Source organism: Streptomyces sp. NPDC006476 (assembly GCF_040612015.1).
Taxonomy (GTDB): Bacteria; Actinomycetota; Actinomycetes; order Streptomycetales; family Streptomycetaceae; genus Streptomyces; species Streptomyces griseorubiginosus_B.
The window spans coordinates 1-42,217 of the sequence record NZ_JBEXPK010000067.1 but is presented as its reverse complement, the minus strand read 5'-3'; the positions used below and the strand labels follow the sequence as shown (position 1 = coordinate 42,217).

Here is a 42,217-nt window from a genome sequence, read left to right as displayed (position 1 = left end):
CGTGCCCACCGGGACCGGCTTCTCGGTGGCCGGCTCGTCGGGCATCGCCCCGGGGAACGGGGTCGTCCGGTGGGCGGGTGTCGAGGCTCGTTCCGGTGTCCTGGCCTCGTCGGGCGCCGACGGGGAGGGGGTTCGTCGATGAGGGTGCGGTCGTGCAGCGTGTTGTTGGCCGGGCTCGTGCCCACCGGGACCGGCTTCTCGGTGGCCGGCTCGTCGGGCATCGCCCCGGGGAACGGGGTCGTCCGGTGGGCGGGTGTCGAGGCTCGTTCCGGGGGCCCGGCTCCACCCTGCACCGACCGGCAGGGGGTGCGTAGATGACCGTACGGTCGCGTCCGTGCCGTCCGTCGCTCACCGCCCTCATTCATGCCGGGGCCGCACTGCTGGCCGGCGGTTCGCTGGCCGTCACCCTCTGGAACGGCATGGAGGAGCGCCCCACGGCCCTCGCCTTCGGCGTGCTCGTCACCGTCGGCGAGCTCCACCGCTGGACCGGCGCCCGGGTCAGGGAGGCCGCGCCGCTCGGAGCCGCCGGCGCGCTGTCGTACGCCCTGCTCGGCGCCAACGCCCAGGAGCCCTCCCGGCACGGGGCCGCACAGGTCGTCGCCGTCGTGCTCGCGGCCGCGCTGCTCGGCTGCGTACCGCACGTGGCGCGCGGTCAGGGACCCGTCCTCGACCATCTCGCCCGGCGTGTGCTGTCCGTCGCCTTCGCCGCCGTCTGCTTCCAACCCCTCTACAACCGCGGGGTGTTCGACCACTGGAAGGGCCCCGCCTACGCCCTGCTGCTGCTCGCGCTGCTCACCCTCACCGTGCTGTGCGACTGCGTGCTCGCCGCCGCCCTCGCCCACTCCCGCACCGGCTGGCCCTTCGGCCCGCTGCTGCGGGACGAGTTGCGGGCCCTGCTCGGCATCGGGTCGGCGGTCTGCGCGACCGGTGCGGTGATGGCGCTCGCGGTCGCGGTCGTCGGCCTCTGGGCGCTCCCGGTCTTCTGCCTGCCCCTGCTGCTCACCCAGCTGTCCTTCAGGCGGTACGCCGCCGTACGGACCACCTACCGGCAGACCATCGCCTCCCTCGCCCGCGCCACCGAGATCGCCGGCTACACCCCGCCCGGGCACGCCCGCCGGGTCGCCGAACTCAGCCGGGCCGTCGGCCGCGACCTCGGGCTCACCCGGCCCGAACTGGCCGTCCTGGAGTCCGCGGCCCTCATGCACGACATCGGTCAGCTCAGCCTCGTCGACCCGGTACCGGCGGGCGCCACCGCCGACCTGCCCGGCCCCGAGCAGCGGCGGATCGCGCTGCTCGGCGGGGCCGTCGTACGTCAGACCGGCGTCGATCCGGCCGTCGCCGTGGTCGTCGAGCGGCAGGCCGACCCCTACCGGGAGCAGCCCGTCGCGGCCCGGATCGTGCGGGCCGTCAACGCGTACGAGGAGAAGGTGCAGGGCGCCGGACCCGGCGGACCCCTGACGGCGCTGGAGGAACTGCGCCTGGCGACCGCCGGGGACTACGCGCCCGACGTGGTGGAATCGCTCGCCCGGGTCCTCGCCAGGGACTGTCTGACCGTCCCCTCGGCTGGGTAACCCATGGGTAATGAGCGCCCTTCCAGCCGCACGTGGTTGGATGCGAATGAGAGGGTGTCCGGGGGCAGCAGGCTCTGGGCCGGCCCACTCCACGGAACTGGCAGGCGGGAATCGTGAGGATCTTCGGCAAGGGACGGCACCGGCCCTCCGCCTCCTGGCGGCAGGCCACCGATCGCGCCTTCACGCTGATCGGCGACGGCCGGTACGAGGACGCGGGCGCGCTGCTGACGCGCGCCGCCGATCTGGAGCCCTGGCTGTCGGAGTCCTGGTTCAACCTCGCCCTGCTGCACAAGTTCCGGCACGACTGGGAACAGGCCCGCGCGGCCGGACTGCGCGCCGTCGCCCTGCTGGACCGGGAGACCGGGGCGCCCGACTGGTGGAACGTCGGCATCGCGGCCACGGCCCTGCAGGACTGGCCGCTGGCCCGACGTGCCTGGCAGGCGTACGGGCTGCGTGTGCCGGGCGTCGCCACCGCGTCCGGCGAACCGCTCGGCATGGACCTGGGCAGCGCCGCCGTACGGCTGTCCCCGGAGGGGGAGGCCGAGGTGGTGTGGGGGCGGCGGCTGGATCCCGCGCGGATCGAGGTGCTGTCGATCCCGCTGCCGTCGTCCGGACGGCGCTGGGGCGAGGTCGTGCTGCACGACGGCGTTCCGCACGGTGAGCGCACCACGGCCGCCGGGCACGCCTACCCCGTCTTCGACGAGATCGAGCTGTGGGCGCCCTCGCCCGTTCCGACCTGGGTGGTGCTGCTGGAGGCGGCGACCGAGGCGGACCGTGACGCGCTGGAGCAACTGGCCGCCGACGCCGGGTTCGCGGCGGAGGACTGGTCGTCGTCGGTCCGGCTGCTGTGCCGGATGTGCAGCGAGTCCCGTATGCCCTCGGACGAGGGCGACGGCGAGCATCTCGACCCCCACGACCACAGCGAGCCGGGCCACCCGGGCCCCCTCGGCCACCGCACCGACGGGCAGATGTGGGTACCGGAGCGGGAGTGCGGGGTGGCGGCGCCGGCCTCGCTGGTACGGGGGTTGCTGGACGGGTGGGTGGCGGACAGCCCGGACTCCAGGGACTGGCGGGACCTCGAAGAAGTCTGCTGACCGGACCTCCCCGCCGAACTGCCTTTAGGCTGTACTCCCGGAATTGGCATGGTTGCAGGAAGGCATACGTCGGTCATGGCGCAGCAGGACACCGATCAGCAGCACGCGGGCGTGCTTCCCGTGGACGACGAGGGCTTCGTCATCGACACCGGGGACGCGGAGGAGCGCGAGGCCGCCTGGCGCGAGCGCGGCACCTCGCGGCCGATCACGGTCGTCGGGAACCCGGTGCTGCACAAGGAGTGCAAGGACGTCACCGAGTTCGGCCCCGAGCTGGAGCAGCTGGTCGCGGACATGTTCGCCAGCCAGCGCACCGCCGAGGGCGTGGGCCTGGCCGCCAACCAGATCGGCGTCGACCTGAAGGTCTTCGTCTACGACTGCGGGGACGACGAGGGCGCCCGGCACGTCGGCGTGGTCTGCAACCCCAAGCTGGTCGACCTGCCCGCCGACCAGCGCCGGCTGGACGACAGCAACGAGGGCTGCCTGTCCGTGCCCACCGCGTACGCGCCGCTCGCCCGCCCCGACTACGCCGAGGTGACCGGCCAGGACGAGAAGGGCAACCCGATCAAGGTCCGCGGCACCGGCTACTTCGCCCGCTGCCTGCAGCACGAGACCGACCACCTGTACGGGTACCTCTACATCGACCGGCTCTCCAAGCGTGAGCGCAAGGAGGCGCTGCGGCAGATGGCCGAGAACGAGCCCCGCTATCCCGTGGTCGCCAACGACTGAGACGCCGGACGACGTTCAGGCGGCCGCCTCGGGCCCCCTGAACGTGCGCCGGTAGGCGTTCGGCGTGGTGCCGACCGCCTGGATGAACTGGTGCCGCAGCGCGGCCGCGTTGCCGAACCCGGCCCGCCCGGCGATCGCGTCCACCGTCTCGTCCGTCGCCTCAAGCAACCGCTGCGCCAGCAGCACCCGCTGGCGCAGGATCCAGCGGTAGGGGGTCGTCCCGGTCTCCTGCTGGAAGCGGCGGGCGAAGGTGCGCGGCGACATGTGCGCGCGCTCGGCCAGCTGCTCGACGGTGACCTCCTCGTCGAGATGCCGCTCCATCCACGCCAGCACCTCGCCGACGGTGTCGCACGAGTTCCTCGGCAGCGGCCGCTCGATGTACTGCGCCTGCCCGCCGTCCCGGTGCGGCGGCACCACCATGCGCCGGGCGATCTTGTTGGCGACCTCCGGGCCCTGCTCCTTGCGCACGATGTGCAGACAGGCGTCGATACCGGCGGCGGTCCCCGCCGAGGTGATCACCGGGTCCTCGTCGACGTACAGGACGTCGGGCTCGACCTTCAGCCGTGGGTAGGCGCGCGCCAGCTGCCCCGCGTCGTGCCAGTGCACGGCGCAGCGCCTGCCGTCCAGCAGCCCGGCGGCGGCGAGCACGAAGACACCGGAACAGACGCTGAGCACCCGCGCGCCCCGGTCGACCCCGCGGCGCAGGGCCTCGAGCATCTCCGGCGGAAAATCCCTGCTCCCGTAGTGGGCGCCGGCCGGCACGGCGATCAGGTCGGCCTCCTCCAGCCGCTCCAGACCGTGCTCGACCTGCATGGAGAAGCCGCCGCGGGTACTCAGCACCGGCCCCTCGGCGGAGGCGACCGCGAAGTCGTACACGGGCAGTCCGTCGTCGCTGCGGTCGATGCCGAACACCTCGCAGACGACGGCGAGTTCGAAGGGGTTCACGCCGTCCAGCACGACGGCGGCCACGTTCTGGAGCATGTCTCCAGTGTGCCTCAGGGTTGGCAGTTTTTCGAGGCTCTACGGCAGTCCTGCCACTGTTTGTAAGGAGTCAACGGCGCGACAGTGGTGTCTATGGATACGGCACACATCGAAGGACTGATCGGAATGCTGTTCGTTCTCGGACTCCTCGCCCTGATCGTGCTCCCGTCCGTGATCGGCATCGCGCACGACCGTCGGGTGGACCGCCAGATCCGCGAGGCCGAACGTGCCCGCCTGGAGGCCGAGGGCCTCGGCGCGCGGGAGCGCCCGGCCCTCGGGCGGCGCTACTTCACCACCACGGTGACCCACCACTCCTGAATCCCCAGGCACGAGACCCGGCCCGTCTGGGCGGCGCACAACGGCCGCGTGGACTCCAGCCGGGTCCTGCCGTCCGCCACGGCCTTGAAGGCGGCGCTCGCGTCGCCGGGCTGCAGCACGATGCCGCTGTTGGTGGCCTGAAGGGCGGAGCCCTTGGCGGTGACCGGTTTCCAGGGCCGCTTGGACGTCCCGTCCAGACTGATCCGGAGCGTGTCGCCGACCGCCAGGCAGACGGTACGGCCGCTGTCGCGGGCGTCGAGCGTGGCTGCGGGCGTACAGCCCGTGGAGCTCGGGGTGGGCGAGGTGGTGGGGGTCGGAGAGGACGGACTCGTGGGGGTTGGTGAGGACGGGGACGTGGGGGCGGGCGAGGTCGTAGGGGTGGGAGAGGACGACACGCTGTTGCTTCCGCCGCCCTTGCCGCTGTCTGCCTGGCCGCCGCAGCCGGCGAGGACGAGGGCGAGCGCGGCGACGGCGAGAGTCGTGTGGGGGATCGATCGACGCATGGGGGCCTCCTCTCCTCTTTGACGTGTCACCCACATGTTCGGATCCACGCCCGCGCATGCCGGAGCCCCGGCCGCGAAGGCGGCGACCGGGGCCCGGATTCAAGCGGTGCTCAGCTCGTGGTGACGGCGGTGTCGTCGACGACGAAGCTGGTCTGGAGCGAGGAGTCCTCGACACCGCTGAACTTCAGGGTGACGGTCGAGCCCGCGAAGGAGCTCAGGTCGAAGGACTTCTGCACGTAGCCCGAGGCGGCGTTGACGTTCGAGTACGTCGCCAGGGTGGTCGAACCCGCGCTGACCGTCAGCTTGTCGTACGCCGTGCTTCCGGTCTCCGCGGTGTCGATGTGCAGGTAGAAGGTGAAGGTGGCCTTGCAGCCGCTCGGGACGGTCACCGACTGGGACAGCGTGTCGGTGTGGCTGGAGCCGTACCCGTCCAGCCAGGCGTAGTACGAGCCGCCGTGGGCGCTCTCGCTGGTGGAGTTGGTGATGACCCCGCTGGACGCGGTCCAGGTGGTGTTGCCCGACTCGAAGCCGGGGTTGCCGAGCAGCTGCGTCGAGGTGCAGGTGCCGCCGCTGGAGCCGACCGTCCAGGAGAAGGAGGCCGAGCCGGAGGCGCCGGTCGAGTCCTTCGCGGTGACGGTGACCTGGTAGGTGCCCGCGGTGGACGCCGTACCGGAGATCAGGCCGGTCGAGCTGCTGATGGACAGCCCGGTCGGCAGGCCGCTCGCGCTGTAGGTCAGCGTGGCCCCGGCGCTGTCGCTCGCCTTGATCTGCAGGCTGACCGAGCTTCCGGTCGTCGTCGACTGGCTGCCCGGGTTGGTGACGGTCACCGTGTTGCCGGAGGTGGTGCCGGCGGTGAAGGCCGTGGTGCCGTTGGGGGTGCCCCAGCCGGTCGGGCCGTCGTAGCCGGTCTCGGCGGTGCAGAAGTACGCCGTGGAGCAGGAGCCGTTGTTGCCGCTGGTCACGTCGTACAGGTTGCTGGTGTGGCTGTAGGGGTACTTCGCCGGGTAGTCGCTCGAGCCCGGGGTGCCGGCCAGGGCGTAGACGCCGGCGATGATCGGGGACGAGGCGCTGGTGCCGCCGTAGACGGCCCAGCCGGAACCGCCGTAGGTGTCGTACACGGCCACACCGGTGGCCGGGTCGGCGACCGCGGAGACGTCGGCCTCCATGCGCTTGGAGCAGCCGGTGTCGGTCTGCCAGCTCGGCTTGGGGTCGTACGCCGAGCAGCCGGAGCCGGTGCCCTCGGTGGAGCTGGTCTTCCACACGGACTCGGTCCAGCCGCGGGAGTTGGACGAGGTGGACAGGGCGGTGCCGCCGACTGCCGTCACGTACTGGGAGGTCGCGGGGTACTCGGCGCCGTAGGCGGAGTCGCCGGCGGAGACGGTGATGGCGACACCCGGGTGCTTGAAGTACGAGGTGTCCTCGCTGGTCTGCGACGAGGCCTCGGAGCCGCCCCAGCTGTTGGAGACGAACTTGGCGCCGAGCGACACGGCCTCGTTCTCGGCGATGCCGAGGTCGGTGTCGTTCGCGGAGTTGGCCTCGACGAGGATGATGTTGCAGTTCGGGCAGACGGCGCTGACCATGTCGATGTCGAGGGCCTCTTCACCGGCCCAGCCGCTGTCGTTGGTCGGCAGCGAGGTCGTCGAACCGGTCTGGCTGACCTGCTTGAAGCAGCCGTTGGCCACCGTGCAGGCCGACAGGCCGTAGGTCGAGCGGTAAGTGGCCAGGTCCGAGGCCGCGTTGGGGTCGTTGTAGGCGTCCACCACGGCGACCGTCAGGCCCGAGCCGCCCGTCGAGGGCAGGTTGTAGGCGCTGTGCAGGTTGGCCGGGCTGAGACCGGAGGGCGCGGCGGCGGCCACCGCGGAGGCCAGCCGCTGCTTGATGTCGGTCCGGCGCTGGGCGAAACAGGCCGCGTGACCGGGGGTCGCCGTGCCGCACAGGTGCTGTGTCGGTACCTTCTGGCCCGCCTTGCCGGTGGAGTGGAAGGTCTGCCGGGCGGGGGAGGTGAGGGCCTGGGCGTTCTGGGTGACGCGGGAGTGGGACGAGGTCGCCGTGGCCTGGGTCTGGACCTGGGCCTGGGTCGCCGGAGCGGCGACGAGTCCGGCGACGCCGAGGGCGAGGGCGGGGAGGGCTGCGGTCAGGAGTCTTCGCAGACTCCGTCGGGACTTCTCACGCATGGGGGTACTGCCTCCGTCGTGGGAGTGGGGTTCTCGACGCTGGTGGCAGGCCTGTGACGCGCGTAGCGGCGGCAGTGCGCGATTCCGTCATGGGCATGACACATTGGGTTTACATGCGGCGTCCTGTGACGTCGCTGTGGTGCGCTTGTGCTGCTGTTGTGGGTGACATGACAGGACGGCAGGAAGGTAGCCGGGGCGCGGGGCGGCGGAACAGATGCGCCGGAAGAACTTTGCCGCTCCATAGGAACTCCATGGACGACGGATGGATCCTTTATGGCCAGTCCAACACGGTCAACTCCGGCCACTGCGTGCGCCATCGGGCTGCCTTGGCCTCGTAGACGGCTCGCGGGGCGAGCACCGGATTCGGCCGTACGACGAGATGGAACACGTCACTCAGCCCGTGCGGCGCATACACCCGCCACCGCCCATCCCCCTCCAGCCGCACCCCCAGACAGCACGTCGTAGCCGCGAAGCAGTCGATCGCCGCCTCACTGGACTCGTGTGGCGGACACGGCACCCCGAACTTCTCCTCGTACCAGAGGTGCACCCGCGCCTCGTTGCGGATCTCGACCTCGGCCGGAAGGCCGGCGAAGACCTCCCGGCCGGCCTTGATCACGGCGTCCTCGGCCTCCCAGGACAGATCACGGTCGTCGAAGTAGAAGACGTCGTAGTCCTTGATGCCATGGGCCGGCGGCCGGTCCGTGACGACGTTCCACACCGTCTGGAACAGACACCCGGCCGTCAGATACCACCCGGGCAGGCCGAGCGTCGCGGTCCGCGCCAGCACCTCCGTCAGCACGTCGTTGCGGGACAACACCGCGCGCAGGGCGTCGAGTTGCTCATCGAGAGGGAGGCGGCCGATCATCCCCCTGGCTTACCACAGCCGGGTCCGTCAGAAGTCCTCGTCCAGATCGACCGTGCCCTCCACCGCCACCTGGTAGGCCGAGGGGCGGCGTTCGAAGAAGTTGGTCAGTTCCTGGACACCCTGCAACTCCATGAAGGAGAACGGGTTCTCGGAGCCGTACACGGGAGCGAAGCCGAGGCGGGTGAGGCGCTGGTCGGCGACGCACTCCAGGTACTGCCGCATCGACTCGGTGTTCATCCCCGGCAGCCCCTCGCCGCACAGATCGTGGGCGAACTGCAGCTCCGCCTCCACCGCTTCCTTCAGCATGTCCGTCACCTGCTGCCGGAGCCGGTCGTCGAAGAGGTCCGGCTCCTCCTTGCGCACGGTGTCGACCACGTCGAAGGCGAAGGACATGTGCATCGTCTCGTCGCGGAACACCCAGTTGGTGCCGGTGGCGAGACCGTGCAGCAGACCCCGGCTGCGGAACCAGTACACATACGCGAAGGCGCCGTAGAAGAACAGGCCCTCGATGCACGCTGCGAAGCAGATCAGGTTGAGCAGGAAGCGGCGCCGGTCGGCCTGGGACTCCAGCCGGTCCAGGTTCTCCACCGAGTCCATCCACCGGAAGCAGAACTCCGCCTTCTCACGGATGGAGGGGATGTTCTCGACGGCGTCGAAGGCAGCCGCCCGGTCCTCCGGATCGGGGAGACAGGTGTCCAGCAGCGTCAGGTAGAACTGGACGTGGACGGCCTCCTCGAAGAGCTGTCGCGACAAATACAGCCGCGCTTCCGGGGAGTTGATGTGCTTGTAGAGCGTGAGCACCAGGTTGTTCGCCACGATCGAGTCGCCCGTGGCGAAGAAGGCGACCAGCCGGCCGATCAGGTGCTGCTCCATCGGGGACAGCTTCGCCAGGTCGGCCACGTCCGAGTGGAGGTCGACCTCCTCCACGGTCCAGGTGTTCTTGATGGCGTCCCGGTAGCGCTCGTAGAAGTCCGGGTAGCGCATGGGACGCAGAGTCAGCTCGAAGCCGGGGTCGAGCAGGTTCTGGTTGCTGGGCATTACTGGCAGGCCTCGCAGGACTCGGGGTTTTCCAGGGAGCAGGCGACGGCGTCCGCCGACGGTACGGGCACGGTCGCCCGTGCGGCGCGGGCGATGCGGGTCGCCGGGCGGGAACGGAGGTAGTACGTCGTCTTCAGGCCCTGCTTCCAGGCGTACGCGTACATCGAGGAGAGCTTGCCGATGGTCGGCGTCTCCAGGAAGAGGTTCAGGGACTGGGACTGGTCCAGGTACGGCGTACGGGCCGCCGCCATGTCGATCAGGCCGCGCTGCGGGATCTCCCACGCCGTGCGGTACAGGCGCCGTACGTCCTCGGGGATCCACGCGAAGTCCTGCACCGAGCCGCCCGCCTCGCGCAGGGCCTCCCGGGTGCGGGCGTCCCAGACGCCGAGGTCCTTCAGCTCCCGTACCAGGTACGAGTTGACCTGGAGGAACTCGCCGGACAGCGTCTCGCGCTTGAACAGGTTGGACACCTGCGGCTCGACGCACTCGTACACACCCGCGATGGAGGCGATGGTCGCGGTCGGCGCGATGGCGAGGAGGAGGCTGTTGCGCAGGCCGGTCGCCGCGATCCGCGCGCGCAGCGCGGCCCAGCGCTCCGGCCAGGCGAGGTCGACGTCGTAGTGGTCGGGGTGCAGCACACCCCGGGCGGTCCGGGTCTTCTCCCAGGCGGGCAGCGGGCCGCTCCGCTCGGCGAGGTCCGCGGAGGCCTCGTACGCGGCGAGCATGACGCGCTCGGCGATACGCGTGGACAGGGCCTTGGCCTCGGGCGAGTCGAAGGGCAGTCGCAGCTTGAAGAAGACGTCCTGCAGGCCCATCGCACCCAGACCCACCGGGCGCCACTTGGCGTTGGAGCGGCCCGCCTGCTCGGTCGGGTAGAAGTTGATGTCGACGACACGGTCGAGGAAGGTGACGGCCGTGCGGACGGTCTCGTCCAGCCGCTCCCAGTCGATGCCGCGGCCGGCCACGAAGGCGCCCAGGTTGACCGAGCCGAGGTTGCACACCGCCGTCTCACCGTCGTCGGTGACCTCCAGGATCTCCGTGCAGAGATTGGAGGAGTGGACGACATGACCGGGGGTCGCCGTCTGGTTCGCGGTGCGGTTGGCGGCGTCCTTGAAGGTCATCCAGCCGTTGCCGGTCTGCGCGAGGGTGCGCATCATCCGGCCGTACAGTTCCCGGGCCGGGAGCGTCTTGCGGGCGAGCCCCGCCGCCTCCGCCTGCCGGTACGCCGCGTCGAACTCCTCGCCCCACAGGTCCACGAGTTCGGGCACGTCCGCCGGGGAGAACAGCGACCACCGCTCGTCGGCGTCGACCCGGCGCATGAACTCGTCCGGGATCCAGTGCGCGAGGTTCAGGTTGTGCGTACGGCGGGCGTCCTCACCGGTGTTGTCGCGCAGCTCCAGGAACTCCTCGATGTCGGAGTGCCAGGTCTCCAGGTAGACGGCCGCGGCGCCCTTGCGCCGGCCGCCCTGGTTCACGGCGGCGACGCTCGCGTCCAGCGTCTTCAGGAACGGGACGATGCCGTTGGAGTGGCCGTTGGTGCCGCGGATCAGCGAACCACGGGCGCGGACGCGGGAGTAGGCGATGCCGATGCCGCCGGCGTGCTTGGAGAGACGGGCGACCTGGTGGTAGCGGTCGTAGATGGAGTCCAGTTCGTCCTTCGGGGAGTCGAGGAGGTAGCAGGACGACATCTGGGGGTGCCGCGTGCCGGAGTTGAAGAGGGTGGGGGAGGAGGGCAGGTAGTCGAGGCGGCTCATCAGGCCGTAGAGGGAGGCCACTTCGTCCACGGCACGGGCGCCTGTCTCCGAACCGAGCGCGGTGTCGTCCGCGAGACCGCTCGCCACGCGGAGCATGAAGTGCTGCGGCGTCTCGATGACCTTGCGGGTGATCGGGTGGTGCAGGAGGTAACGGCTGTAGAGGGTGCGCAGGCCGAAGTAGCCGAAGCGGTCGTCGGCCGCGGGGTCGATCAGCGCGTCGAGGCGGTCGGCGTGCAGCCGTACGAACTCCGCGGTGCGGTCGGCGATGAGCCCTTCGCGATGGCCGACGGCGACGGACTCGGTGAAGGACGTGACGCCCTGCGAGGCGGCCTCGGCGGCGACGCTCAGGGTGAGGAGCCGGGCGGCCAGCCTGCTGTACGCCGGGTCCTCGGAGATGAGGCCGGCCGCCGCCTCCGTCGCCAGCTCGCGCAGTTCCGCCCCGTCCGCCCGCGCGGACCGGCCGCGCAGTGCGGCGGCGGCGACCCGGCCGGGGTCGGCGTCGGGCAGGTCAGCGGTCAGCTCGGTCAGGGTGCGCAGCAGTGCGGCACCGTGTCCGTCGGCTTCCGGCTCGGTCGCTGAAGCCGGGTCGGTCGCTGAGGCCGGATCGGCCGGCGGCGCGATGGTCACGTGGGGCTCTCCCTCGCTCGGCACGGGGCCTTGCGGGCAGGGGGCAGCACACGAGCGCGGCGCGCTTCGCATCCACCGGCCCATTCCGCGAGGCCCGGACGTCAGGGCACCCGGGCCGGTGTGGCCGGGTGCGCTGTCGGCAGGTCCTCGGACTGACTCCGCGCACGGGTGTGCGCGGGTTCACCGTTGCGGGACAGTTCCGGATTCGCACCGGATTCCCCTGCGGCGACAGCGAGATGAGCATACATCTAGTGCCGGGTTTGGGTAGCACCCCCATATGTTGTGTCGGGGTTGCTTCGGGGAACGGAAGAGCGGGCCGCCGAGGGGGGTTCCTTCGGTGGCCCGCTGCGAGTGTCCGTGGTTGATCGCGCTCACGCGGCGGAGCCGCATATCGATACAGCCCCGCGCCCCTATAGGGGCGCTTCAGTGGGCGCTTCCTGCAGTCGCAGGCGGGAGTTCCACCTCCACCCCGGGGTCGCCCGCGTCCGCCGTGTAGTCCTCCGGGCTGGTCTGATCGATGCCCTCGGGGGCCTTCAGGGCCTTTAGGACGAAGGTGAGGACCACCGTCACCGCCACGTTCAGGACGAAGGCGGTGAGGCCGATGTAGCCGATCTCCCCGATGCCCGGGATCTCCTTCGACGAGCCGCCGAAGTGCTTCTGGGTGGGGGAGGCCACGCCGTACGCCGCGACCGTTCCGTAGATCATGCCGACCGCCCAGCCGGCGAGCAGGGCCCAGCGGTGGAACCAGCGGGTGAAGAGGCCGCCGACCAGGGACGGGAAGGTCTGCAGGATCCAGATGCCGCCCAGCAGCTGGAAGTTGATGGCGACCGTCTTGTCCATGGTGAGGACGAAGACCAGTGCGCCGACCTTCACCACCAGCGACACGATCTTGGAGACCTGGGCCTCCTGCTTCGGCGTGGCGTCCGGCTTGATGAAGTCCTTGTAGATGTTGCGGGTGAAGAGGTTCGCGGCCGCGATGGACATGATGGCCGCCGGGACCAGCGCGCCTATGCCGATCGCCGCGAAGGCCACCCCGGCGAACCAGCTCGGGAACATGTTCTCGAAGAGCTGCGGGATCGCCAGCTGGCCGTTGGTGACCTTGACCCCGGCCGCGATGGCCATGAAGCCCAGCAGCGCGAGCAGGCCGAGCATCAGCGAGTACAGCGGCAGGATCGTGGTGTTGCGGCGGATCACCTCGCGGCTCTTGGAGGAGAGCGTCGCGGTGATCGAGTGCGGGTACATGAACAGTGCGAGCGCCGAGCCCAACGCCAGGGTGGCGTACGTCCATTGGGCGGGCTCGGCCGGTGCCAGGGCGCCGCGCGGCTTGCCCGTCGCCGGGTTGGTCTGCGCGAACGCGTGGCCCGCCTTGGCGAAGATGTCGTCGAAGCCGCCCAGCTTGATCGGGATGTAGATGATCGCCACCGCGATGACGATGTAGATCAGCGTGTCCTTCACGAACGCGATCAGGGCGGGGGCCCGAAGGCCGGAGGAGTAGGTGTAGGCCGCGAGCACACCGAAGGCGATCAGGAGCGGGAGGTCCTTCACGAACCAGTTGGTGTTCTCACCGCCGCCCACGCCCATGACGTCCAGCACGGCCTGGATGCCGACGAGTTGGAGCGCGATGTACGGCATCGTCGCGAGGATGCCGGTCAGCGCCACCGCCAGCGACAGGCCCTTGGAGCCGAAGCGTCCGCGCACGAAGTCGGAGGTCGTCACGTACCCGTGCTTGTGCGAGACCGACCACAGGCGCGGCAGGAACGTGAAGATCAGCGGGTAGACCAGGATCGTGTACGGCACGGCGAAGAAGCCGGCCGCGCCCGCCGCGTAGATCGCCGCCGGTACGGCGACGAAGGTGTACGCCGTGTACAGGTCGCCGCCGAGCAGGAACCAGGTGACCCAGGTGCCGAACGACCGTCCGCCCAGGCCCCATTCGTCGAGGCTGTGCTCGTTCTCGGCCTTGCGCCAGCGAGCGGCGAGGAAGCCCATGGCCGTGACGGCCAGGAAGAAGAAGATGAAGACGCCGAGCGCGACGCCGTTCACACCGTCCTTCACTTGCCCGCACCCCCCTTGCGGGCGCGCTGGTCACGCTGCCACAGCTTGTACGCGGTCATGGTCAGCGCCGTGGAGACCAGCACCCACAGCATCTGGTACCAGTAGAAGAACGGGATGCCGATGAACTCCGGGTCGGTCTTGGCGTAGGACCCGACCCACAGCATCGCCACGAAGGGTGCGAGCAGGCAGATGGCGATGATCACGCGGACCGGGGTCACCACCGGTGGTCTCACTTCGGGTACTTCGGACATACGGCGGCTCCGTCCCCTCACGATCGCCTGTGATCACATGTGTAACGCGCAGGCAATGTAGGTCACGGCGTCACGGCAGTGGAAGACCGCGTCGGGATATCGGTATGTCGATTCCGTGAAGACCCGTGGCGGGGGTGGAACCCCCGCCCCCTTCCCCTCAGTCGACGGGCCTCTTCAGCCGCGCCACGAACTTGTACCGGTCCCCCCGGTACACCGACCGCACCCACTCCACCGGCTGTCCGTCCCGGTCCAGGGAGTGGCGGGAGAGCATCAGCATCGGCAGGCCCACGTCGGTGCCGAGCAGGCCGGCCTCGCGCGGGGTGGCCAGCGAGGTCTCGATGGTCTCCTCGGCCTCGGCGAGATGGACGTCGTACACCTCGGCCAACGCCGTGTACAGAGACGTGTACTTGACCAGGGACCGGCGCAGGGCCGGGAAGCGCTTGGCGCTGAGGTGGGTGGTCTCGATGGCCATCGGCTCGCCGTTGGCCATGCGCAGCCGCTCGATGCGCAGCACCCGCCCGCCGGCCGTGATGTCCAGGAGCCCGGCGAGCCGGTCGTCGGCGGTGATGTAGCCGATGTCCAGCAGCTGCGAGGTCGGCTCCAGGCCCTGGGCGCGCATGTCCTCGGTGTAGGAGGTCAGTTGCAGCGCCTGGGAGACCTTCGGCTTCGCGACGAAGGTGCCCTTGCCCTGGATGCGTTCCAGGCGCCCCTCCACGACCAGTTCCTGCAGCGCCTGCCGCACGGTGGTGCGGGAGGTGTCGAACTCGGCGGCGAGGGTGCGCTCGGGCGGTACCGGTGTGCCGGGCGACTGTGTCTCCGTCATGTCCAGCAGGTGCTTCTTCAGGCGGTAGTACTTGGGCACGCGCGCGATACGGACGCCTGCCCCGCCGTCGTTCTCCGCACTGCTGACGTCGGTACTCATGGTCTGCCTTCCCGGCTCCGGACGCGGGTCACGTCGTGATCCCCTCTGTATACCGTCGCCACCTGTTTTGGTCTAGTCCACAGAGCCAAGTGGTCTAGCGGACGAGACTACTCCGCCGCCGCTGTTTTCGCTGGCTTCTTACTTAAAGGTTCCTGCATATGTAGGTCGCATAACGGCTGGTCAGAGCCTTTTCGAGCACTCTTGACAGGCTTCGTGGTCTGGTCCAAGCTCCCGGTACTGGTCTACACCATTGGTTCAGGTCCCGGCGTATGGGCGGGGAGGTGTGGGCATCCCTGAGGAGGGTGGCGTGAAGCGCAAGCTGGCAGCCGCGATCGGTATCGCGGGCATGATGGTCTCGGTCGCTGCGTGTGGGGGAAGCGACAACAAGAGCTCGACGTCCGGCTCCGACGCCAAGGAGCTGACGGTCTGGCTCACGGTCGACGCCCAGAACAACTGGCCGAACCTCGTGAAGGCCGCCGACGCGGCCGTCGAGAAGGCCCACCCCGGCATCAAGATCAACCACGAGTACTACGGCTGGCCGGACAAGAACACCAAGCTCGACGCGGTCCTGGCCACCGACAAGGTGCCGGACGTGGTCGAGATGGGCAACACCGAGATGCTGAGCTACATGGTCAAGGGCGCCTTCGCCCCCGTCGACCCCGCGAAGTTCACCAACTCCTCCGCCTGGCTGGACGGCCTGAAGGCCTCGGTGACGTACGACGGCAAGACCTACGGCGTTCCCTACTACGCGGGCGGCCGGGTCGGCAACTGGCGCAAGGACCTCTTCGCCTCGGTGGGCGTGAAGTCCACGCCGAAGACGTACGCCGAACTCACCGCCGCCCTCGACAAGGTGCAGGCCAAGGAGGGCAACAAGTTCTCCGCCTGGTACCAGCCCACCCGTGACTGGTACGCGGCCATGTCCTTCGTCTACGACGCCGGCGGCTCCATAGCCAAGCAGGACGGCGGCCAGTGGAAGGGCAACCTCTCCTCGCCGGAGTCCATCAAGGGCCTCACCGAGTTCAAGAACGTCATCGACAAGTACATGCACGGTGACAAGACCAAGGACGAGTCCGACCGTTACATCGTCTACGGCCAGGGCAAGTCCGGCATGATCTTCGGTGCCGCCTGGGAGGGCGCGACCTCCGCCGACCCGAAGAACGACAAGACCGGCAAGCTCAAGAACAACCTCGAGAACTTCGTGATGCCGGGTCCGTCCGGCAAGAACTTGCCCGTCTTCCTGGGCGGTTCTGACCTCGCCATCCCGGTCAAGTCCAAGGCGCAGGGTGTCGCCGCCGAGTGGATCAACGCCTTCACCGGCCCCTCCGGTCAGAAGGGCCTGATGGCCAAGGGCAACCTGCCCAACAACAAGACCGACCTCCAGACCCTGAAGAACGACCCCGCGACGGCGGTCCCGGCCACCGCGGCCGAGTCCAACTGGTTCGTCCCGATGGCGCCCGGCTGGGGCCAGGTCGAGAAGGCCCAGGTGCTGCAGACCATGCTGCAGAGCATCGGCACCGGCAAGCAGTCGGTCGAGGCCGCCGCGAAGGCCGCGGACGCCGCGATCGACAAGGTCATCAACACCAAGTGACCTGAGGGCAGGGCCCTTTCGACCCCGGGTCAACGTCCGGGGCGGGGGCCCTGCTTCTCGTACGACCGTAGGACCTGAGGGACCGCTGAGGAGCGCGCGATGAGTGCCGCAGACACAACCACCCCTGCCAAGGTGCCGCCGCCGCGGCAGGCGCCGCCGTCACCACCGTCCGCCCCGAACGCGCCACGCAGAGGCCGCATCTCGGGCGGCGCGGCCACACCGTGGCTGCTGCTCGCCCCCTGTCTGCTGATCCTGGCCCTGGTCATGGGCTATCCCATGGTCCGCCTGGTCACCCTGTCCTTCCAGAAGTTCGGGCAGTCCCAGCTGTGGGGCTTCCAGCCGGCCGAGTGGGTCGGGTTCGCCAACTTCACCGGGGTGCTGGGCGACACCCAGTTCTGGCAGGTCGTGCTGCGCACGATCATCTTCGCCGCCGGGTCGGTCATCTTCACGATGGTCCTCGGCATGCTGATCGCGCTGCTGCTGCAACGCGTCTCCGGCTGGGTGAAGACACTGGTCAACATCGTGCTGGTGGCCAGCTGGGGCATGCCGATCATCGTCGCCACGACGGTCTTCAAGTGGCTGTTCGACAGCGACTACGGCATCCTCAACGCGCTGCTCAGCAAGCTGCCCGGGGTGCAGCTGATCGGCCACAACTGGTTCGCGAGCGGCCCGCAGGGCCTGGCCGTCATCATGCTGCTCGTGGTCTGGGGCGCCGTACCCTTCGTCGTCATCACCCTCAGCGCCGGACTCACCCAGGTCCCGGCGGAGTTGGAGGAGGCGGCCCGGCTGGACGGCGCGGGCCCCTGGGGCGTCTTCCGGTACGTCACCCTGCCCATCCTCAAGCCGATCATCGTGATGCTCACGACCCTGTCGGTCATCTGGGACATGGGCGTCTTCCCGCAGGTCTTCGTGATGCGCGACGGCCATCCCGAGGACGAGTTCCAGCTCCTGACCACCTACTCCTACGACCGCGCCTTCCAGGTCAACGACTACGCGCAGGGCTCCGCGATCGCCCTGATCACCGTGCTGTTGCTGCTGGGCGTGGTCGCCGTGTACATGCGCCAGATGCTGAAGATCGGAGAGGTGGAATGAGCGCGATCACCACGGGGCGGCGGCCCCGCAAGTCCAAGCTCGGCTGGAACCTCCTCGGTCTCCTCGTCTTCCTGACCGCCGGCTTCCCCGTCTACTGGATGCTCAACACGGCCATCAAGCCGGCCAAGGACACCATCGACCCCGACCCGAGCCTCTTCCCGACCGGCTTCACCCTGGCCAACTTCCGCCGGGCGCTGGACATCGCGGACTTCTGGGGCCCGGTCGGCCGCAGCCTGATCGTCTCCCTGTCCGTCGTGGTGATCGGCATGGTCGTCGGCCTGCTGGCGGCGCTCGCCATCTCCCGGTTCGCCTTCCGCGGCCGCAAGGTCGTCATCATCGGCATCCTCGCCGTCCAGATGGTCCCGCTGGTGGCCATGATCATCCCGGTCTTCCTGCTCCTCAACGACCTGGAGCAGTACGACAAGCTCTCGGGCCTGATCATCACGTACCTGACCTTCATCCTCCCCTTCACGGTGTGGACGCTGCGCGGCTTCATCGTCAACATCCCCCGGGAACTGGAGGAGGCGGCGATGGTCGACGGCTGCTCCCGCACCGGCGCCTTCATCCGCGTGGTCTTCCCGCTGCTGGCCCCCGGCATGGTCGCCACCTCGGTCTACGCCTTCATCCAGGCCTGGAACGAGTACATCTACGCCCTCATGCTGCTCAGCCAGCAGCACCAGACCGCGACCGTCTGGCTCGGCAACTTCACCACCAAACACGGCACCGAGTACGCCCCGATGATGGCCGGCGCCACCATGATGGCCGTGCCGATCGTCGCCCTCTTCCTCCTCGTCCAGCGCAAGATGGCCGCGGGCCTGACCGCGGGCGCCGTGAAGGGATAACGCCCCCGATGACGACAATCGCCAGCGGCTCCGACACCCTGACCCGCGACGCCCTCACGGTCCTGCAACCGGGCTTCACCGGCACGACCGCCCCCGACTGGCTGCTGCGCCGCATCGGGGAGGGCCTCGCCTCCGTCGGCCTCTTCGGCCGCAACATCGCCTCCACCGAACAACTGGCGGCCCTGACCGCGCAGTTGCGCGCCGAACGGGACGACGTGCTCGTCGCCGTCGACGAGGAGGGCGGTGACGTCACCCGCCTGGAGGTGCGCACCGGCTCCTCCTTCCCCGGCAACAACGCCCTGGGCGCGGTCGACGACGTGGAACTGACCCGGCAGGTCGCCGCCGAACTGGGCCGCCGCCTCGCCGCCTGCGGGGTGAACCTCAACTGGGCCCCCTCCGCCGACGTCAACTCCAACCCCGCGAACCCGGTCATCGGCGTGCGCTCCTTCGGCGCCGACACCGACCTGGTGGCCCGGCACACGGCGGCCTACGTCACCGGCCTGCAGTCCGCCGGCGTTGCCGCCTGCACCAAGCACTTCCCCGGCCACGGGGACACGGCCGTCGACTCCCACCACGCGCTCCCGCGCATCGACGTGCCCGCCGAGGTGCTCTCGGCCCGCGAACTCGCCCCGTTCCGTGCGGCCCTCGCCGCCGGCACCCGGGCCGTCATGAGCGCCCACATCCTGGTCCCGGCCCTCGACCCGGTCCGCCCCGCGACCCTGTCCCGCCCGGTCCTGACCCGGCTGCTGCGCGGCGAACTCGGCTACGACGGCCTGATCGTCACCGACGGCATGGAGATGCAGGCGATCGCGGCCACGTACGGCATCGAACGTGGCAGCGTCCTGGCCATCGCGGCCGGCGCCGACGCGATCTGCGTGGGCGGCGGCCTCGCCGACGACGAGACGGTACGGCGGCTGCGCGACGCCCTCGTCACGGCGGTCCGCACCGGCGAACTCCCCGAGGCCCGCCTGACGGACGCAGCGGAACGGGTACGGGCCCTGGCCCGCTGGACGAGCGCGGCGGGTGACGCCGACGCCAGGCCACCGGCCGACGAGGAGGTGGGCCTGCGCGCGGCCCGCCGCGCCCTCAGACTGACGTCCGCCCAGCCCTTCACGCCCCTCACCGAACCGCCCTACGTCGCCGCCCTCACCCCGGTCGCCAACATCGCCGTGAGTGAGGAGACCCCGTGGGGCGTGGGCGCGGAACTCTCCCGGCTGCTCCCGGGCACCGAAACAGGAACGTTCGCCGGAGAGGACGCCGGCCTGGCCACCCTGGCGGCGGCCGGTCGTCGTCAGATCGTGGCGGTGGTCCGCGACGAACACCGCCACCCCTGGATGGGGCGGGCCCTGGACACCGTCCTGCGCACCCGGCCCGACACCATCGTGGTCGAAATGGGCCTCCCCCAGGCCCCACCCCGAGGCACCCTCCACATAGCCACCCACGGCGCGGCCCGAGTCTGCGGCCGAGCGGCGGCGGAGGTCATCGCGGGGGAGTAGTCCAGCGTTGTCCCCGCGCCCCACAGGGGCGCGGGGCTGTATCGATTTGCGGCTCCGCCACGTGGGCGCGACCAGCCCCCACCACCCGCACTCCGCAACAGACCGTCAGATCCCCTGCCAATCCGGCTTGTTGACATACGTGTGCCGGAAGTAGTCCGCCAGCTTCAGCTTCGACGCCGCAGCCTCATCCACAACCACCGTCGCATGCGGATGCAGTTGCAACGCCGACGCCGGACACACAGAGGCAAGCGGCCCCTCAACCGTCGCGGCGACCGCCTCCGCCTTCCCTTCCCCCGTCGCGAGCAGCACCACGTGCCGAGCCTCGAGAATCGTCCCGATCCCCTGCGTGATCACGTGATGCGGCACCGCCTCGACGTTCCCGTCGAAGAACCGCGCGTTGTCCACCCGTGTCTGCTCGGTCAGCGTCTTGATCCGCGTCCGCGAGGCCAGCGAGGAGCACGGCTCGTTGAAGCCGATGTGCCCGTCCGTCCCGATCCCGAGCAACTGCAGGTCCACGCCCCCGGCCCCCGCCAGCGCCGCCTCGTACGCCTCGCACGCGCCCTGCACGTCCTCGGCCGTCCCGTCGGGCCCCAGGAACGCCTCCATGCCGATGCCGAGCGGCTCCAGCACCTCGCGCCGGAGCACGGAACGGTACGACTCGGGGTGCTCGGCCGGCAGGCCCACGTACTCGTCGAGCTGCGCTATCCGCGCTCGTGAGACGTCCACGGCACCGGCGCGCACCCGGGCCGCCAGCGCCTCGTACACGGGCAGCGGAGTCGACCCCGTGGCCACGCCGAGCAGCGCGTTCGGCTTGCGTCGCAACAGCCGTGCCATGGCCTCGGCGACGAGCTCGCCACCCGACCTGGCGTCCGGAACGATGACAACTTCCACGCTGGGGCCTGCCGTTCTGAAGGACCGTGTAGGACTATGTGGTTTAGACCAATCTGTGCGGGGTCAATCTAACAGAGCGGGATCCCGCGGCCCAGGTCGTCCGAACCCTGAAACCGCCCGCTCGGGAGCCGTTCACGCGCCGGACGGGCACCATGGGGGCCGGGGGAGTGCAATGGGTACCGCAGCGCAGCCCGATCCAGGAGGAACCACCATGACCGCCACGCCACCGGAGCCGCAGACCGACGTCCCGGGCCGGATCATGGCCCGTGAGATGGCCGAGCAGCCCGCCGTACTGCGGCGGATCCTGGACGAGGGCGCCCCGGCGATCCGGCAGGTGGCCCAGGAGATCGCCGCCCGCAGGCCCCGGTTCGTCCTGCTGACCGCGCGCGGCACCTCCGACAACGCCGCCCTGTACGCCAAGTACCTGCTGGAGATCCGCCTCGGCCTGCCCTGCGGACTGACCTCGATGTCCACCACCACGGCGTACGGCGCCCGTCCCGACCTCGCGGACGTCCTGGTGATCACCGTCAGCCAGTCCGGCGGCTCCCCTGATCTGGTGGCCTCGACCCGGGCGGCCCGCGAGGCCGGCGCGATCACCCTCGCCGTCACCAACAACCCCGACTCACCGCTGGCCGGCGTCTCCGAGTACCACGTCGACATCATGGCCGGACCGGAGAAGGCGCTCCCGGCGACCAAGACGTACACCGCCTCCCTCCTCGCCCTCTACCTCTTCGTCGAGGGACTGCGCGGCGGCGACGGCGGCGCCGCGAAGGTGCTCCCGGACCTCGCCGAGCAACTGCTCGCCCGGCAGGACGAGGTCCGCTCCCTGGCCGCCCGCTACCGCTTCGCCGAGCGCATGGTCATCACCTCCCGCGGTTACGGCTATCCCACGGCCAAGGAGGCGGCGCTGAAGCTGATGGAGACGAGCTACATCCCCGCCCTCTCCTACTCCGGCGCCGACCTGCTGCACGGCCCGCTCGCCATGGTCGACAACGTCTCCCCGGTCATCGCGGTGGTCACCGACGGCAAGGGCGGCGAGGCCCTCCAGCCGGTCCTGGACCGGCTGCGCGGCCGCGGCGCCGATCTCTTCGTGGTCGGTCCCCGGGAGCAGGTCGAGCGGGCCTCGGCCGGTCTGGTGCTGCCCACCGAGGGCGTCGCCGAGGAGGTCCAGCCGATCCTCGAGATCATCCCCCTCCAGCTCCTCGCCTACGAGGTCACCATCGCCCGCGGCCAGGACCCGGACGCGCCCCGCGCCCTGGCGAAGGTGACGGAGACCCACTGATCGCACAGTTCCGTCCATGGTGGGCGGCGACGAGAAGAGCCCCCGGGCCGGTGCCGAAGCCGCCCTGGAGCAGGCCGTCCTGGCCTTCTGGGAGCACGGCTACGAGGCGACCTCCGTCGTCGGCCTCACCCGCGTAATGTGCATCGGCGCCCCGAGCCTGTACGCCGCCTTCAGCGACAAACGCGCGCTGTCCGACGAGGCCGTGACCCTCTGCCGGGCCCACCACGGCGCCTTCACCGACCGCGCGCTCGCCGAGGAGCCCCCCCGAGCGGCCGTCGCGCGGGTGCTGCGGGCGGCCCGCCGCCGCGTACACGGCGCCGGGCCGCCCGCACGGCCACCAACTGCGCCGCCCCCGAGGCCGAGGAGTCCCTGCGCGCGGCGCAACGCCGGCATCGCCGCGTTAGAGAGCCCTATCCGGGTCGGCGTCACCGCAGGCGAGTCACCGCCCTCCACCGACGCCCGCGCCCTGGCCCGGCACAACGGCGCGATGATCCAGGGCATGTTGCAACAGGCGCAGGACGGGGCGAGCCGGGAGCAGCCGGCAGGCCTCGCTGAAATTGCCATGTCCATCTGGCCCCGCACATGAACCCACACGGGTTAGGCTGCGTGGTGGACACCAGGGCGTCCCTGTAGCCGTCGAGCCGGTCGGGAAATAACAACAACCAACAGGCTCCAACGCATGGACACGCGTAGTGGTCTAGTCCACAATTGAATCGGACTTCCGCCCTCCCCGCACAGGAGGACGGACCGAGGAACCGGAGCTCTCTGCCCTGACTGCCCCGGCTCCTCGACCTTCGGCCGACCGGGACCGCACACCCCGCGGCCGATGCTGCTCCGGGCTGCGGTGCCGGGAGGGTTGAGGGTCCCTCCCAGGCGCCGCGGCCCGCGGGTGTTCTCAAGCCGGTTTTCGGCCACCCACATACCGCCAGGTACGCTCGCACCCGTGCCCTCCATGAACGAACTGGTCCGCCAGCACACCGCCCTCGACGACTCCGACCTCGAGTGGCTCCATCTGCTGGTCTCGGAGTGGCAGCTGCTCTCCGACCTCTCCTTCGCCGACCTCGTCCTGTGGGTGCCCACCAGCGACGGCACCCGGTATGTCTCCGTCGCCCAGATGCGGCCCAACACCGGCCCCACCTCCTACCAGGACGACATGGTCGGCCACCTCGTCCCGCGCGGCCGCCGCCCGATGCTGGACGCGGCGCTCGACGAGGGCCGGATCGTACGCGAGGGCGACCCCGAGTGGCGTGAGGAGGTCCCGGTCCGGGTCGAGTCGATCCCGGTGCGACGGGAGGGGCGCGTCCTCGGTGTCATCGCGCGCAACACCAACCTGCTCACCGTGCGCACCCCGAGCCGGCTCGAACTGACCTATCTGCAGAGCGCCTCCGACCTCGCGCAGATGATCGCGGCCGGCGCCTTCCCCTTCGCGAACCAGCAGATGGACATGGACGCCGCCCCACGCGTGGGCGACGGCCTGATCCGTCTCGACGCGGACGGCATCGTCCAGTACGCCTCCCCGAACGCCCTGTCCGCCTACCACCGCATGGGCCTCGCCTCCGACCTCGTCGGCCAGCACCTCGGCCGGACGACGGCCGAACTCGCCCCGACCCGCGGCCCGGTGGACGAGGCGCTCGCCAAGGTGGCCAGCGGCTGGGCGCCTCGCGAGTTCGAGATCGAGGCCCACGACGGGGTCATCCAGTTCCGCGCGATCCCGCTCAAGCCCAAGGGCACCCGCATCGGTTCGCTGGTCCTGCTCCGGGACGTCACCGAACTGCGCCGCCGCGAGCGCGAGTTGATCACCAAGGATGCCACCATCCGGGAGATCCACCACCGGGTGAAGAACAACCTCCAGACCGTGGCGGCCCTGTTGCGTCTGCAGGCCCGCCGCATCGAGTCCGACCGCGGCCGGGAGGCCCTGGAGGAGGCGGTGCGCCGGGTCGGGTCGATCGCGATCGTGCACGAGACGCTCTCCCAGAACCTCGACGAGCGTGTGGAGTTCGACGAGATCGCCGACCGGGTGCTCGCGATGGTCGCCGAGATCTCGCCGGGCAAGGTCACCGGCCGGCGCATCGGCCGCTTCGGCATCCTGGACGCCGAGGTCGCCACCCCGCTGTCGATGGTTCTCACCGAAGTCCTGCAGAACGCCCTCGAACACGGCTTCCGCGAGGGCGAGACCGGCACGGTCGAGGTCTCCGCCGTCCGTGGCGGCACCACCAAGGAGGCCCGCCTCCTGGTCACCGTCCAGGACGACGGCGTCGGCCTGCCCGAGGGTTTCGACCCGCGCACCGCCGGCAACCTCGGCCTGCAGATCGTACGGACCCTGGTGGAGGGCGAGTTGGGCGGTACGTTCGACATGGTGCCGGCGCCGGAGCGGGGGACCCGGGTGATCTTCGACGTACCGGTGCGGGCGCACAAGTAGTCCATGGAGGTAAGCGGCGGGCGGCGGGCGGCGAGCGGTGAGCACAGCAAAAAGCCCCGGATCCGGGGGGATCCAGGGCCAGTCGCTCGTTGCTGCTCTATTGCTAGGCGCACCGGGGGATACTGCGCGCTGCGGCTCGGGGGCGGGAGAAGCGCACTCGCTGTGCGCGCCGCCAAGCTCAGGCTGTTTGCGGGGCGGGTGTTGTCAGGCGGAGGCCTGACGGGCCCGGTTGCGGGCGGCGCGGCGCTTCATGGCGCGGCGCTCGTCCTCGCTGAGACCACCCCAGACGCCGGAGTCCTGACCGGACTCGAGCGCCCACTGCAGACACTGATCCATGACGGGGCAGCGACGGCAGACGGCCTTGGCTTCCTCGATCTGCAGCAGCGCAGGACCGGTGTTGCCGATGGGGAAGAAGAGCTCGGGGTCTTCCTCGCGGCAAACGGCGTTGTGACGCCAGTCCATGGCTGCTACCTCTCCTTGGTATTACGTGCAGGTGCTTGTGAATGTGAACGCTTTCACGAATCCCTCAACAAGTGAAGGGCCGACCGCCGAGTCTCCCCGGCGTGGTCCTGAGATTGAAGAGGGGTTCCGGTGATCTGTGGATGCCGGTGTTGCGGGCTGTCCCGATCGCCACGTAGAGACTCGCAAACCTCAGCGGCGGATACAACCCCTTCCGGAAAGTTTTTTTTGATTCCTCGGTGTCGACTAGGTCACAGCCGTACTTCCATGGGGTGGACCCTGGCCTAAACGTTCGAGTGAAAGGACTTTAGCCCCTTCTGCTCACACAATCACACGCAGTGCACGGCGTACGCCTGTGAACGTCACGCTCGTACGCAGTCCGAGGTGGTCGCCGTCCATCTGAAGGGGGAGAGGCGCCTTCGAATGCAAGGTGAACCCGTCCAGGTCGTGCAGGGTCACGACGTGCTTTCCATGGGGTCCCCGCTCGGGGGACGAAGTCAGCAACTGCGTGGCATACCGGGCAGCCGTGACCGTGGACATGCGGCTGACGCCGAGTACGTCGAGCCCGGTATCGAACGAAGCCTTAGGTGACGCGTACACCGGACGATTGCCCAGATACGTCCAGGGCGAGGTGTTGCAGATTATGGACATCACCAGATCGGTCACCGGTTCCTCGCCGGGCCGCTCCAGCGTGATGGTGCCGTGCCGCCGGTGGGGCTCCTGCAGGAACTGGCGGGCGACCTGGCGCAGGTAAAGGGCGTGTGTGGACTTCTTGCCCAGTTCGCGCTGCTGCTCCACCCGCCCGACCACGCCGGCGTCGAAACCGAGCCCCGCGCAGAAGGTGAACCAGCGCGCGGGCACCGCCTCGTCCTCGGTCCCCGGCGTCCCCGTGGCGAGACCCATGCCGACCGCGCGCTCGCTGCCCTGGTGCAGGGCGTCCAGCACGGCGCCCGTCGCCTCGACGGCGTCGTTGGGCAGGCCCAGGGCGCGGGCGAAGACGTTGGTGGAGCCGCCCGGGACCACGGCGAGGCGGGGCAGGCCGTCCGGATGGGGGCCGGCGTGCAACAGACCGTTGACGACCTCGTTGACCGTGCCGTCGCCGCCGAGGGCCACCACGAGATCGATGTCGTCGCTGTCGGCCGCCTGCCGGGCCAGGTCGCGTGCGTGGCCGCGGTACTCGGTGGTGACCGCCTCGAGCTTCATCTCGCTCGCCAGCGCGTGGATCAACACATCGCGTCTGCGTGCGCTGGTGGTGGTTGCCGCCGGGTTGACCACGAGGAGTGCACGCATGAGTTGCAGCGTACCTACTGCCTGGTACCGGGCACAGCGCGAGGTAGGGATCAGGTAAGAGGAGGGGGCGTGAGTCTCGCCACCCGGGGCCGGCTCAACCCCGCCGAGAGGGCCTGCGTCCCCTCGCCCGCCCCCGCGCCGACCGGCCTGCCCAGGGCTACCCTTCAGGGGTGACCAGTGAGAAGACCCCCGCCACCGAGGAAGACACCGGCCCCCGCCCGCGGCGCCTGACGTACGCCGCCGCGCTCGCCGGGCTGGAAGGGCTCGCGCTGACCGTCGGGGGCGTCTGGATGCTCGTGGAGGGCCTCGTGGGCGACCCGGACGACCGGGGCTCCGCCGTCACCGGTGGCGTCACCCTGCTCGTCCTCGCGCTGCTGCCGCTGCTCGCCGCGCGCGGGCTGCTCTCGCGCAGGAGCTGGAGCCGGGGCCCGGCCGTCATCACCCAGGTCATGGCGCTGCCGGTCGCCTACACCCTGCTGCAGGCCGACAGCGTGGCGATCCCCGCCGGGATCGCGCTGGCGGTCGTCGCCGTCGTCGCCCTGGTGCTGCTGGTCAACCCGGTGACGACCCAGGCCCTCGGGATCAAGGGTCCGGGCCGCACCCAGGACGGCAAGCAGTAGTGCCGTAGGGCTACTCCTCCACCAGCAGCTTCTCCCGCAACTGGGCCAGGGTGCGGGCCAGCAGGCGGGAGACGTGCATCTGGGAGATGCCGACCTCCTGCGCGATCTGCGACTGGGTCATGTTCCCGAAGAAGCGCAGCAGCAGGATCCGCTTCTCCCTCGGCGGCAGGTCCTCCAGCAGCGGCTTGAGCGACTCTCGGTACTCGACGCCCTCCAGCGCCTCGTCCTCGGCGCCCAAGGTGTCCGCGACCGCCGGGGACTCGTCGTCGGTGTCGGGGACGTCCAGGGACAGCGTGGAGTAGGCGTTGGCCGACTCCAGGCCCTCCAGGACCTCCTCCTCCGAGATCGCCAGCTTCTCGGCGAGCTCGTGCACGGTCGGGGAGCGGCCGTGCTGCTGGGACAGCTCCGCGGTGGCCGTCGTGAGCGCCAGCCGCAGCTCCTGCAGGCGCCGCGGCACCCGCACCGCCCAGCCCTTGTCGCGGAAGTGGCGCTTGATCTCGCCGACGACCGTCGGGGTCGCGTAGGTCGAGAACTCCACCCCGCGGTCCGGGTCGAAGCGGTCGACGGACTTGATCAGGCCGATGGTGGCGACCTGGGTGAGGTCGTCGAGCGGCTCGCCGCGGTTGCGGAAGCGGCGCGCGAGGTGCTCGACCAGCGGCAGGTGCATACGGACCAGCTTGTTGCGCAGCTCCGCGTACTCCGGGCTGCCGTCCTTCAGCCCGCGCAGTTCGACGAACATCGCGCGCGCTCCGCTGCGGTCCTGTGCGTCGTGCTGCGTGGCCTGCTGCACGCTCTGCGCGTCCTGCTGCTCGTCTCGCTCGTGCTCGTTCATCGTCCCGCCCGTTGTCCTTCGCCCAGCCCTCGCCTGCGGCGGGGCCGGGGTGATCCCGTTCGACCCGTCCGCAGGGGTGCCAGGCGCGGCGCCTTCCCGATCCCGCCGGCCGCCGTCGTCCAGGAGGCCGGTCGCCGCCGCGGGGCCGGCGTCCTCCTCCGGATGCGGCCGGGCCTGCTCGGGGATGCCGGCCATGCCCGACGTGACCTCGATGCCGACCCCGTCGCCGACGGGCTCCCCCGTGTGGCGAGACCCGCCTGTGCCCTCGGCCGGCAGCTCCCGTGTGCCGCGCTCTTCGTCACGCACCGGCCCGTCCCCTGTCCTCACGCCGGCCCGGGTCCCGCGCCGCGCTGTTTGTAGAGGCTGATCGAAACGGTTTTGTCCTCGTCCACGGCGGAGGAGACCTTGCCCGCGAGAGCGGACAGCACGGTCCAGGCGAAGGTGTCCCGCGAGGGGGCGTGACCGTCCGTGGTCGGGGCCGAGACGGTGACCTCGAGAGAGTCGTCGACGAGCCGGAAGACACAGCTGAGCACCGAGCCGGGCACGGCCTGCTGCAGCAGGATCGCGCAGGCCTCGTCAACCGCGATGCGCAGGTCCTCGATCTCGTCGAGGGTGAAGTCCAAACGGGCCGCGAGGCCGGCCGTGGCCGTACGCAGCACCGACAGGTAGGCACCCGCGGCCGGCAGCCGGACTTCCACGAAGTCCTGGGTCGCGGGCTCGCCTGCGATCTGGGACACCCTCACCTCCATGGTGGTACAAGCTTTACGGGCCGAGGGTCGCCCCCCGGGGTAACGCGATGTGTGGTTCAGCGGTGACGCTATCGCGCTCTCAACTTTCCTGTCCCCAGGACCCCGACCCCTTGCCGTCACTCACAGTAAACCTGCGGACACGCTCCGTGTCTAGGGGTCTGCGGCTCCCAATGGGAAGAAGGCGCGCCGGGTTGACGTACCCAGACGTCAGACGGTCGAACCGTCCTGGAACCCTGGCGTCCAGGGTCACACAAGTACGTGGTCGACGAAGCACCAACGCCAGTTCTCACCGGGCTCGAACGTGCGCATGATCGGGTGGCCGGAGTCCTTGTGGTGCTCCGTCGCGTGCCGGTTCGGCGACGAGTCGCAGCAGCCGACGTGGCCGCAGGTGAGGCACAGCCGCAGCTGCACCGGGTGTGTGCCGTCGCGCAGACACTCCAGGCACGTCTCGCTGAGCGGACCGGGTTCCGGGAGCGGCAGCGCTTCGGCGTGCGTGCACTGTTTCATGATTGCCAGATTACGACGCCCGTGCGGAGGGCCGCGCGGAAAAACGAGGGTGGGCGAGGACGATGGACGTGATGCCACTGCTGTTGCTGGTGGCGGGCAGCACCGCGGTCGCCGCGGCCGCGCGCCGCACTCCGGTGCCGGCGCCGCTGTGGCTGGTGGCGGTGGGGCTGGTGGTGTCGTACGTGCCGGGGGTGCCCGACTACACGCTCGATCCGGACATCGTGCTCCCGCTGGTGCTGCCGCCGCTGCTGCACAAGGAGGCGGTCGAGAGCTCGTACCTCGACCTGCGCAGCAACGTGCGGCCGGTGGCGCTGCTGTCGGTGGGGTACGTGCTGTTCGCCACGTTCGTCGTCGGCTGGGTCGCCTATCTCGTCGTACCGGGGCTGCCGCTGCCCGCGGCGCTGGTGCTGGGGGCGGTCGTGGCGCCGACGGACGCGGTCGCGGCGGCCGCGGTCGCCCGGCGGGTCGGGCTGCCCTCCCGGATCACCACGATCCTGCAGGGCGAGTCCCTGCTGAACGACGCGACCGCGATCACCGCCTACCGGGTGGCCGTCGCGGCCGCCGTCGGTGAGGGCGCCTCCTGGATCGGCGGGATCGGCGAGTTCCTCCTGGCGGCGGTCGGCGGTGTGGTGGTCGGGCTGGTGCTGATGGCGCCGATCCACTGGCTGCGCACGCATGTGAAGGAGGCGCTGCTGCAGAACACCATGTCGCTGCTGATCCCCTTCGTCGCCTACGCCGTCGCCGAGCAGGTGCACGCCTCCGGTGTGCTCGCGGTCGTGGTCGTCGCCCTCTACATCGGGCACCGGGCGTGGGAGGTCGACTTCGCCACCCGGCTCCAGGAGGAGGCGGTGTGGAAGGTGGTCGCGTTCGTCCTGGAGTCGGCGGTCTTCGCGCTCATCGGGCTGCAGTTGCCGGTCGTGCTCAAGGGCCTCGGGGACTACCGGGGTGTCGACGCCGCCTGGTACGCGCTCGCCGTCTTCCTGGTGGTCGTCCTGGCCCGGTTCGTCTGGGTGTATCCGGGGACCTTCGTGCCCCGCATGCTGTCCTCGCGGATCAGGGAACGCGAGGACAACCCCACCTGGAGAGGCCCGATCGTCACCTCCTGGGCGGCGATGCGCGGTGTCGTCTCGCTGGCCATCGCCTTCTCGATCCCGCTCACCGTGCACGACGGCGGCCCCTTCCCGCAGCGCAACCTGATCCTCTTCCTGACCTTCACGACGGTCATCGGGACCCTGGTGGTGCAGGGCCTCACCCTGGCCCCGCTGATCCGCCTGGTGCGCTTCCCCGCCAAGGACGCACAGGCCGAGACCCTCGCCGAGGCCAGCGCCCAGGCCCAGGCCTCCCGGGTCGCCGAGCAACGCCTGGACGAACTGCTCACCGACGAGCGCAACACCCTCCCGCCGCCCCTCGCCGACCGCCTCCGCCAGGTCCTGGAGCGCCGCCGCAACGCCGTGTGGGAGCGCCTGGGCCAGACCAACCCGGTCACCGGCGAGTCCGTCGACGACACCTACCGCCGCCTGTCGCGGGAGATGATCGGCGCCGAACGCGCGATGTTCGTACGGCTGCGCGACGGCCGCTACATCGACGACGAGATGCTGCGCACCCTGCTGCGGCGCCTGGACCTGGAGGAGGCGGCGGCCTATCGGGAGACGGCGTAGACGGACGCTACGGAAGGGGCCGCCCGGTGATCACGGCCGCGATCGTCGTCCCGCGCGGGAACGCCCCCTCCTCCGCCAGGGCGACAAGTCCATGAAGCAACTTGGCGACATACAGGCGCTCCACCGCCACGCCGTGACGTTCCTGGAAGTCCTCGGCGAAGGTGTCGAGTTCAGGGGGCACGCGCGCGTAGCCGCCGAAGTGGAAGCGTTCGTCCAGGGTCCAGTCGCCGCGGGGGCCGCCGAAGGACCGCTGCTGGAGGACTCTTATGTCGTCGGTGAGGAAGCCGCCTTTGAGAACGGGTATGCCGAGGGCGCGCTGGGCGGGGGACAGGCCTGCGGCCAGGCCCGCCAGGGTGCCGCCGGTGCCGCAGGCCAGGGCGACCACGTCCGCCTGCCCGCGCAGCTCCTCGCCCAGGGCCCGGCAGCCGCGCACCGCCTCCGCGTTGCTGCCGCCCTCCGGGACCACGTACGCGTTCTCCGCGCCCGCCGCGCGCAGCACGCGCGCGAGGACGTCCGGTTCGGTCTTGCGGCGGTACGTCGAGCGGTCGACGAAGTGCAGCCGCATGCCGTCGGCCGCGCACCGGGCGAGCGAGGCGTTGAGGGGCCGGGTGGCCAGTTCCTGCCCGCGGACCACGCCGACGGTGGGCAGCCCGAGGAGCCGCCCGGCGGCCGCCGTGGCCCGCAGGTGGTTGGAGTAGGCCCCGCCGAAGGTGACGAGCGGCCGGCCGCCGCAGGCCTCGATGTTCGGCACGAGCTTGCGCCACTTGTTGCCGATCAGCTCCGGGTGGATGAGGTCGTCCCGCTTGAGGAGAAGACGCAGACCACGGCGGTCGAAACGGGGGTCCGACAGCTCCTGCAGAGGGGAAGGGAGGCGTGGTCGCAGGGTGTCGAGGCCGGTCACGGCACCATTGTGACCCGGTGCGTCACTTCAGGCGGTCCCGGATGCGCTCGCGCAGCCACGCCATCGTGAAGCCGCGCGGGTCCACCTTGCCCGGCTGCCACTCCAGGTGGCCGATCACCGAGCGTTCCGTCCAGCCGTGGTGCCGGCACACCGCTGCCGCCGCCTTCTCGATGGCCTCCAGCTGGGCCGGGGGCCAGGGATCGTGCCCGTCGCCGAGGTTCTCGCACTCGAAGCCGTAGAAGTGGCGGTTGCCGTCGGTGTTCGCCTCGTTGTCGGGCGGCAGCGCCTTCTCGGCGATCACCGCGCGCAGCACGTCGTCGTCGCCCAGGCCCGCGTGGTTGGCGCGGCCGTAACCGACGAGGTGGACCGTGCCGTCCTTGGTGATGACCCCGTGGCAGAGAGGGCCGGGCAGGCCGGCGTAGCCGTCCCGGCAGAGCTCGACCGTGTGCTCGCTGCCGCTGGTGGCCGTGTGGTGGATCACCACCCCGTGCACCGGGCCCCACGGACCCTTGTGATTGCGGTTGTGATGTTCCCAGTCGCCGACCTCGACGACGGTGAGGCCCTCCGCCAGGAGCCCCGCCCGAAAAGCGCCCGCGGACATGGGTGAGGCCATGGCCGCCTCCTTCGTACGTGCCGTGCCGACGACCGCCCGACGCGATCGCCCGTGCCAGAGCCTCTTACCTAAAGTGAGTGCGCGATTACACATCGCGCTCGCGGCTATCGAACGGATCCGGCCATTCCGCGTGTCGGGCTGCTGGACGAAAGCCTCCTTTGTGCCCATCGATCCGAAGATCCAACCCCGCTCTTTCGTGTAATAGCACCGGCACGCTCCGTGATGGAAGGCTGCTCCGTGCAGATCGCAATGCGGCGGCTCCGACCGTGCCGCCGCATGACCGGGAGGGCAATTCTCATATGTCGGTAGGCGAAGAGGTCCGTTCGGAACAGGGCAAGCCGCAGCAGAGTCTCGCCACGGCCGCCGCGCGGAACCTGGCCACCACGACCAAGTCCGCGCCCCAGATGCAGGAGATCAGCTCCCGCTGGCTGCTGCGCATGCTGCCCTGGGTCAACGTCCAGGGCGGCACGTACCGGGTGAACCGGCGCCTGACGTACGCGGTGGGGGACGGCCGCATCACGTTCGTGAAGACCGGCGACCGCGTGGAGGTCATCCCAGCGGAGCTGGGCGAACTGCCCGCGCTGCGCGACTACGAGGACGACGAGGTGCTCTCGGAGCTGGCCCAGCGCTGCCGGCAGCAGGAGTTCGCGCCGGGCTCGGTGATCGCCTCCTTCGGCGGCGCGACCGATGAGGTCCATCTGCTGGCGCACGGCAGGGTGGAGAAGGTCGGCACGGGTCCCTACGGCGACGACGCGGTCCTCGGCGTGCTCGCCGACGGCGCCTACTTCGGCGACGCGGCACTGCTCAGCCCGGACGCCATCTGGGAGTGCACGGTCCGCGCGGCCACCGCGTGCACGGTGCTGACCCTCTCCCGGCAGGACGTCGAACTGGTCGCGGAGCGCTCCGACTCCCTGCGCGAGCACCTCCAGCACGTGCGCTCGATCCCCGAGCAGCACACCAACAAGTACGGCGAGAAGGCCGTCGACCTCGCCGCCGGCCACAGCGGCGAACCGGACATCCCGCACACCTTCGTCGACTACGACGCCAGGCCCCGCGAGTACGAACTGAGCATCGCCCAGACCGTGCTGCGCATCCACTCGCGCGTCGCCGACCTCTACAACCAGCCGATGAACCAGACCGAGCAGCAACTGCGGCTCACCGTGGAGGCGTTGAAGGAGCGCCAGGAGCACGAGCTGGTCAACAACCGCGAGTTCGGGCTGCTGCACAACTGCGAGTACGACCAGCGGCTCCAGCCGCACGACGGTGTGCCCAGCCCCGACGACCTGGACGAGCTGCTCAGCCGGCGGCGCGGCACCAAGCTGCTGCTCGCCCACCCGCGCGCGATCTCCGCGATCGGCCGCGAGCTCAACAAGCGCGGGCTCGTCCCCGAGACCATCGAGGTGGCCGGCAACCGCATCCCGACCTGGCGGGGCGTGCCGATCTACCCCTGCAACAAGATCCCGGTCACCGAGGCCCGTACGTCCTCGATCATCGCCATGCGCACGGGCGAGGCCGAGCAGGGCGTGATCGGGCTGCAGCAGGCGGGCATCCCGGACGAGATCGAGCCGAGCCTGTCCGTCCGGTTCATGGGCATCAACGAGCAGGCGATCATCAAGTACCTCGTGACGGCGTACTACTCGGCCGCGGTCCTGGTGCCGGACGCGCTCGGGGTCCTGGAGAACATCGAGATCGGCCGCTGGAGGTGACGTTTCTCCACCGGGGAGCCGTGTCCCCGCAGCCCGGCCGGGGTAGATCCCGGTCGTACGCGACCGGCCCGAGCGGAAGCGCCACCGTCCGCGGACTGACCGAGGGGGACCCCATGGCCGAGTTCCTGGCGGAGGCGAAGCGGCACCCCGCCGGGCGGAGGGAGGGCCGCGAGGGCGGGGGAGGGTTCGACGGGGCCGCGGCGACGGCGATCCTGGAGCGCGCCCGGGCGGCCGTCGACCCCGTCCTGCGCGGCGCCATCGACTCCCTGCCCGGCTCCCTGCGGCGCATCGCGCTCTACCACTTCGGCTGGGAGCACGCTGACGGGACACCGGCGGCGGGCAACGCGGGCAAGGCGATACGCCCCGCGCTCGTCCTCACCGCGGCCGCCGTGCTCGGCGGACCGGGGGCGGACACGGCGGCGGTGCGGGCGGCCGCGGCGGTGGAGCTGGTGCACAACTTCACGCTGCTGCACGACGACGTGATGGACCGCGACACCACCCGCCGTCACCGGCCCACCGCCTGGACCGTGTTCGGCGACGCCGACGCGATCCTCGCCGGTGACGCCCTGCAGGCGCTGGCCCTCGGGCTGCTCGCCGAGGACCCGCACCCGGCGTCCGGGGCGGCCGCGGCCCGGGTCGCGGCCTGTGTCGTTCAGCTGTGTGCCGGGCAGCACGCGGACACGGCGATGGAGCGCCGCCACCCCGGGGAGGTCACCCTCGAGGAGGTGCTGACCATGGCCGAGGCCAAGACGGGCGCGCTGCTGGGGTGCGCCTGCGCATTGGGCGCGCTGTACGCGGGCGCGGCGCGGGAGGACGTCGAGGCGCTGGACGCGTTCGGCCGGCAGGCCGGGCTGGCCTTCCAGCTCATCGACGACGTGATCGGCATATGGGGTGATCCGAGCCGCACCGGCAAGCCGGCCGGCGCCGATCTCGCGGCCCGCAAGAAGTCCCTCCCGGTGGTCGCCGCGCTCACCTCGGGCACCCCGGCGGCGGTCGAGCTGGCCGAGCTGTACGAGGCGCCGTACGAGAAGGAGGACCTGGAGCGGACCGTGCTCGCCGTCGAGCGGGCCGGTGGCCGGGACTGGGCGCAGGTCCAGGCGGCCGACCGGATGGCCCGCGCGGTGCAGGAGCTGTCCCGCGCGATCCCCGATCCGGACGCGGCGGGCGGACTGCTCGCGCTGGCGGAGTTCGTGACCCGGCGCAGCAGCTGAGCCCGGCGCCCACCCAGACCCCGGAGCCCACCGGGGCGGCCGCGCGGCTCCTGACCCCGCCCGGCCGCCGAGGCTCCGGCGAAGGCGGGTCCCGCACATCCCCACGGTGTGCGGGCCCCGCCGCTTCGTACGTTCCGGATAGGCTCAACCCCCTTACGTTCGAGGTCGGTTGAGACGAGGGGACGGCACATGGGTGTGGTGATCCGGGCGGCGGGCGCGGACGATCGCGAGACGGTCGTACGGCTGCTGGACGAGGCGTTCCAGGACGATCCGGTCAGCAACTGGGTCTTCCCCGGCGCGGAGCACCGCCGTGCGCGGCACCCAGGGCTGATGGCCGCCTTCACCGACCTGGTCCTCGCCGAGGGCTACGTCGATCTCACCGAGGACGCCGCCGCCTGCGCGCTCTGGCTGCCGATGCCCGCCGATCCGCACGCCGAAGACGCCGACGAGGACGGCCCCGCCCAGCTCCGCGCCGCCGTCGACCCGGACAACGAGCGCGTCGAGCTGATCGGCCGGCTCACCCAGGACATCCACCCCACGGGCCGCGCCCACGAATACCTGTGGATGATCGGCGTCACCCCGAAGCGGCAGGGCGAGGGCCTCGGCTCGGCCCTCATCCGGCACGTCCTCGACCGCTGCGACCGCGAGGGCCTGCCCGCCTACCTGGAGGCCAGCAGCGACCGCAGCCGCGCCCTGTACGAACGCCTCGGCTTCGAACCCGCCGGCGAACCCCTCACCCTCCCCGACGGCCCCCACATGTGGCCGATGTGGCGCGAACCCCGGGCCTGAGCGGGGTGCTCGTCCGTACGTGCGCGCGCAAGCGGTGAGCGGCCTAACCTGAGGGCATGGACGGCTCGGAACACGTCTGTCCCCGGTGCGGGCAGCCCGTGGAGACGGTGGTCAGGCGCCACAAGACACTCGGCGCCTGGGTCCCGGTCTGGGGGCCGGGCCCGTGCCGCAATGCCGAGTGCGAGGCGTACGTTCCCCGGAGCGGTGAGCGGGACGGGGAGCGGGAGCGGCCGGCCGCGGAGGAGTCCTGAAGACCGCACCCACCGCGCACAGACCGCGCGGGGAGTCCCGTAAAAATCATCCGGCCCCGTGTCGAGAAGTCCGGCCCGGCTCCGACGTCCCCCGTGAGAGCCGCCCCCACGGGCGGCCCGAGCCGAAGGAGCAGAGTCATGAAGTACCTGGTCATGGTGCAGTGCACGCAGGCGGACTACGAGGGCATGCGCGGCAAGGCCAACGCCACCTCCCCGGCCTGGAGCCAGGAGGACGTCCAGGCGATGTACGCCTTCATGGGCGCCCTCAACGACGACCTCGCCGAGACCGGCGAGCTGATCGACGGACAGGGTCTGGTCGAGCCGGCGAGGACCCGGCTGGTCGGCCCGGGCGACGACGGGAAGCCGGTGATCACCGACGGGCCCTACGGCGAGACCAAGGAACTGCTGGCCGGCTACTGGGTCCTCGACTGCGCGAGCCTGGAGCGGGTCACCGAGATCGCCGAGCGCGTCCTCGAGTGCCCCCAGCCCCCCGGGGCCCGCAGGTACCCCGTGGTGATCCGGCCCATCGACAGCGGTTCCGCGGACGTCTGAGCCGCCGTGCGTCCCACCGCCGAGACCGAGGACCTGCTGCGGCTGCACGCGCCGCAGGTCCTCGGCGCGCTGGTCAGACGGTACGGCCACTTCGCCGCGGCCGAGGACGCCGTACAGGAGGCGCTGCTCGCTGCGGCCGGGCAGTGGCCTTCGGCGGGGATTCCGGACAACCCGCGCGGCTGGCTCATCAAGGTGGCATCGCGGCGGCTGACGGACGCCCTGCGCTCGGAGGAGGCGCGGCGGGCGCGGGAGGAGCGGGCGGTGGCGCTGAACGCGCCCCTGGCGCCCGGCCCGGACCGCGCACCCCGCGAGGACGACACCCTCAGCCTGCTCTTCCTGTGCTGCCACCCGGACCTGACCCCACCCGCCCAGATCGCGCTCACCCTGCGCGCGGTCGGCGGCCTGACGACGGCGGAGATCGCCCGCGCGTATCTCGTGCCCGAGGCGACCATGGCCCAGCGGATCAGCCGGGCCAAGCAGAAGGTGCGGGGCGTGCGGTTCGGGCGCCCGGAGAACTGGGCGAAGCGGCTGCCCGCCGTGCTGCACACCCTGTACCTGATCTTCAACGAGGGGTACACCGCCACGTCCGGCACCAGCCTGCAACGCCGAGACCTGGCCGGCGAGGCGATCCGGCTGACCCGCACCGTCCACCGGCTCCTGCCCGACGACGGTGAGGTGGCCGGCCTGCTGGCGCTGATGCTGCTCACCGACGCCCGGCGCGACGCCCGTACCGGACCGCACGGCGAGCTGATCCCGCTCGACGAGCAGGACCGCGACCGCTGGGACAAGGCGGCGATCGAGGAGGGCGTGGCGCTGGTGACGCGGGCGCTGTCCCGGGGGCCGGCTGGCCCCTACGGGCTCCGGGCCGCCATCGCGGCCGTGCACGACGAGGCGCCGTCCGCGCGGGCCACCGACTGGCGGGAGATCCTCGGGCTGTACGAGGTGCTGGTCCGCCAGGTCCCGGGCCCCGTCGAACGCCTCAACCGCGCCGTCGCCCTCGCGATGGTCGACGGGCCCGAGGCGGGCCTCGCGGAACTTGCCCTGCTGGAGCCAGGGTTGGGCCACCGCCTGGACGCCGTGCGCGGGCACCTCCTGGAGCGGGCCGGCGCGTACGACGGGGCCCGGGCCGCCTACGAATCGGCCGCCGCGGCCACCCTGAGCCTTCCCGAGCAGCGCTATCTGCAGGGGCGGGCCGCACGTCTGAGGCCGTAGCGTGATCCCCATGACCGACCACATACTGCACCTCACCGAACGCTCCCTGTGGGAAGCCGCCCGCGCGAAGGGCACGTACGAGATCTCGACGCGCGGCCGGACCCTTCAGGAGGAGGGCTTCATCCACTTCTCCACCCGCGCCCAACTCCCGGGCACGGCCCGCTTCTACGACGGTCTGGACGACCTGGTGGTCCTGGTCGTGGACCCGGAGCGGCTCGGCATACCGGTGAAGTACGAGGCCCCCGAGCCCGGCGGCGAGGAGTTCCCGCACGTGTACGGACCGATCCCGGTGGACGCCGTGGTGGCCGTGGAGCCGTGGACGTGAGCGACTTACTGATCGTTTCAGATTGAGTTGAGCTGCCGAATCGGGGCGGTGATGAAGATTCAGGAGCGGTACTGCCAGGGCTTGAGCGCATCCTCGGCCAGCCAGCGGCGCACGGTGGAGGCCGACACGAACGTGGCGATGCCCCAGTTCATGGCCTCGCGGGCAAGTTCCGCGCACGACTAGCGGGATAAAGGCACGCCGGTCTCGGCGGGTAGTTGGCAGGCCAGAGCCTTGACCTGGGCGGTCTGCACTGCGGTGAAGGCCCGCGGTCGGCAAGGGCGCTTACGGTCAGCCAGACCGGGCAAGCCCTGCTCGGCGAACCGGCCCCGCCAAGTGCGCACGGTGTCCAGGTGCAGCCCCGTTTCCCGGGCAATGCGCGCGTTGGAGCGGCCCCTGGCCGCGTGCAGCACGACCTGCGCGCGCATGCGCATCCGGTACTCGGTCTTGTGACCGTGGGCCATCCTCTTCAGCCGCTCACGCTCGGGGGAGGCCAGAAATATCGGGCAGGCCGGAGCAACAGGCATGGGACAAGCGCCGATCGGGAGAAGTGGATCACGACAGGCCATAGCTTGCCGTGTCCGGTCCCGGACCGTCGGGCAGGATGACTGCCGTGTCCCCACCTCCTGAGTCCACCCGACTCTCGCTCGAGCAGCGCCTTGGCGAGCACGCCCGCACTGCTGGGCCGCAGCTGAGGCGGCTGCACGTCCGCTGCCGCGGCGCCTTCGCCTACGTGGAGATGGAACTGGCCGGCGGCGAGGAGGTCAATCTGATGCGCCTGCGCTACGGCGTGACCATCAGCAAGTGCTTCGCCCTCTACTACGCCTGAAGCGACCACTACGAAGACTCCCCTCCTGCCAACGACATCCTCGCCGGCGGCCCCGAAGGCGCCCTCGACTGAAGATCCCCCGTGATCTCGGAGACGGTTCTGTCACACGGCGAGGGAATCAGTGGCCTTCACACACCTCGTTGGCGTCCGGTTCGCCGCACCCTCAGATGCGGGCGAAGACGTTGACCACCACTCCGATGTAGAGAAAGACGAGGAGGGTCCAGAAGGTGTAGACGATGCCGGGATACCGGATGTACAGAGGTATCCGGAGAGTCGGGTAACGCTTGCGAAGTTCACGTGGGGTCGGCGTACCTCCGAACTGCTGCTGAAGAGCCGCCTTACGCCACACCTTGTCGAGTTCGGTCTCACGCCACTGGCGGGGATTGAGCATGACAGCGGCGCGGTCGTCACCCACGACGAGCACCGCGCCGGCGATGCCGCTGGAGTTGATGTGGGTCCGGGCCACGAAGCCGGGCCCTTCGATGACGGTCAGCCGACGCGCCCAGTTGCGCACCAGGACGGCGCCGTCCACGAGTGCCACATACGTGTTCACGGTGTGCAGGACCGCATAGGCCACGTACCACAGGAAGGGGAGCGCGATGAGGGTGATGGCCGCGGGTGCCGCCATCGGCCCGAGTCCCTCACTGGTGCCGCGACCGCCCGCGAGCAGGCGGACCATGCTGATACCCGGCACGATGACCGCCGGCACGATTGCCAGTGCCACGCGCCCGAACCGGCTCTTGTCCGGGGAAACGGAAAGCTCTGTACGGCCATCACTCACAGCTGCTCTCCGGTCTCTCCGCACGCAGCGACAAAACGAAGGTCGTCACAGACATCATCCGCCCCCAACTCCGTTCCACTCCTGCTCATTTCTGCGCTCTTTCAGTGGATCATCCCGGTACCCCTGGTAGGCACAACTGCCGTGGCTGCAGTTCGGATTCAGACCGCAGAGGGCCGAGCTTGTGCTGGACACGCTTCGCGGGCCATCGTTTCGCGGCTGACCACCGTGCCCTGTCAGTCGTGGGCGCTCTTGCCGTTCGTGCCCGGCCTGCCGTTCTCCGGTACCAGTAGCGCACTCAAGGTGGTGCCCGTCATCCAGGACTCAAGCCGGTCGACGTCGATCAGTGTCAAGCGACGGCGAGCGGCGATCCTGTACTCGCGTTTGTCGAGCGGCCCGAGGACGATGAAGATGGTCACCTCGGCACCAAGCCCCGCGCGAGCGGCGTCATCGAACGTTCGGAGGCGGTGGGTGTGTACAGAGCTGTCCTCGCACTCTCGTTGCCACTTCACGGCAGCCTTCCGGCCGTCCGGCAGGTAGCCGGTCATCTGGCCGCCCGTGTGGTCGCCCCTGACCCGCTGCACGTCGATGCAGCCGTCACGGCGGCACAGAGCGGCGATGTATTCCTCGAACTCGGGGGCGCCCATGTCGTACACCGGCTCCGGTAGGCGCGCGTACCTCTCCAACCGCTTGGATTTCGCCTGCAGGCGAGCCGTGAGGTGAGGGTCGTCATCGCTATTACCGGAAGCGAGGTAACGGAACACAACCACCATCCAGGATCGCCAACCCTCCACGCAATCACGGAACTTGATGGAGCCTGCCCCGGGGCAGGAGAAGGTGTCGGGGGAAGTTCCCCACTTCGCAACGGCGCTGCGTTTGCCGCGTCCACGGTCGGCGTCGCTTGTCGCCATGGGGCACCAGGAATGCGGCGAGTATCACGAGGAACCCGCAGCGTCAAAGATCTCCGGATGGTGTCACCGGCCGGCTTCGGCACGGGCCTGCGCCCGTTGGAACGCGGTCAGCGGGTCTCCTTCGAACCGCCAGGGCCAGGTGGTGACCGCACCGCCGATGGACCGGAAGACGGGAAGGGCCTCGCGGTGGCGATCGGCGGACATCAGCGCGTAGGCGAGCGTGTTGAGGTCGGCAAGCGCGGCTGCATGGCTGAGGAACGAGGGCTGTGTCCAGTGCTGCGAGGCGCGGTCGAGCGCTGCTGTGACATATACATCGGTCCAGTAGCTGCGTGCCATGAGACCCTCCACTCCTCCCCGGGTCCGGATCGATTGATAGTGCAGCACTTGGGAGGTGAGTTCCGTCGCCGCGCAGGGCGCATTGGCGGGCATGCGTGACCGGAGGGAGTCGACGAACTCCAGTACCTGCAGTCGCGAACCAGCCTCGTCCGGAGTCAGGTAGCGCATCATGCTCAGGTAGGCATCGCGGTTCCAGCGGTCGCGGAGCAGTAGCTCGTTCCAGACGTAGAAGGTTTCAGCTGCGCGGTGGCGCTCCAGGCGCGCTATCTCCAGCAGAACGATCCACGGGGTGGGGTCCAGCGGGGCGAGATCCGCAGCGCGCAGGCAGTTCGTGCTTGCGCGCGAGGCACCTTCCGCATTCCCCGTTGCACGCGCCCGGAAGACCTCGGACCAGGCATGCAAAACAAGGGCAGTGGCGCTGTCCGGCTCCCGCTCAGCCCACCTCGAGGGCACCGGCGTATCCGCCAGGAAGTGCGCCAAGACTGCCAGACGGAACGTGTGGCGGTCCCAGTCCTGGGAGTGGTGCTTCAGGAAGTCGGCGATCTGCACCACGCGCAGATCCGTGCTCGCGATCGCGCCCGATCGCGTCGTGGTGCGCAGCGACTTGAGAAGCTTCCCAAGGTGCACGTCGTCAAGCTCCAGGACGATGCGGGAGGCCTTGCGGCGAGTCGACAGGAATGGCATGCGGGGCAACCTAGGAGAGTGGGGACTCGGGCAAGACTTGCTGGCTGATCGGCACGCGATGCGCAGGAAGCAAAGCGGTCCCGGGTGCGGTTCTGCATCAGCGGTCCGGGCCGTATGGGGCGGCGGCGGTGCGGGAGGAGCGCACCACCGCCGCCGGTCGAGGGCAGGCTGTCGCCCTACAGAGCCCGGTCCCTAGGACGGGGTGACTTCATGCGTACTGTTCCGCCCCACTCGCTCGCGGACCAGCGCGACGGCGACCACGCCGATGGCCACCAGGGTGGACAGGACCACCTGGTCGCGTCCGCCGCCGTCGGCTGTGTCGGTGAGCATGTAGCCCAGGACGAAGGTGATCAGCGCGATGGTGGCCCAGGTCAGGTAGGGGTAGAGCCACATGCGGACGACGAGCTTCTCCGGCGTCTCCCGCTCGATGATCCTGCGCATCCGCAGCTGCGAGAAGCAGATCACCAGCCACACGAACAGGGCGATCGCGCCGGAGGAGTTGAGCAGGAACTGGAAGACGG

Annotated in this window: 41 protein-coding genes, 2 pseudogenes and 1 riboswitch; of the genes and pseudogenes, 21 read left to right on the top strand and 22 right to left on the bottom strand. The window is 70.3% G+C overall.

What is annotated here, in order from left to right; all coding sequences use genetic code 11:
* Window positions 1–314 precede the first annotated feature (314 nt).
* The 3 genes from ABZZ74_RS42520 (at window position 315) to def (ending at window position 3,391) form a co-directional block, all read left to right on the top strand.
* Window positions 315–1,571 carry an HD domain-containing protein gene (locus ABZZ74_RS42520; RefSeq protein WP_356949497.1) on the top strand — a complete coding sequence of 419 codons (1,257 nt, stop codon included), beginning with the start codon at window positions 315–317 and terminating at the stop codon, window positions 1,569–1,571.
* 113 nt (window positions 1,572–1,684) lie between these two features.
* Window positions 1,685–2,665 (top strand): hypothetical protein, encoded by a 981-nt coding sequence (locus ABZZ74_RS42515; RefSeq protein ID WP_356949496.1) that lies wholly within the window; start codon window positions 1,685–1,687, stop codon window positions 2,663–2,665.
* 75 nt (window positions 2,666–2,740) lie between these two features.
* On the top strand, window positions 2,741–3,391 hold the full coding sequence (def, locus tag ABZZ74_RS42510) for a peptide deformylase (protein WP_133044551.1): 651 nt from the start codon (window positions 2,741–2,743) through the stop codon (window positions 3,389–3,391).
* Between the two features lie 15 nt (window positions 3,392–3,406).
* Here def and ABZZ74_RS42505 read toward each other — a convergent pair whose 3' ends face one another.
* Window positions 3,407–4,372: a helix-turn-helix domain-containing protein gene (locus ABZZ74_RS42505; RefSeq protein WP_356949495.1), complete on the bottom strand. Its 966-nt coding sequence runs from the start codon at window positions 4,370–4,372 to the stop codon at window positions 3,407–3,409.
* 93 nt (window positions 4,373–4,465) lie between these two features.
* Here ABZZ74_RS42505 and ABZZ74_RS42500 point away from each other — a divergent pair, with 93 nt between their 5' ends.
* Window positions 4,466–4,690, top strand: coding sequence for a hypothetical protein (locus ABZZ74_RS42500; protein WP_208784456.1), 225 nt, complete (start codon window positions 4,466–4,468; stop codon window positions 4,688–4,690).
* Here ABZZ74_RS42500 and ABZZ74_RS42495 read toward each other — a convergent pair.
* The 8 genes from ABZZ74_RS42495 to ABZZ74_RS42460 form a co-directional block, all read right to left on the bottom strand.
* Window positions 4,657–5,193: a hypothetical protein gene (locus ABZZ74_RS42495; RefSeq protein ID WP_356949494.1), complete on the bottom strand. Its 537-nt coding sequence runs from the start codon at window positions 5,191–5,193 to the stop codon at window positions 4,657–4,659. The two genes, ABZZ74_RS42500 and ABZZ74_RS42495, sit on opposite strands and share 34 nt — an antisense overlap.
* Window positions 5,194–5,303: 110 nt before the next feature.
* Window positions 5,304–7,367: a putative Ig domain-containing protein gene (locus ABZZ74_RS42490; RefSeq protein ID WP_356949493.1), complete on the bottom strand. Its 2,064-nt coding sequence runs from the start codon at window positions 7,365–7,367 to the stop codon at window positions 5,304–5,306.
* 271 nt (window positions 7,368–7,638) lie between these two features.
* Complete coding sequence (locus tag ABZZ74_RS42485; protein WP_356949492.1) at window positions 7,639–8,232, bottom strand: nucleotidyltransferase family protein; 594 nt, start codon at window positions 8,230–8,232, stop codon at window positions 7,639–7,641.
* A gap of 27 nt (window positions 8,233–8,259) precedes the next feature.
* Window positions 8,260–9,270: a ribonucleotide-diphosphate reductase subunit beta gene (locus ABZZ74_RS42480; RefSeq protein ID WP_356949491.1), complete on the bottom strand. Its 1,011-nt coding sequence runs from the start codon at window positions 9,268–9,270 to the stop codon at window positions 8,260–8,262.
* Entirely contained in the window at window positions 9,270–11,651 is a 2,382-nt protein-coding gene (locus tag ABZZ74_RS42475; RefSeq protein ID WP_356949490.1) for a ribonucleoside-diphosphate reductase subunit alpha, read from the bottom strand. Before ABZZ74_RS42475 ends, ABZZ74_RS42480 begins: the two co-directional genes overlap by 1 nt.
* A 120-nt stretch (window positions 11,652–11,771) precedes the next feature.
* A riboswitch (cobalamin riboswitch) is annotated at window positions 11,772–11,902 on the bottom strand.
* A 172-nt stretch (window positions 11,903–12,074) separates the two neighbouring features.
* Window positions 12,075–13,703: a monocarboxylate uptake permease MctP gene (gene mctP / locus ABZZ74_RS42470; RefSeq protein ID WP_356949489.1), complete on the bottom strand. Its 1,629-nt coding sequence runs from the start codon at window positions 13,701–13,703 to the stop codon at window positions 12,075–12,077.
* Window positions 13,700–13,954 carry a DUF3311 domain-containing protein gene (locus ABZZ74_RS42465; RefSeq protein WP_356949488.1) on the bottom strand — a complete coding sequence of 85 codons (255 nt, stop codon included), beginning with the start codon at window positions 13,952–13,954 and terminating at the stop codon, window positions 13,700–13,702. The genes mctP and ABZZ74_RS42465 overlap by 4 nt, the downstream gene beginning before the upstream one ends.
* A gap of 157 nt (window positions 13,955–14,111) precedes the next feature.
* Window positions 14,112–14,876 carry a GntR family transcriptional regulator gene (locus tag ABZZ74_RS42460; protein ID WP_356949487.1) on the bottom strand — a complete coding sequence of 255 codons (765 nt, stop codon included), beginning with the start codon at window positions 14,874–14,876 and terminating at the stop codon, window positions 14,112–14,114.
* Between the two features lie 307 nt (window positions 14,877–15,183).
* Between ABZZ74_RS42460 and ABZZ74_RS42455 the strand changes: the two genes are divergently transcribed.
* The 4 genes from ABZZ74_RS42455 (at window position 15,184) to ABZZ74_RS42440 (ending at window position 19,894) form a co-directional block, all read left to right on the top strand.
* A complete protein-coding gene (locus ABZZ74_RS42455; RefSeq protein WP_356949486.1) occupies window positions 15,184–16,464 on the top strand; it encodes an extracellular solute-binding protein in 1,281 nt (426 codons plus the stop codon).
* Between the two features lie 99 nt (window positions 16,465–16,563).
* The gene (locus ABZZ74_RS42450; RefSeq protein ID WP_356949485.1) at window positions 16,564–17,556 is read left to right on the top strand and encodes a sugar ABC transporter permease; all 993 of its coding nucleotides are present in this window, start codon (window positions 16,564–16,566) and stop codon (window positions 17,554–17,556) included.
* On the top strand, window positions 17,553–18,398 hold the full coding sequence (locus ABZZ74_RS42445) for a carbohydrate ABC transporter permease (protein ID WP_356949484.1): 846 nt from the start codon (window positions 17,553–17,555) through the stop codon (window positions 18,396–18,398). The genes ABZZ74_RS42450 and ABZZ74_RS42445 overlap by 4 nt, the downstream gene beginning before the upstream one ends.
* Window positions 18,399–18,406: 8 nt before the next feature.
* Complete coding sequence (locus ABZZ74_RS42440; RefSeq protein WP_356949483.1) at window positions 18,407–19,894, top strand: glycoside hydrolase family 3 protein; 1,488 nt, start codon at window positions 18,407–18,409, stop codon at window positions 19,892–19,894.
* 105 nt (window positions 19,895–19,999) lie between these two features.
* Here the strand turns inward: ABZZ74_RS42440 and nagB are convergent, their stop codons facing one another.
* Window positions 20,000–20,785 (bottom strand): glucosamine-6-phosphate deaminase, encoded by a 786-nt coding sequence (gene nagB, locus ABZZ74_RS42435; RefSeq protein WP_356949482.1) that lies wholly within the window; start codon window positions 20,783–20,785, stop codon window positions 20,000–20,002.
* 211 nt (window positions 20,786–20,996) lie between these two features.
* On the opposite strand from nagB, the gene ABZZ74_RS42430 reads away from it, so the two are divergent.
* From ABZZ74_RS42430 to ABZZ74_RS42420, 3 genes and pseudogenes are all read left to right on the top strand, one after another.
* Complete coding sequence (locus tag ABZZ74_RS42430; RefSeq protein WP_356949481.1) at window positions 20,997–22,067, top strand: SIS domain-containing protein; 1,071 nt, start codon at window positions 20,997–20,999, stop codon at window positions 22,065–22,067.
* 16 nt (window positions 22,068–22,083) lie between these two features.
* Window positions 22,084–22,653, top strand: a pseudogene (locus tag ABZZ74_RS42425) (TetR/AcrR family transcriptional regulator).
* A 366-nt stretch (window positions 22,654–23,019) separates the two neighbouring features.
* Entirely contained in the window at window positions 23,020–24,486 is a 1,467-nt protein-coding gene (locus ABZZ74_RS42420) for a PAS domain-containing sensor histidine kinase (protein ID WP_356949499.1), read from the top strand.
* 204 nt (window positions 24,487–24,690) lie between these two features.
* Here ABZZ74_RS42420 and ABZZ74_RS42415 read toward each other — a convergent pair whose 3' ends face one another.
* Both ABZZ74_RS42415 and ABZZ74_RS42410 read right to left on the bottom strand, forming a co-directional pair.
* On the bottom strand, window positions 24,691–24,948 hold the full coding sequence (locus ABZZ74_RS42415; RefSeq protein WP_006142322.1) for a WhiB family transcriptional regulator: 258 nt from the start codon (window positions 24,946–24,948) through the stop codon (window positions 24,691–24,693).
* Window positions 24,949–25,266: 318 nt separating this feature from the next.
* The gene (locus tag ABZZ74_RS42410) at window positions 25,267–26,235 is read right to left on the bottom strand and encodes a diacylglycerol kinase family protein (RefSeq protein ID WP_356949480.1); all 969 of its coding nucleotides are present in this window, start codon (window positions 26,233–26,235) and stop codon (window positions 25,267–25,269) included.
* A gap of 170 nt (window positions 26,236–26,405) precedes the next feature.
* On the opposite strand from ABZZ74_RS42410, the gene ABZZ74_RS42405 reads away from it, so the two are divergent.
* Entirely contained in the window at window positions 26,406–26,855 is a 450-nt protein-coding gene (locus tag ABZZ74_RS42405; protein ID WP_356949479.1) for a hypothetical protein, read from the top strand.
* A gap of 10 nt (window positions 26,856–26,865) precedes the next feature.
* On the opposite strand, the gene ABZZ74_RS42400 is transcribed toward ABZZ74_RS42405, so the two are convergent.
* The 3 genes from ABZZ74_RS42400 to ABZZ74_RS42390 form a co-directional block, all read right to left on the bottom strand.
* The gene (locus ABZZ74_RS42400; RefSeq protein WP_356949478.1) at window positions 26,866–27,993 is read right to left on the bottom strand and encodes an RNA polymerase sigma factor SigF; all 1,128 of its coding nucleotides are present in this window, start codon (window positions 27,991–27,993) and stop codon (window positions 26,866–26,868) included.
* A 17-nt stretch (window positions 27,994–28,010) separates the two neighbouring features.
* On the bottom strand, window positions 28,011–28,424 hold the full coding sequence (locus ABZZ74_RS42395) for an anti-sigma regulatory factor (protein WP_004925829.1): 414 nt from the start codon (window positions 28,422–28,424) through the stop codon (window positions 28,011–28,013).
* A 258-nt stretch (window positions 28,425–28,682) separates the two neighbouring features.
* Window positions 28,683–28,943 (bottom strand): UBP-type zinc finger domain-containing protein, encoded by a 261-nt coding sequence (locus ABZZ74_RS42390; protein WP_133044572.1) that lies wholly within the window; start codon window positions 28,941–28,943, stop codon window positions 28,683–28,685.
* A gap of 62 nt (window positions 28,944–29,005) precedes the next feature.
* Between ABZZ74_RS42390 and ABZZ74_RS42385 the strand changes: the two genes are divergently transcribed.
* Window positions 29,006–30,601 carry a Na+/H+ antiporter gene (locus ABZZ74_RS42385; RefSeq protein ID WP_356949477.1) on the top strand — a complete coding sequence of 532 codons (1,596 nt, stop codon included), beginning with the start codon at window positions 29,006–29,008 and terminating at the stop codon, window positions 30,599–30,601.
* A gap of 7 nt (window positions 30,602–30,608) precedes the next feature.
* Here the strand turns inward: ABZZ74_RS42385 and ABZZ74_RS42380 are convergent, their stop codons facing one another.
* The gene (locus ABZZ74_RS42380; protein ID WP_356949476.1) at window positions 30,609–31,502 is read right to left on the bottom strand and encodes a pyridoxal-phosphate dependent enzyme; all 894 of its coding nucleotides are present in this window, start codon (window positions 31,500–31,502) and stop codon (window positions 30,609–30,611) included.
* Between the two features lie 22 nt (window positions 31,503–31,524).
* Entirely contained in the window at window positions 31,525–32,115 is a 591-nt protein-coding gene (locus ABZZ74_RS42375) for an N-acetylmuramoyl-L-alanine amidase (RefSeq protein WP_356949475.1), read from the bottom strand.
* A gap of 299 nt (window positions 32,116–32,414) precedes the next feature.
* Here ABZZ74_RS42375 and ABZZ74_RS42370 point away from each other — a divergent pair, with 299 nt between their 5' ends.
* From ABZZ74_RS42370 to ABZZ74_RS42340, 7 genes are all read left to right on the top strand, one after another.
* A complete protein-coding gene (locus tag ABZZ74_RS42370; protein WP_356949474.1) occupies window positions 32,415–33,821 on the top strand; it encodes a family 2B encapsulin nanocompartment shell protein in 1,407 nt (468 codons plus the stop codon).
* Between the two features lie 113 nt (window positions 33,822–33,934).
* On the top strand, window positions 33,935–35,032 hold the full coding sequence (locus tag ABZZ74_RS42365; RefSeq protein ID WP_356949473.1) for a family 2 encapsulin nanocompartment cargo protein polyprenyl transferase: 1,098 nt from the start codon (window positions 33,935–33,937) through the stop codon (window positions 35,030–35,032).
* A gap of 189 nt (window positions 35,033–35,221) precedes the next feature.
* Window positions 35,222–35,821 (top strand): GNAT family N-acetyltransferase, encoded by a 600-nt coding sequence (locus ABZZ74_RS42360; RefSeq protein WP_356949472.1) that lies wholly within the window; start codon window positions 35,222–35,224, stop codon window positions 35,819–35,821.
* 56 nt (window positions 35,822–35,877) lie between these two features.
* Entirely contained in the window at window positions 35,878–36,072 is a 195-nt protein-coding gene (locus ABZZ74_RS42355) for a hypothetical protein (protein ID WP_356949471.1), read from the top strand.
* A 138-nt stretch (window positions 36,073–36,210) separates the two neighbouring features.
* On the top strand, window positions 36,211–36,624 hold the full coding sequence (locus tag ABZZ74_RS42350; RefSeq protein WP_356949470.1) for a YciI family protein: 414 nt from the start codon (window positions 36,211–36,213) through the stop codon (window positions 36,622–36,624).
* 6 nt (window positions 36,625–36,630) lie between these two features.
* The gene (locus ABZZ74_RS42345) at window positions 36,631–37,836 is read left to right on the top strand and encodes a sigma-70 family RNA polymerase sigma factor (RefSeq protein WP_356949469.1); all 1,206 of its coding nucleotides are present in this window, start codon (window positions 36,631–36,633) and stop codon (window positions 37,834–37,836) included.
* Between the two features lie 10 nt (window positions 37,837–37,846).
* Complete coding sequence (locus ABZZ74_RS42340) at window positions 37,847–38,161, top strand: DUF952 domain-containing protein (protein WP_356949468.1); 315 nt, start codon at window positions 37,847–37,849, stop codon at window positions 38,159–38,161.
* 179 nt (window positions 38,162–38,340) lie between these two features.
* On the opposite strand, the gene ABZZ74_RS42335 is transcribed toward ABZZ74_RS42340, so the two are convergent.
* Entirely contained in the window at window positions 38,341–38,685 is a 345-nt protein-coding gene (locus ABZZ74_RS42335) for a helix-turn-helix domain-containing protein (protein ID WP_356949467.1), read from the bottom strand.
* Between the two features lie 86 nt (window positions 38,686–38,771).
* Between ABZZ74_RS42335 and ABZZ74_RS42330 the strand changes: the two genes are divergently transcribed.
* On the top strand, window positions 38,772–38,987 hold the full coding sequence (locus ABZZ74_RS42330; protein ID WP_356949466.1) for a hypothetical protein: 216 nt from the start codon (window positions 38,772–38,774) through the stop codon (window positions 38,985–38,987).
* A gap of 163 nt (window positions 38,988–39,150) precedes the next feature.
* Here the strand turns inward: ABZZ74_RS42330 and ABZZ74_RS42325 are convergent, their stop codons facing one another.
* From ABZZ74_RS42325 to ABZZ74_RS42310, 4 genes and pseudogenes are all read right to left on the bottom strand, one after another.
* Window positions 39,151–39,711 carry a hypothetical protein gene (locus ABZZ74_RS42325; protein WP_356949465.1) on the bottom strand — a complete coding sequence of 187 codons (561 nt, stop codon included), beginning with the start codon at window positions 39,709–39,711 and terminating at the stop codon, window positions 39,151–39,153.
* Between the two features lie 290 nt (window positions 39,712–40,001).
* Window positions 40,002–40,676 (bottom strand): restriction endonuclease, encoded by a 675-nt coding sequence (locus ABZZ74_RS42320; RefSeq protein ID WP_356949464.1) that lies wholly within the window; start codon window positions 40,674–40,676, stop codon window positions 40,002–40,004.
* Window positions 40,677–40,739: 63 nt separating this feature from the next.
* Window positions 40,740–41,696, bottom strand: coding sequence for a hypothetical protein (locus tag ABZZ74_RS42315; RefSeq protein ID WP_356949463.1), 957 nt, complete (start codon window positions 41,694–41,696; stop codon window positions 40,740–40,742).
* 192 nt (window positions 41,697–41,888) lie between these two features.
* Window positions 41,889–42,217, bottom strand: a pseudogene (locus ABZZ74_RS42310) (amino acid transporter); the annotation flags it as partial.

What these genes read in the sequence shown, in the direction of transcription:
- ABZZ74_RS42520 (WP_356949497.1), top strand. Translation starts at nt 315, where the DNA reads ATGACCGTACGGTCGCGTCCGTGCCGTCCGTCGCTCACCGCCCTCATT.
- def (WP_133044551.1), top strand. Translation starts at nt 2,741, where the DNA reads ATGGCGCAGCAGGACACCGATCAGCAGCACGCGGGCGTGCTTCCCGTG.
- ABZZ74_RS42505 (WP_356949495.1), bottom strand. Translation starts at nt 4,372, where the DNA reads ATGCTCCAGAACGTGGCCGCCGTCGTGCTGGACGGCGTGAACCCCTTC.
- ABZZ74_RS42500 (WP_208784456.1), top strand. Translation starts at nt 4,466, where the DNA reads ATGGATACGGCACACATCGAAGGACTGATCGGAATGCTGTTCGTTCTC.
- ABZZ74_RS42495 (WP_356949494.1), bottom strand. Translation starts at nt 5,193, where the DNA reads ATGCGTCGATCGATCCCCCACACGACTCTCGCCGTCGCCGCGCTCGCC.
- ABZZ74_RS42490 (WP_356949493.1), bottom strand. Translation starts at nt 7,367, where the DNA reads ATGCGTGAGAAGTCCCGACGGAGTCTGCGAAGACTCCTGACCGCAGCC.
- ABZZ74_RS42485 (WP_356949492.1), bottom strand. Translation starts at nt 8,232, where the DNA reads ATGATCGGCCGCCTCCCTCTCGATGAGCAACTCGACGCCCTGCGCGCG.
- ABZZ74_RS42480 (WP_356949491.1), bottom strand. Translation starts at nt 9,270, where the DNA reads ATGCCCAGCAACCAGAACCTGCTCGACCCCGGCTTCGAGCTGACTCTG.
- ABZZ74_RS42465 (WP_356949488.1), bottom strand. Translation starts at nt 13,954, where the DNA reads ATGTCCGAAGTACCCGAAGTGAGACCACCGGTGGTGACCCCGGTCCGC.
- ABZZ74_RS42460 (WP_356949487.1), bottom strand. Translation starts at nt 14,876, where the DNA reads ATGAGTACCGACGTCAGCAGTGCGGAGAACGACGGCGGGGCAGGCGTC.
- ABZZ74_RS42450 (WP_356949485.1), top strand. Translation starts at nt 16,564, where the DNA reads ATGAGTGCCGCAGACACAACCACCCCTGCCAAGGTGCCGCCGCCGCGG.
- ABZZ74_RS42445 (WP_356949484.1), top strand. Translation starts at nt 17,553, where the DNA reads ATGAGCGCGATCACCACGGGGCGGCGGCCCCGCAAGTCCAAGCTCGGC.
- ABZZ74_RS42440 (WP_356949483.1), top strand. Translation starts at nt 18,407, where the DNA reads ATGACGACAATCGCCAGCGGCTCCGACACCCTGACCCGCGACGCCCTC.
- ABZZ74_RS42430 (WP_356949481.1), top strand. Translation starts at nt 20,997, where the DNA reads ATGACCGCCACGCCACCGGAGCCGCAGACCGACGTCCCGGGCCGGATC.
- ABZZ74_RS42420 (WP_356949499.1), top strand. Translation starts at nt 23,020, where the DNA reads ATGAACGAACTGGTCCGCCAGCACACCGCCCTCGACGACTCCGACCTC.
- ABZZ74_RS42415 (WP_006142322.1), bottom strand. Translation starts at nt 24,948, where the DNA reads ATGGACTGGCGTCACAACGCCGTTTGCCGCGAGGAAGACCCCGAGCTC.
- ABZZ74_RS42410 (WP_356949480.1), bottom strand. Translation starts at nt 26,235, where the DNA reads ATGCGTGCACTCCTCGTGGTCAACCCGGCGGCAACCACCACCAGCGCA.
- ABZZ74_RS42390 (WP_133044572.1), bottom strand. Translation starts at nt 28,943, where the DNA reads ATGAAACAGTGCACGCACGCCGAAGCGCTGCCGCTCCCGGAACCCGGT.
- ABZZ74_RS42385 (WP_356949477.1), top strand. Translation starts at nt 29,006, where the DNA reads ATGGACGTGATGCCACTGCTGTTGCTGGTGGCGGGCAGCACCGCGGTC.
- ABZZ74_RS42375 (WP_356949475.1), bottom strand. Translation starts at nt 32,115, where the DNA reads ATGGCCTCACCCATGTCCGCGGGCGCTTTTCGGGCGGGGCTCCTGGCG.
- ABZZ74_RS42370 (WP_356949474.1), top strand. Translation starts at nt 32,415, where the DNA reads ATGTCGGTAGGCGAAGAGGTCCGTTCGGAACAGGGCAAGCCGCAGCAG.
- ABZZ74_RS42365 (WP_356949473.1), top strand. Translation starts at nt 33,935, where the DNA reads ATGGCCGAGTTCCTGGCGGAGGCGAAGCGGCACCCCGCCGGGCGGAGG.
- ABZZ74_RS42360 (WP_356949472.1), top strand. Translation starts at nt 35,222, where the DNA reads ATGGGTGTGGTGATCCGGGCGGCGGGCGCGGACGATCGCGAGACGGTC.
- ABZZ74_RS42355 (WP_356949471.1), top strand. Translation starts at nt 35,878, where the DNA reads ATGGACGGCTCGGAACACGTCTGTCCCCGGTGCGGGCAGCCCGTGGAG.
- ABZZ74_RS42350 (WP_356949470.1), top strand. Translation starts at nt 36,211, where the DNA reads ATGAAGTACCTGGTCATGGTGCAGTGCACGCAGGCGGACTACGAGGGC.
- ABZZ74_RS42340 (WP_356949468.1), top strand. Translation starts at nt 37,847, where the DNA reads ATGACCGACCACATACTGCACCTCACCGAACGCTCCCTGTGGGAAGCC.
- ABZZ74_RS42335 (WP_356949467.1), bottom strand. Translation starts at nt 38,685, where the DNA reads ATGCCTGTTGCTCCGGCCTGCCCGATATTTCTGGCCTCCCCCGAGCGT.
- ABZZ74_RS42320 (WP_356949464.1), bottom strand. Translation starts at nt 40,676, where the DNA reads ATGGCGACAAGCGACGCCGACCGTGGACGCGGCAAACGCAGCGCCGTT.
- ABZZ74_RS42315 (WP_356949463.1), bottom strand. Translation starts at nt 41,696, where the DNA reads ATGCCATTCCTGTCGACTCGCCGCAAGGCCTCCCGCATCGTCCTGGAG.